We start from the raw sequence: 57,671 nt of genomic DNA on the forward strand, positions 1-57,671 counted from the left end.
CAGTGTAGCGCCAGCGGCTGGAGCGAAGGGAGTGGTTGCCGCGGCCGTAGGTTGTCAGCGAGGGGCGCTCCCAGGCCGCCTGCGGGTTCTTCAGCAGCGGCAGCAGGCTGGCCCCCTCGTGGGCGGATACAGGATCGAGCCCGCAGAGCTCCACCAGGGTCGGGTAGATGTCCAGCAGGTTCACCGGCGCCGAGACGGATCTGCCGTTACCGGCCAGGCCCGGCGCCCGGATAACCAGGTTATTGCGGGTCGCTTCCTCCCACAGCGCGAATTTGCGCCAGTGCAGTTTCTCTCCCAGATGCCAGCCGTGGTCGGACCAGAGCACCACGACCGTGTTATCGCGGTACGGACCACGTTCCAGCGTATCGATCACCCGGCCCAGGCAATCGTCCGTGAAACTGATGCAGGCCAGGTAAGCGCGGACAGCCTCGCGCCACTGGGCATAGCCTGTAACCCGGGCGTGGTCGCCGCCAGGGCGGGCGATTCTGCGCGCGAAGTCCGGTACGTCCTCCAGGTCGTCGGCCCGGACCTCGGGCAGTTCGATACTCTCCAGCGGGTGCCTGTCGAAATACTCTCCCGGCACGTACCAGGGAAGGTGCGGCCGGAAAAAACCGCAGCCGATAAAGAACGGCGAGGAGTGCCTGCTTTCGAGGTGACCGATAATCCTGTCCGCCACCCGCCAGTCGCCCATCTTGCCTACCGGAACTTCAACCGGTCCCCAATCGAAATGGCGGGTATCGGGGATCCCGTTCAGCGGCCGTCCAGCGGGCAGCGGGTCCTCCGGCCTGATCTGTGTTTTCGAGGGCCAGTAATCGTCCCAGGCGTCCGGGTCCGGGCAGGCGCCGTGGTACAGCTTTCCGCTGGCCAGGGTCGTGTAGCCGTGGGACTTGAAATGCGCCGGGATCGTGACTGCACCGGCCAGCACCGGGCTGTCGGGCAGCGGCTCGTGGTTGGCGTAGACACCGGAGGTCGAGGGACGGATGCCGGTCATCAGGGCGGCGCGGGAGGGGTTGCAGAGCGGGGCGGCGCAGTGTGCGTTGGTGAACAGCACGCCCGCTGAAGCAAGCCGGTCGAGATTGGGAGTCAGCGCACCGGGATGGCCGCCCAGGCAGCCTGTCCAGTCATTGAGGTCATCGATCGCAATAAACAGCACGTTCAGCGGTTCTCGCCCCGCTCCCCCGGCGGCAGCCAGACCGCCGCCCAGGGCCAGCGACATACTTCCCAGTCCGGCCCGCCGCAGGAACTCGCGCCTGGTAGTCATCGCAACCTCCGTCTCCGGTTTCAATCCATGGTTGATTCAGCTGAAGTAATAACCAACATACCAGTTAAACGCAGATTGCGATATGATTATTACACTCGATAAAAAAACGCCCGTACCGGTTGGCGCGGGCGCTGCGATTCAACACCGCAGGTAACTTTTCGATCAGCATTTCGCCAGTTTCGTGATCCTGCCGCCGATAATCCACTCGACGATGTACAGGTTACCCCCGGCATCGACAGCCACGTCGTGCGGACTGTTGAACTTGCCCGCCTCGATCAGTTCAGCCGGCAGGTTGGGCCAGCCGTCGCGGTCCTTCGCTTCCTCGTTGCCGCCCAGATAGCAGACCAACTCGTCGTTCTCATCCAGAATCGCCAGGCGGCCATACAGCTCAGGGATAAGCAGCAGTTCGCCGCAGGTTTTGAAACCGCACGGACTGGTCAGGATATCGCTGCCAGTTGTCCGCTTGAATTTCCCGTCGAAATCTTAGACCTGGATCCGGTGGTTGCCCCGGTCGGCGATATAAAGCTCGGCCTCGCCGTTCCTGGTATCGGTCCAGACGGCGTGGGGGCAGTCGAACGCGCCGGCGGCACCTTCCCCGCCGTTGATACTGTCGAGATAATCCCCTGCGCTGTCGTAGCGATGGATACAGCTCGATCCGTAACCGTCGGTTACCCAGATATCGCCGTTGCCGCCGAAGCGTGTTTCGTTGACCGCCACCCAGGTGGGAGCGTAGTTGGCGGAATCGTAGACCGGGTGTTCCGGCTGTTCGAGATTGAGCAGTGTCCGGCCGTCGGGAGTGGTTTTCACCACCTCCCCGCTATCATGGTCGGTGAGCCAGAAGAATTCCTCCCCGTCCTCCTCAACCAGAGTCAGCCCGTGCGCGCCGGGGAAACGGTCGCCCCAGGAGCGCAGGAGGCTGCCGCCGCGGCCGAAAAACAAGACCGCCGGGTCTGCCTGGTTGAACACGATCACCTCGCCCGCCCGGTTGACCACCACTCCGTGGGTGCGTCCGTTCGCACGTCCGCTGCCATTCTTGGGAATCCTGGCCCAGTTTTCGATCCACTCGTAGCAATGCTCACCGCCACCGATTTTCATGGTCCCGCTCCAGTAGGATAATTGATTCTGCGTATGATTATCATTCGCCACAGATAGCAATTTAAGGAATCGGCGACTCTCTGCCAAGTCAACATAAATGCCCAACAGGTTGCCCATGCAAACCTGGCAACCGCCAGGCCGGTTATCTTAGTACCTTTTTCCACTTATCCGAAGATTCCAACTCACTCTTGACTCTTTATCAATATGCCTTATAATCAGATGTAGAGCAGTAATATACAACGCTTGATGAAGCTCGACGCCAAGGAATCCGCGCAAAAATATTCGCGGGAACACCTGAACATTGAGCATATCGAAGGGCGGCCCTTTGCAGGGGTTGTTCCTTTCAATTTCGGCAATCGGACAACTCTTGGCCGCGGTTTGACAGATCGCCGGAAACTCTATGCCGGCTCTTTAATCTCCTGATGCTGGATACTGAACGTATGACGCATTACAGGCACAGTCTGACTATCGATGCGCCCGCCGGCAGAGTTTACGATGCTCTGACCACGCCCGGAGGTCTGGCCGGCTGGTGGACTGAGGACTGCGATATTGCCCTGGCCGAGGGCGGAAAGTCGATTTTCAGGTTCGCTAAAACCTACAATGTCATGCTGATTGAAAAGCTGGTGCCGGTGAGCGTTGTAGTCTGGAAATGTATCGAGCAATACCACGATGCGTCCGGCCAGCTTTCCCGGCCGGACGAGTGGGTGGGCACGACTGTCCGCTTCGAGCTCAGCCCGGTCTCCGAGCGGCGGACAAAGCTCGATTTCGAGCACGTGGGCCTGGTAGCGCAACTGGACTGCTGGGAAATCTGCGAACGCGACTGGAACTTTTTCCTCGATGAAAGCCTCAAGCCGATGTGCGAAACCGGCACGGGCAAGCCCTTCATTCCTTCCTGAATCAATTCACCACAGGGTTGTCGTGCACGTTTCGGCCCCGGCAGTGCCAGATCCGCCGGCTTCGGTTCTGCGGGTGGTCCATATTCAGTTTCTGGTGCTGGGAGAAATAGCGCATTGTGTAGCCGGTGCGGCGGATATCCTAGGCTAGCGGTTGGCACCGATCTCGATCCGCTCCTGTTCGCTGGGGCAGGGTCTCCACCGGGGCGCGAGTTCCCGGCACAGCCGCCACATGGTAAGGATCAACTGTATCAAAGTAATTCGATTTTGATGCTCGCCTCAAATTGACAAGTGTGCAAGAAAAATAACTTGCGGCACCGAAAAAGTTCGATTACGCTTTAAACCGGCTGGATTTCTAGTTGCCTCTTATCCAGACATTAATCTCCTGCCCAATACCTTGCCCTCGACGGAGGTTGCCGCCGTGACCAGACAGATCATCCTGAGTTTCTCAGCCGCGCTGATTGCTCTGGCGCTAGCGCTCTCAGCCGTCTGCTCCCAGCAGAGCCAGGCCGGTAAAACCACGACTCCAAAAACAGTCACTGTCGCCCAGCAGGGCAAAGCCGACGTTACCGGCCGTGACAACTACGCCCTGCAGCGCGCCGCCGACATGCTCTCCCCGGGTGATACGCTCGAAATCGGTCCGGGTGAATACCTGATGGACAACGCGCTGGTCATCCCCGTCTCCGGCGTAACCGTCCGCGGCGTGCCGGGTCAGACCGTACTGAAGAAAAAGCGCGCGGTGATGAGCCTGATTATCGAGGGCGGCGACTGGGGCGAGGATGTGTTCATTGTCGGGGAGCCGGAAAAATTCTCTGTCGGGGTTGGCGTGGCGATCCTGGACGACCGCAACCGGCAGGGCTACAGCGTGGTGACGGCCACGATCGAGGATATCCGCGGGGATACGGTGTTCACCAGCGAGCGCTCGGTCAACGACCTGAACTACGTGGACGGAAACGCCCGGCTGGAAAGTACGTTCCCGCTGCTGGCCGGTTACGAGCTGAGCGATGTCCTGATCGAGGGTATCACCGCCGACGGGAACAAGGACCAGAACCCGTTCCGTCTCGACGGCTGTCGTGGCGGAGCGATCTACCTGTTCGACTGCAAGAACGTGACTATCCGCAACTGCGTCGCCCGCAACTACAACGGCGACGGAATCTCGTGGCAGATCACCGACCGGATCACGGTGGAATCCTGCGAATCCTTCGGGCACACCGGCCTGGGACTGCATCCCGGCACCGGCAGCACCAACTCGGTGATCACCGATTCCCACTCCCACCACAACGGGATTGTGGGCCTGTTTCTGTGCTATCGGGTCCGCCTGGGCGAGTTCAGGAACAACCTGTTCGAGCACAACGGCCGCTACGGCGTCTCGATCGGCCACAAGGACTCGGACAACTTTTTTGAGAACAACGTGATCCGCAACAACGGTTTCAGCGGGGTCTATTTCCGCAAGAACCCCGAGAGAGTGGGCGGGCATCGCAACGTGTTCAAAAACAACAAGATCCTGGACAACGGCAACGCGGAACGAGGCTATGGGGTCTATGTGGAGGCCGAGAACCAGGGCGAGGTGTTCGAGAATAACGTGATCGCCGAAACACGCACCGGCGGCGAGGCCACCCAGCGCTACGGGGTCTATATCGTAAGGGGCACCAGCTCGGTCACTGTCGGGGACAACGAGATGAAGGGCCACTCCGAGGCGGACTGCCACGACGAGAACTCGATGGCGCTGAACTAGCCGTAATCGAATACCGGCAAGTAAACAGGCCCGCCGGTTTCAGCGGGCCTGTTTAGTTTAACGATTTGAAAAGTTCTACTGCATCTCCCGGATCCGCAGTTCGATTCCCTCGGCTCCCTCCAGCAGTGACTGCAGCTTGCCGACCTCCGAGCTGCCATAGTGGTATGGATAGAAAACCTTCGGGCTGACAGCCCTGGCCGCCTCGGCCGCCATCTCGACCGTCATCGTGTATGGCAGGTTCAGCGGCAGGAAAGCGATATCGATATCACCCAGCTCGTTCATTTCAGGTACGTATTCCGTATCACCGGCGATATATACCCTGGTATCGCCGAACGTGACGACATAGCCGTTACCGTTGCCCTTGGGGTGGTATGGCTGGCCGTTGTCGCGCTTACTGATGATATTGTATGCCGGTACCGCCTCGATCTTCAGTCCCATCACCGTTGCGGACTCACCGTTTTTCATCACCACCGCGCCCTCCAGTCTGCCCGCCGAGCTGCCGTTGGCAACTATCTCCGTTTCCGGTTTTCGCAGTTTCGCCACCGCCTCCGGGTCCAGGTGGTCGCCGTGCTCGTGGGTGATCAGGATCAGGTCCGCTTTGGGCAGGTCCGCATAGTCGGACTCGCGCAGAGTTGGGTCGGCGTGCACCACCAGCCCGCCGTACTCGAACATCAGCGTGCCGTGTCCGATAAACGTAATCAGCAGTTTTTCCGCACCTGTGCCGATAGTGTCCTTGTCGAATCCGGCGGCCTCCAGCCTGGCAACGCCGCACAGTACAAGCACAGTGAACAACGAGAAAATTATCCGGTTCAGCATCGTACCCTCCCCTGCCGGGTGAAAAATAGCGGAACAGCCCCCTACCCTATTGCCCCGGGGCTTTCTTTTCAAAGATGGAATAGACCACCGGTACCAGCACCAGGGTGATCAGCGTGGAGCTGATCAGCCCGCCGATCACCGCCCTGGCCAGCGGCACCTGCGTCTCCGCGCCCTCGCCGATCCCGAACGCCAGCGGGGTCAGGCCCAGGATCGTTGTCGCCGCGGTCATCAGGATCGGGCGCAGGCGGCGGCGGCCGGCCTCCTCGATCGCCTCGACCAGTCCCAGCCCGTCGCGGCGGCGCAGCAGGTTGGTGTGGTCCACCAGCAGGATCGCGTTGTTGACCACGATTCCGCCGAGCATGATACAGCCGATAAACGACTGCACGTTGAACGTGGTGCCGGTCAGGAACAGCATCAGGATCACACCCACCGCGGCCATCGGCACGGAGAACATCACCACGAACGGGTCGCGCAGGGACTCGTACTGGCAGGCCATCACCATGTAGACCAGGATCAGCGCCAGGATAAAACTCAGCATCAGCTCTTTGAACGCCTTCTGCTGCTCCTCGTAGTCGCCGGCGAACACGATACTGAAATCTCGCGGGACCGGCACGGACTCCAGCCGCTCGCGGATATCATCGATTATCGAGCCCATGTCCCGTCCGCTGATATTGGCGCTGATCAGGGCGATCCGCTCCTGGTCCTTGCGCTCGATCAGCACCGGGCCGGTCCGCGGCCGGACAGAGACCACGTTGCGCAGCACCACCTGGCGGCCGTCGCTGTTGGTCAGAGTCAGGTCCAGCACCTCGCCCAGTTCCATCGACTCGGCGTTCTGCATCCGGACCAGGATCCGGAACTCATCGCCGCCCTCGTGGAAATAACCGGCCGAGGAGCCGGAGAGCACAGTCTGCAGCGTATTGGCGATCTGCGAGACCGACAGTTTCATGTCCGCGGCCTTCTGCCGGTCGACAATGACAAGTTCTTCGGGCACGCCCAGTTCGCGGCTGATCTGCGCGTCGGTAACTCCCCGCACGCCCTCGATAATCTTCTTGACCCTCAGGGTCAGCTCGTTGGAAATCTCCAGATCGTGGCCGCGAATCTCCACCTGGACCCGTTCGGTGCCGCCGCTGATAATTCTGAACAGGAACAGGCCCTGGCCCTCGCGGGTACGGATCGTGACCCCCGGGATATTCGCCAGTTTCTCCCTGAGCACGGCGGCGATCTCCTCGCTGGAGCGGCTCCGCTCGAACTGGGACACCAGCGCAACCCGCATGCGGCCCGTGTGCGAACCCTCCACCCGGTAGCCGCTGCCGCCGATACTGGTGACCACGTTCTTTAGTTCAGGTACGTTCTCCCGCACTATCCGTTCGACTTCCTCGAACTTCTCATCCATCACTTCGACCCTGATGCCCACGTCCATCTCGGCGTCCACCCGCACCTCGCCCTCATCGGCCTTGGGCATGAACTCCACGCCGATCAGCGGCACCAGGGCGAAACTGACCGCCAGGGCGCCGGCCGTAACCAGGATCACCATCAGGCGATGGTTCAGGGCGTAGTGCAGCAGGGTTTTGTATTTACTTTCCAGCTCTGCCAGCACGCCGGAACTGAAAGATGCAAACCTGTCGAACCAGCCGGTGGATTTTTGCTCATCCCGGCTGTACATGCCCAGGATTTTCGCCGACAACATCGGCACAATGGTCACCGCCACGGCCAACGAACAGAGCAGCGAAAAGCTGACCACCAGCGACAACTGCTTGAACATCACCCCGCTCATCCCGCGTACGAACACCAGCGGCAGGAACACGGCCAGCGTGGTCAGCGTACTGGCGATAATCGCTGCGGTCACCTCGGCGCTGCCCTCGACAGCCGCCTCCACCCGGCTCATTCCCGACTCCCGCAGACGGTAAATATTCTCCAGCACCACAATCGAGTTGTCGACCAGCAGCCCGATTCCCAGCGCCAGCCCGCCGATAGTCATGATATTCAGGGTGAAACCGCCGAAATAAATCAGCGCGAACGTGGCGATAATCGAGACCGGGATCGCGGTGGCGATCACGATGGTGCTGCGGAAGCTGCGCAGGAAGAACAGCAGGACAATGATGGCCAGGATGCCGCCGTACATCGCCATCGAACCGACATTTGAGATCGACTTGGTGATATATTCGCTGGTGTCGATAATGGGCGTGATCTTGATCTGCGGGATTTCCTCGTTCAGCCGCTCGATTTCCTCCAGCACGCCGCGCGCTACCTCGACTGTGTTTGTGCCGGACTGCTTGCGCACCCCCAGACGGACGCCGTTCTTGCCGTTTACCCTCACGATCCGGGTGACGCGTTCCCAGGAATCTTCCACGCTGGCGATTTCGGCCAGCCGCACCGAAGCGCCATCGCGGAGGACGATTATCGTGTTACGGATCTGGTCGATATCGGTGAAATGTCCCGGAGTGCGGATTGTGACCTCGTACTGGCCGCGGTCGATTGTGCCGGAGGGCATATTGATATTCTCCGCCCGCAGCCTCCTCAATATCAGGCTCACGGGGATACCCAGCGCCTTGACCTTGTCGGCGTAGAGGTTGACATGGATTTCCCGTTTCAGGCCGCCCCAGATATCCAGTGCGGCCACGCCCGGCATGCGCTCGATCCGGTACTTGATCCGGTCCTCGATAATCTGGCGCATCTGCACGGGATCGAGATTACTCGACGCTCCCAGGATCAGGACCGGGAAACTGGCCAGGTCGAATTTGCGCAGGGTGGGACGGTCGGCGTCCTCGGGGAGCTGATCGACAATCCGGTCCAGGCGGTCGCGGATGTCGTTGGCCCCGGCGTCGATATCAACGCCCCAGGTGAAAGTCACCCGCACGCGGGTGCGCCCCTCGGATGAAATAGATGTCACCTCTTCCACGCCCGGCACCGAGCCCACGGCTTCCTCGATCGGGCGGGTGATCAGCTCCTCCATCTCCTCGGCGCTGGCGTTTTTGTACTCGGAAAAAACTGTCAGGGTGGGGTAGGTGATTTCGGGCATCAGGTCGATAGGCAGGCGGAAAAAAGCCACTCCGCCGATCAGGATAACGATCAGCGTTACCATCGTGGTGAAAATCGGCCGGCGGACCGCATGACCGGACAGTTTCACTCTCCATCCTCCCCCAGCTTGATCGGCGCGCCGTCTTCGAGCAGATGGTGGCCCAGTTGAACCACCTGGCCCGAAATAGAGGGTTCGATTATTTCCGTCATGGCGCCGGTGGTAATCCCGACTTTGACCGGAACGAACTCGACCGTCATCTGCTGAGTATCGGCCAGGAACAGGCCCTGGTCGCCGTCGCGACGAGCCAGGGCCGCGGCCGGCACGACAGTGGCGTTCTCGTGCACGCCGAATGTCATCACCACCCGCACGAACATACCCGGCTTGAGCAGGTTGTCCGGGTTCGGGACCTCGATCTCGGTCCGGGCCTGCCGGGAGGATTCCTCCAGGCGCGGGGCAATCCTCACGACCTTGCCGGTGAACACCTTGTCCGGGTAAGCGTCGGTGGTGATCGTGGCCTGCATTCCGGTACGCACTTTCGAGTAGTCGCGCTCGATAACGTGAATCACAGCCAGCAGCGTGCTGATATCGAGGATCGAGACGATCGGCGTGTTCGGAGTCAGCATCGAGCCCTCGTAGCGGAAACGCTGACCAATCACCCGCTTGCCGCCGCCCTGCTCGCTGGCTTCCCAAGTGGCCCTGACCCGCGTATACGACAACCGCACCTCCGCTTCCTGCAACTGGGCCTCCCTCTGGTCCACCTGGGCCAGGGCGACCTCGTAACGGGCTTTCTGGGCCACAAACCGGTCGCTGGCGATATCGTGGTCTACCTCGGCGGCGATATCCTTGTCGAACAGCGTCCTGACCCGCTCCAGCTCCCGGCGCGACACCGCCCTCGAGCTGCGGGCCTCCTCGAGCGAGGCTTTGCTCACCTCAAGCTCCGCCCTGGCCCTGTCGGCCTGCAGCGCGTACTCGTCGTCGTCCAGCACGGCGATCAACTGGTTGTACTCCACCTCATCGCCGATATCGACCAGTACGTTTTCCAGCCGGCCGCCGATTTTCGAGGCGGCGATAAACTGGGAGCGCGGCAGCAGGGAACCGGTGAAATTACCGATATCCTCGATTGCTTTCCGCTCCACCGGCACAAGCGCGACTGTTACCGCCGGACGCTCGTCCGCCGCCCCGGCTCCTGAACTGAGTATCGCCTCGTAAATCCTCCAGCCACCTACAAGCAGAATAAGTGCCGCAATTAATACCGCCGTTTTTTTCATCGACTGCATCCCTTGCGTTGATCCAATACCGGTTAATGACCTGAATAATAAGAAATTTCCGCCCTAACAGCCGAGAATAGTTAAGCTAACAGGGATAGTTTCCTCTGGAAATGAAAATCAAACATGGGAAAGGTATCATTATAATTAAGTGAGCTACAGGGCCGCCATTATTCCGTTCTCCGTACTACAGAGCGAAATATCATACTCTCTCAATCTTGATTATTCTTTCGTTCTGTTGTATCCTTGCTGAGTTTCGATTTCCGCCAAATACAACCTGCCAAATGCTTTGAAACTGATAATCCGGCGCGATTGCCAGGCAGACGGCGACAGCGGACAGACTGATCTCCATCAAGAGCAGGTACAGGTCCCTCGGAGAGATAATGGCGATATTTTATCGAATTGCGTCCGGTGTCAGAAATTTCCTCGGCGGCAGGCAACAGCAGTTGGCCGGCATGTTGATCGGCGCGTCGGTTGTACTGCTTGCCTTCGCCGGGCTGCGCTACACTTCCAGCGACAGTTTCTGCGTTTCCTGCCACGTCCATCCCGGCGCCGACTCCACCTGGACACTTTCGACCCATTATAAAAACGAAAGCGGAGTCATCGTCCACTGCTACGAGTGCCACCTTCCCCCCCCGGGCCTGTACCACCTGAGCGAAAAAGCAAGGATGGGGCTGCGCGACGCGTTCAGCACGGTTTTCCGGGACACGGACAAGATCGACTGGGAGGAGCGCTCGGCGTTGTACAACGCTCACACTTACACCTATGACAGCTCCTGCCTCAGCTGCCATGCCGATCTCTACAGCGTCGGCCTGACCGACAAGGGCGTGGAAGCCCACAAGCATTACGAAAGCCAGCCGGACAAGCTTTACTGTATCAACTGCCATAAAACCGTGGGCCATTTCCACGAGGCAGCATTGATTGCCGAATCGGATTCGGCCCCGGGACAGAGACCGGCCCGGCGAGTGGAGACAGGCTCCGAGCTGGCTGGCTACAGCGAGACAATCCCCGGCACGGACGTGACTTTCGAGATGGTGGCGATCCCGGGCGGCCCGTTCATGATGGGCAGCCCGGATGATGAACCGCTGCGCGACCAGGACGAGGGCCCCGTGCAGGAAGTGGCTCTCAGTCCGTTCTGGATCGGCGAGACCGAGGTAACATGGAACGAGTTCCGCGCCTATTTCGACGAGACCTCGCAGCCGGCGCGCAAAGACACGCTCTCCGACCACGTGGCCGACACCAGCTACGTGGACACCCGCACAGGTCCCACGCCCAAATACGGCTCCCCGGATATCGGCGGCTGGGAGTCGGCCTACTCGATGACCCATCACGCGGCCACCGAATACTGCAAGTGGCTTTCGGAGAAAACCGGCAGGGAATACAGGCTGCCCACCGAGGCTGAATGGGAGTACTGCGCCAGGGCGGGCACGCAAACCCCGTATTTCTTCGCGGGCGACCCGGCTAAAATGAGCGCCAGGCCCCTGCTCAATCGGATCTTCGGTACGGAGGACGGAGAGCTGGCGCGGTTCGTGTTTTTCCGGCGCAACAGCGGCGGCCAGGTGACAAACCCCTACACCAACGAACCCAACCCGTGGGGCCTGTACAACATGCTGGGCAACGTCAAGGAGTTCTGCCGCGATTTCTACGCAGCCGACGCCTACTTCCGCGCTTACGAGGGTGCGCCGGGACTGTCCTCCGGCCCGTTAGTCGACCCCGCCGGACCGCCGACCGGCAGCGAGCACGTGGTGCGCGGCGGCTCCTACCTCAGCGACCCGGCCGATTTCCGCTCGGCCAGCAGGGGACGTACCGCTCACGACGCCTGGCTGTTAACCGACCCGCACAAACCGAAAAGCAAGTGGTGGTATTCCGACTGCATGGAAGTGGGCTTCCGCGTGGTCAGGGAGCCGGATGAGAGCGAGGCCGTGATCTCCGCCGGCGGAACGGAGTAATACTTTAACACTTTCGCAATCTCACTTTGTTTGCTATATTATTAGTAGACACTGATTTGAAATCTCGCAGGCCCTTTTCCATATATTCCGGAGGCGTGCCATGTCCGAGAAACTGAACCGCAGGAATTTCCTTTCCAAAGCCGCATTGGGCGCTACCGGGGCAGGCATGTTCCTCAGCTGCGAGGAGCGGAACCTGGCCGAAAAGCAGGGCGACATGCCCAAAGAACCGCCGATCAAGGGCCTGCAGACCGGTAAGATCGGCAACGTGACCTTGAGCCGGCTGATGTGCGGCGGCAACCTGGTCAGTGGTTTCGCCCACGCCCGCGACCTGATCTACGCCTCGAACCTGATCAAGGCCTACCACACCGACGAGAAAGTGCTCGAGACTGTCCAGCTCTGCGAGGAGAACGGGATCAATACGGTGATTTTCCGTTGTGACGATCAGATTGTGGGGCTGATGAACAAGTACTGGAAAGAGCGCGGCGGCAAGATCCAGTGGCTGGCCCAGACCTATCCAAAGCTCGGCGACCTGACCAGCAACATCCAGATTGCGATCGACAACGGAGCCATCGGCGCGTTCGTGATGGGCGGGATAGCCGATAAGCTGGTGGCCGACGGCAAGGTGGACGTGCTGGGCGAGATCAACGGCTTCATCAAGCAGAACGGGCTGATCTCGGGGTTCGCCGGACATGCGCTCGAGGTGCCGATGGAGGTCGAGAAGGCCGGGATCGACAACGATTTCTACATGAAGACCTTGCACCATCACGGCTACTGGTCGGCCATTCCCGAGGAGAAACACGACAACCTGTGGTCCAACACTCCCGAGGAAACAGCCGAGTTCATGAAAAGTGTCGAGAAGCCGTGGATTGCCTACAAGGTGCTGGCCGCCGGGTCGATCCATCCACGCGAGGGCTTCCGCTACGCGTTCGAGCACGGGGCCGATTTCCTCTGCGTCGGCATGTTCGACTTCCAGGTCCGCGAGGACGTGATCGTGACCAAGAGTATCCTCTCCAAGGATATCACCCGGGACAGGCCCTGGCGGGCATAGATCGATTTAAGCTGACTCTTTGGCCGTAAGCTAAAAAGGGGCCGCCCGTTTGCACCGGCGGCCCCTTTACTGTAACAGGCTGTTATCATTTTTCCGACCATCTACTTCAGCTCTTTCAGCAACTCCAGCAGGAATCTCCAGGTATTCCCCAGGGACGGGATGTTCAGCCGCTCGTCGGGTGAGTGCGGGTTCTGGATTGTCGGTCCCAGCGAGATCATGTCCATCTCCGGGTAGATTTTCCCGATCACCGCGCATTCCAGACCGGCGTGGATAATCTCGAACTCCGGCTCCCTGCCGTAAAGACCGCTATAAACTTCCCTGCATTTGCCGATCAGCGGCGATTGCAGATTCGCCGGCCAGGATGGGTACTCGCTGCCGAACTTACACTGAGCGCCGGCCAGGGCGGCAATCGAGGTAATCGCCGAGGAAACCATCTCGATCCGGCTCATTACCGAACTGCGCTGACTGGTCAGGATGTGCAGTTTCCCCTCACGCAGCCCCACCACCGCGAAACTGTTCGAGGTCTCAACCTCCCCCTCCACATCGGCCGACATCTCGATAACCCCGTGGGGCAAGGCGTTCATCAGGTTTGCGACCCTGGACGAATCCTCGACACTCAGCGCACCGGCGGTTGCGATTTCCTGCCGCGCGGCTTCGATTGCAACGCCCCTGTCGCTGGCGGCAAACTCTGCCCTCGCAGCCTGCTCGAAAGCGGAGACAGCTTTTTCCAGCTTTCCGCCCTGGCCCGCTGCGCAGGCAATAACGGCCTCCGCCTCGCGGGGGATAGCGTTGTGCGCGGTCCCGCCCTCGATCGAGACCAGCCGCAGCGAGACGTGCCGACCGGCCTGACAGAGCGCCCGGCCCAGCAGTTTGTTGGCGCAGGCCCTGTGTTTGTCGATATCCACTCCGGAATGCCCGCCGAGCAGTCCGCTCACCGTAATCCGGTAAACCTCCTCAGTATCAGCCAGCGGCGCCGCGGGAGACTCCAGCGTGATCACTGTTTCTCTGCCGCCCGAACAGCCGATCGTAAAGACGCCCTCATCCTCGGAATCCAGGTTCAGCATGATCCGCCCGTTCACAAATTCGGCCTCCAGCCGGGCCGCCCCGGTCAGTCCCTGCTCCTCGTCAACCGTGATCAGCAGTTCCAGCGGCGGGTGCGGGATATCGCTTCGTCCGGCCAGCGCCAGTCCCATCGCAATCGCGATCCCGTTGTCCGCGCCCAGGGTAGTCCTGTCGGCGGTCAGCCAGTCGCCATCGATTATCGAGCGGACCGGGTCCCTGGAGAAATCATGGTCCGAATCAGGGGTTTTCTCGCAGACCATGTCCATATGGCCCTGCAGCACAACTGTGGGCGCGTCCTCGCAGCCCGCGGAGCCGGGGATCTCGATTACCACATTGCCCAGCTTATCGGCCCGGGTGGTCAGCCCCGCGTTTTTGCCCCACTCCTGCAGCCACTGCGAGATTCGTTCCTCCTGTTTCGACTCCCGGGGTACGGCGTTGATCCGCTCGAAAAGTTCAAGTATCACTTTTACGTCCTGATCCATCAATCACCTCTCTCGTTATTGATCTTCCGAACCGAAATTACGCGTGCAGTGAAATTAGCGCATCGGAAGCCGGTTGAAAAGGTTCTGTGCATCCGGTTAACCGGCGGCCGGCCGGGTGCCCAATAACCTTGTCATTCTGCCGGAACCGGGGAATATTTGAGTGTCAATCCAGAGTAGAGTTATTGAATTTGGCCGTGAGGAGAGAAAATGCCGGATCAGCTTAAACGACGGGACTTCATCAAACTTTCCACGGCGTCGGTCGCCGGTATGGCGCTCACCCAGGCGGCGAAACCCGGCAATACTCTCGCCGCCGACAAGCCGGTCCGGCTTGGATTTGTCGGGGTCGGCGACAGGGGTTCCTGGCACCTCGATTGCGCACTCGGGATCGAGGGCGTGGAGGTCCCGGCCATCTGCGACATCAAGGACCACTACCTCCACCGCGCCAGGCGCTGGATCGAGGAATCGGGCCGGCCCGCGCCGCGGCTCTACGGCAAGACCAAGACCGACTGGCAACGGCTGTGCGAGGAAGAAGACCTGGACTGCGTGATCTGCTGCACCTCCTGGGAATGGCACCAGCCGGTCTGCGTGGGCGCCCAGAAAAACGGCAAGCACGCGGTCAGCGAAGTGCCGATCGTACAGAGAGTGGACGAGGCCTGGGAGCTGGTGGAGACCTGGGAGAGCACGGGCAAGTGGGCCACGATCGGGCTGGAGGGTTTCTCCTCGCTGGCCGTGCTGAACATGGTGCAGAAAGGCATGTTCGGAGATATCATCCATGCCGAGGCCGGCTACGTCCATGACCTGCGGCTGGTGAAATTCGACCCGGAGCGCGAACCCTGGCGGCTCCAGCACTCGATCGAGCGCAACGGCAACCTTTATCCCGACCACCCGATGAACCGGATCATGCCCTGCCTGGGTATCAACCACGGCGACCGGTTTGAATACCTGGTGTCGATGAGTTCCGGGTCGCAGATGCTCAATGAATACGCCGCCCAGTACTATGGCGAGGACCATCCCCTGGCCACCCGGAAAATGGCCCAGGGCGACTATAACTGCACCCTGCTGCGTACGGTCGGCGGCAAAATGGTGACCCTCAATTTCGACACTAACACTCCCCACCCCCGCGGCTTCTTCCGCCTCCAGGGCTCGAAAGGCGTGTTTATCGCCGGGGCCGGAATCGGTGATGTCGGCCGCGGGGCGCTGATCTATCTCGATGGGGTCTCGCCCGAGGCGCACAGCTGGGAAAAGGCCGACAAGTACATGGAAGAGCACGCACACCCGGTGGTGAAAAACTATCACCCGCCGGAGCGGAGCCAGGCCGTACGCGGCCACGGAGGCAATGTGCGGCGGACACCGATCACCTGGCACCGCCTGGTGCGGGCGCTGCGCGAAGACCGGATGCCCGATTGGGACGTGTACGATTCAGTCACCAGCAGCGCGATCTCGCCATTGACCGAGATATCCGTGGCCGGGCGCAGCTCACAGGTGGAGTTCCCCGATTTCACCAGAGGCAAATGGGAAACCGCCGGTCCCTGGGAATTCAGTTGACCTTCCGGGAAATTATTAGAAGCTGTTTCATAACTGGAGTTTTATTTCAAACTTTCGCCCATTGGCAGGTAATCCCAAAAACACAACCCCCTGTTTCCCCCTTTTCTAAGGGGGACTAAAACCGGATAACCTCAGCCACCGTGCAAAAAAGCCTGAGACCGGACAGGCACCCCTCTCGAGAGGGGTGCCTGCACAAGCAGGCGGGGTGTGTATTCCCCTTAACAAAGGGGGTGCCTGCGAAGCAAGCGGGGGTTGTCCCGTTTTAAGATTATGAAACAACTTATAGCAAAAACGAACGCGGCCATGACCCGTAACGAGTCATGGCCGCATTTTTATGTTTATCCCGATCATGGACACAGTCTTCACAGGATTATCAACAATCAACCGAATACGCCGGTTCCCATCATTAAAACACCAATAATCACGAATGCAACCACGATCACTAATGTGATATCTTCGCGCTTCATCGCCCCTTATACTCCCCTCTGCTCTGGTGTCCGGTTAAATTTCCTTGACGACAGTCATTTGTTCACTGGTAGCCCGCTCTATCTGCCCGTCGGTGACTGTGGCCATCTCGGCCTTGAAACACAGCGCCCACATCATCACGATACCCAGTACGAACCAGGTGATCTGCCACGACCACAGCGCCGGGAAACCGGCGAACGAAAAAGCGTCGTTGCCAACTATGCAGGCCGGCCCGATAGCGAACATGAACCACAGCGGCACTACCACTTTCATCGCCTTGCGCCACTTGCGTCCCGTGGGACTCGGCCTGTCCAGATTGTCCAGCCACTTTCTGACTTCCCGCTGGCGCTCTTTGGTTTCCCGGTCGTCCCTGATCCCCACCCCGCGGCACAGGTATGCAACCAGCAGGCCGATACCGGTGCCCCAGGCGGCGGAATGAATCGTGAGCGGGTACTTGAAGACTCCGTAGGTCAGGAACACCGCGATCATACCGGCCAGCACACCCAGGGTCGTGCCGATCGCCGGCCATCTGAAACCCCACAGACTGCCCATCAGGGGGACATACATCACGAAGCCGAACGCCGTGGCCAGCCCGCCCAGCATCACGATCGCCGCAGTGGAGGTCATCCCGATCGCAAGCGCCGCCACAGTCAGCAGGGTGGTGAAAAGCCGGTTCATCCAGATCTGCTCGGAGTGGCTGCCCTGTTGCTTTCGTACATAGCGCCACCAGAAATCCCGCAGGAGAATCGACCCGCCGGTTCCGATATACGGCGCTGCGGTGGAGTGCATGGATGCTATCGCCCCGATAAAGACCAAGCCCAGCATGACCGGCGGCAGAAAATTTTTCATCAGCAGGGGCACCACGTCCTTATCGGTAGCAAGGCCCACAAAGTCCGGGTGACCGGAGTTCTGCAGCAGGATCGCTCCCAGGCCCTGGAAGGCGGTGAAGAAAAACAGGGCGCAGCCCACGACGAAAGTGGACATGAATACCTGCTGCCAGGCGAACGGCCTAGGGTCCTTGTTGGCGAACTGCCACATCGTGAACGCGGGCGAGGCCTGGATACCCATCAGGGAGAACATGTAGGTCAGGATCATCAACGCGGTCCAGTTGGTTTCTCCCACGGTGAAATCCATAATCGAGGGTACTTCCAGGTACTTCCGTTCAAGCTTACAGATTTCCGCCGCGAACTCGGTCCAGCCGCCGAAATAGGCCAGGACGTAAACGCCAAGGATTACGATGCCGCCCACCAGCAGGATAAACTGGACTACGCCCACCCAGGTGCTGGCCCGCAGTCCGCCGGTGACCACGTAGAACCAGACCACGAACGCCAGGAAAATCGCACCGTAGGACTCCGGGAAACCGGTTACCCAGTGAAACAGCGCCCCGGCCGCCATCAACTGGATAGCCGAATAGAACAGGGCGTACAGGACTGCCGTAATCACCACCAGCCAGCGCAGGGCCTCGTTGTTGTAATAGTAGGCGTACATGTCGCCCGGGGTGATAAACCCGTAGCGCTTACCCATCATCCAGGCTCGCTTGGCGAAAAACGCGCCGGTTATCGGGATGGTCAGCACGTAGAAGGAAGCGAATGCGTAAGCGAGACCGTACTTCCAGATCAAACCCGGGTGGCCGATCGTGGTCCAACCGCTGAACGAGGCGGCCGAGGCGGCCAGCAGAAACGCGAGAAACGGGATCGCCCTGCCGCCGATCGTAAAATCCGATGACGTTTTTTCAGCCTTGTAACCCTTTAATCCCCAATAGAAACAGTAGATGATGTAAGTTCCCAACATCAGGTACACCCAGGTTACTCCACTCATCAAGCCTCCTGTCCGTCATCAGGGTATGAAAACTCCGAATTACTGTTCAGCAGCCGCCGGTGCGCGCTTGGTAACCGGCCTGCGCGGGTATGCGACAAAATTCTCATACTGAGAATTATAATTATTATTAAACTAAAACTAAACCATCTGCTTGATCCGCGCAACTTGCTTTTTCGGGCGTATCGCAGACGAAAAAAAGGCCGCCTGAATCGGCGGCCCCACATTTCACTCTCACTTTTATCCGTATTCCGCTCACAATAAAATCATGATTTCAGCCAGCGGTCGTACCAGTCGAAAGCCTTCTCCAGAGGACGGTCAATCCTTACTCCGCAGGGTTACGCGGATAATCTCCCCCGGCCGCCAGAGACGCATGCGCGGGCCCCAGGTACCAGCGCCCCGGCTGACAATAACAGTCATCCCGTCCACCTCATGCTGTCCGCCCAGAAACGGATACTCCTGCATCACCAGGTAGCCGAACGGCCAGACCTGCCCGCCGTGCGTGTGGCCGGCAAGCATCAGGTCCGCCCCCTGCGCAACCGCCGCGGCGAACCTGGCCGGCGCGTGGGATAGATAGACAGTCGCCCCGGGAGGACGGTCGGTCAGAGCCCGGGTTACCGGGTCGCCATCCTGTCCTCGGCGCCTGCGGGACCCGAGATAATCGACACCCGCCAGCACGAAACCCGGGCTGATCTCGATCCACTCGTTGCGCAGCACCCGGATACCGGCGTCGCTGTAGGAGGCGATACTCCGGGCGCTACTGCCGTAGAACTCGTGATTACCCAGCACGGCCCAGACGCCCAGCGGCGCCTCGAATCTGCGCAGGGCCGGCACCATCTCGCTCTGGGGCGTACCGTGACCCTCGAATATATCTCCCAGCATGATGATGAGGTCCGGCTGCATGGCGTTGATCTGGTCCACCCGGGCCTGGAGCCACCGCTTGCCGATCAGCGTGCCCAGGTGCATGTCCGACACACCGACCAGTACTGTCCCGTCCAGCCGCTCGGGCAGTTCCGCCAGCCGGACCTCATAGTCTCTTACGACCGGCGTGCGCATTGCCTGGAAAAACGCGAGAGCGGACATCAGCGCCCCGGCCAGCAGGGCTGCTCCGCGTAAAGCAGGCGCGTACTTTTTCAACAGGAAACCGAATCCGGTCACCAGATCGGCCGCCAGTACGCAGATCGACGTCAGGAACAGCACGGCGGTCCAGTTCATCGTGAACATCTCGAGAATCAAGGCCAGCGCGCCGGTGCTGTCGTGACGGTACATGCGACCGCAGTAGAAAATTATCCATAACAGGATACCTGTCCCGATCAGCAGCTTGCGGGAAATTATCCGCTCGATAAATGGAACCGTGGCGGCCCGCCAGAATACGTAGGCATGCATCAGGCTGACAGCGGTAGTCAGAACTGCTCCGAACATTCAATCCCCTTGCCGCGTTTTTCCACAAACCATATTGCAGCTTAACATGTCAGATCACCGAATTGTCCAAACTCGAATCCAATCTGAACGGAACTGCTCCGATTATTACTCAATAATGAGTAAAACCCGCGCACGGATAACTCAAGTGCCAGCATTCAAGCCGAAAGTTCGCGGGAAAGTTTCAGTTTGCCCACCGCCGTGTTCGACGCCGCCGGGGCGAGAGGGTTTTTCAGCTGCCGATAACCCCGGCGCGCGTCCGCGAGGCCCTGAAAGCCCAGTGACCGGTTGGATGAAATCTGATTTGGAGTGATAAAAAAAAGGCCTGCCGGTTTCGGCAGGCTTTTTTTCAAGATGACAGGCTAGTTTACCTTCTGCCAGTCGTGACTCTCCACATCGAAAACAAATTTCACTTTTACTTCGTCCGGAATGTAGCACTTCTTGTCATCGCAGGCCTGATAGCCGAACGTACCCTCGATTACGAGGTTTTCGATTGACGGAGCGTTATCCTGATCGCTGACACGCAGGTTTTTCTGGGTGCCGATCACGACTTCCTGCATGAAGCGGAATGAGCCGGAATAGGACGCCAACTCCTCGTCCAGCGCCTCCATTCTGATAATCTCCGCCTCGGGAAAGCGTGTTTCGAGACCCTTGTAGTACCGGGACTCTTTCAACTGCCAGGAAACCGGGATATATCCGCCTTCCACCTCCGGCGCATAGACATGCATCCTGTCTTTGAGGTGCACGTCGAAAATCAGCGTGATATGGTTGCCGGCACGGACCTCTGTCTGGCTGGCCCGGTATTCCAGGGTGAACGCGTTGGTTTCGAGCCTGCCCACCGGGATGTCGGGAGACCAGCCGAACTGCTGTATCAGCACTGATTCCTGGGTCACCCGCTCCCAGTAATTCTCCAGGAAAATCTTCTGTTGAACGACCTGGTCCGGACCGACAAGATACTGGCCTGGATGGGCGATCCCGTAGTTGCGATGATCTTTCGGAATGGTCTGGTTGATAATCCCGAACGCGTCGATCACTTCGTAGCCCGGATCGGCCAGCAGCGGAACCGCGATATTCTTCCGCGTGGCGAACTTGTTCAGTATCTCCGGTGTGTCCCGGCTGATCGCGCAGATTCCGAGACCCCGTTTCCGATATTCATCTTTAAGGTTTTCGAGCTCCACGAGCTGCGTTTTGCAGTAGCCTCACCAGTCCGCCGAACGGTAGAACAGGATCAGCAGACCGTTCGGCCCCGCCAGTGAACCAAAATCCTGTATCCTGCCGTTCTGGTCGGGCAGGCTGAATGACGGTATTTTATCACCGACTTCCGGGCCAGACTGGCTTGCGCTGTCCTGGGCGTACAATGCGCCTCCATCCTCAGAGCATATCGCAGCCGATGCCGCAAACAGCAATATCAGCATTGGCAGAAAGAACAAAGCGGCTTTTCTCATGGCTCTCCTCTCAGCGATTGGTCCAGTACCGGATTCCGTAACTGCATCTGTGTTGTCGAGCCAAATTAAGCTTTTTCCGCTTGCTGTGCAACACCATGCTTTGCGGGAAAAATTGGCGGGAGCGCGTGAGAATCGAACTCACCGCGGACAGTATTAGTGCCCGCCACCGGATTTGAAGTCCGGGAGGCACACCAGTTACCCATCCGCCCCCGCATATCCATCTTCGCTCGCCGGCTGGAAGTCTTATTTGACCACGGCGATTCTCCCGGGATTCTCAGCGCTGACCCGGCCGATTACGGCAGCCTCGCGGTCTCCTTCCCGGTGCAGGGCCGCCAGCAACTCCTCGGCGGTCTCGGGCGCGATAGAGATCAGCAGGCCGCCGGAGGTCTGGGCGTCGAAAAAGATCATCCGCTCGTGCTCGCTCACATCCGGGCTGAAACTGACCACGCTCTCGAGAAATTCCTTGTTTTTGGACGTCCCGCCGGAGATAAACCCCGACTGCATGGTCCGGGCCAGCGCTTCCGGCAGATACGGTATCGCCCCGGCGTCCAGAGTCAGCCCCACTCCGCTGCCCCTGGCGACCTCGTGGGCGTGGCCCAGCAGGCCGAACCCGCTAACATCCGTGGCCGCGTGGGCCCCGAACGACACCATCAGCTCCGAGGCCGTCCTGTTCAAGCGGACCATAATCGAGGTGATCCGCCCGATCTCTTCATCGGTGAGCTTGCCGGCTTTCAGCGCCGTGGTCATGATTCCCATGCCGAGCGGCTTGGTCAGGATCAGCGTGTCGCCGGGACGGGCGGTGGAGTTGCGGACAAATTTCTGCGGGTGGACCGTGCCGGTAAGCGCCAGGCCGAACTTCAGCTCCTCGTCCTTGATCGTGTGCCCGCCCACGATCGGGCAGCCGGCCTCGGCGGCTTTATCAGTGGCACCGCGGATTATCTCGGCGATTGTTTCCAGATCGACTTTCTTTTCCGAGAAGCCGACGATATTCAGCGCGGTAACAGGCTTGCCGCCCATGGCGTAGATGTCGCTGAGCGAATTGGCGGCCGCGATCTGGCCGTACTGGTAGGGATCATCGACCAGCGGCGTGATCACGTCCACCGTATTGACCAGGGCCAGCTCATCGCTCAGACGATACACTCCGCCGTCATCCGCGGTGCTGGTATCGACCAGCAGGTTCGGATCCGAGACAGGCGGCAGCATTTGCATCAGCTTGCTTAACTCCGTTAAGCTCAGCTTGGCCAGTCAACCGGCGCTGGCGACCAGCTCTGTCAGCCGCTTTCTTTTGTTCTTGTGGAACATCCGGTTTCTCCCCGATTGCTTCATTCGAATCGCCACAACCGGTTAAAGTGACAATGGCGGCAACCGTTACGTTTCTCTCAGCCGCCTGATATTTCCGCTGCGTTCGGTCAGACCGCGCTGGTCGAAATGAATCAGCAGCGGTGTTGCGTATTTACGCGAGCAGCCGATCTTCTCGCGGAATTCCGACACCCTAATCTCACCATTTTGCCGTAATAATTCAACCAGAACCTTTTCCGCCTTTTCCACGGCGCTGCGGTGGAAAATCACCCGCTTGTCCGCTTCCGGCATGATTTCAACCAGCCGGCCCATCTCGATCAGTCCCCGGACGATATCCGCTGCTCTCTGCTCGCCAAGCTCCTGAAACCGTCCGGCCACATCCCTCAGCGACGGGGTCGTGAAACCGGCCCGGCTGTAGAGATCCTCGATTCCGGCCGCAGGCTCCCTGTCCCGCACGCTGAATTCGACAGCGTGGCCCTCCAGCGCGATCGCCTCGCCCCGCAGCACAGCCTGACCGCTGGCCGTCAACATCCGCAGGACAACCTCCCAGGCCGCGGAATCGGCATTTTCCAGCAATTTACTTTTCAGCTCCGACTGCTTGATTCCGTTCAGATACGGGTTTTGTTCATGGAAACTTTCCAGATATTCAACCGCCCTGCGGCATACTTTTTCCAACTCCCCGGTCAGCATTACCGCTTTGACGGTTTTCCGCCCGAGTCCTGTCAGAACTCCCTCGCCCAGCAGCTGTTCCACGGTTTCGCGCACGCGGTTTTCCGGCAGAGCCAGTGCCCGGCTCAACTGTCCGGTTGTTTTCGGCGCCAGGGGCGTCGAGGCCAGGTGGTGCAGAATCAGCCGGTCGGCTCCGGCCTGCTCCAGCTCCTCGAGCTGCTGGATATCCCGCGCCCCCAGATATTTCAGTTTCTCGGGGTGCACCTCCAGGATCGTCCCGCCGCCGATCGTGACCGGAGGCGAGTAACTGCGGATGATAAACCTGTCGCCGGTATCGGCAGCCACCGGTTCCTCAAGCCTGAACTGCACCACAGTCGCCTCCCCCGGCGCAACCGCTTTCCCAACCAGCGGCACAACCCTGGCCAGCAGTTCCCGGCAGCCGAGGTGAAGCCTGATTCTGGTCCTGTTCTTCAGTGGCTGAGCGCTTTCGAGCAGGTACAGCCTGGCGTTGACCATACAGGTGGGCGAAAAATAACCGGGGCTGGCCAGCATGTCGCCGCGCTCGACCTCATCCCGCTCGACACCTGTCAGGTTGATCGCCGCACGCTGACCCACGCCGCTCTCGGCTACCTCCTCATTATGCACCTGAATTTTTCGCGCCCTGACCTCTCTGCCCCGCGGCAGCAGCTCCAGCCTGTCGCCGGCGCGCAGGCTGCCGGCCAGGACAGTGCCGGTGACAACATTGCCGATCCCCTTGAGGACAAACGATCTGTCGATCCAGTAACGGAAGATACCCTTGTCATCCCTGGCCGGGGCTTCGCGAATCTCCTGCTCCAGCACCGCCCGGAACTCCGCAATCCCCTCCCCTGTCCGGCTGGAGAGGCACACAACCGGCGCATCCTTGAGGAGCGTACCGGCCACGAACGCTGAGACTTCCTCTTTGACCAGCTCCAGCCAGTCCCGGTCGACGAGGTCGATCTTGGTCAGCGCAATAATCCCGCGACGGACATCCAGCAGGCGCAGGATGTCGAAATGCTCCCGGGTCTGGGACATGATCCCGTCATCGGCGGCGATTACCAGGATCACCGAATCGATAGTGGTAATGCCGGCCAGCATGTTTTTGATAAACTTCTCGTGCCCCGGCACATCGATTATGCTCACGTCGGGTCCGTAGAACACGTAACCCAGATCGATAGTCATGCCGCGCAGCTTTTCCTCCGGCAGCCTGTCCGCGTCGATATCAGTCAGGGCTTTGAGCAGCATGGTCTTGCCGTGGTCGATATGGCCGGCGGTGCCGATAATCGTGTGTTTCATCCGGGTGAATTCCTGCCTGGCCGGGCTGGGTGGTTGCCGTCAGCCGATTTCACGGGCTTGCTCCGGCAGTTTTTTAAGGCTCCGCCAACAAGCCCGGCGAGCGTATCCGTCTCGCGGGGATGGACCGTGCGCAGGTCCAGCAGGTAACGGTCCTCGGCAATCCGGCCGAATACGGGCGGATCGCCCAGCCGCAGACGGCGCGCAAGCTCGTCGGCGGAAACCCGCTCACCGCCGATAGCCACCAGACGGGTCGGGATTCCGCAGGCCGGCATCGCACCGCTGCCCATCTGCGATTCACCGTCGATTATCTCAAGCTTGATACTATCGCCTGCTTCCGGGCGCACAGCTTCGATAAACTTCTTTGCCCGTTGTTCCAGTTCCTCCACACCGGCGGCTGCCATCCGCAGGACGGGCAACTGATCGAACAGCACCTTCTCATCCAGGAAAAGTTTCAGGGTGGCCTCCAGCGCCGCGTAGACCATTTTATCGCAGCGCAGGGCGCGGCTGAGAGGGTTGTTTTTCAGCATGTCCACGTATTTTTTCCGGCCCACCGCGATACCGCACTGAGGACCACCGAGCAGCTTGTCTCCGCTGAAAGTGACCACGTCCGCGCCGTCGCGGATACTCTGAACGACCACGGGTTCCGGCGGCAAACCGTAGCCCGTGAAATCCAGCAGGCAGCCGCTGCCGATATCATGGACAAGCGGCAGAGTGCGGGAGTCGCAGAGCGGTTTCAATTCCGCAAGGGGGACCTCGCTGGTAAAACCCCTGATCCGGTAGTTACTGGGGTGGACTGTCTGCACCAGCGCCGTACGCTCGGCGATCGCTTTTTCATAGTCGGCGAGGTGGGTCCTGTTGGTGGTGCCGACCTCGATCATTTCCGCGCCGCTGAGGCGCATCACGTCCGGCATCCTGAACGATCCGCCGATCTCCACCAACTGGCCCCTGGAAACCAGCACCTCCCGCTGGTCGGCCAGCGTATTGAGCACCAGCAGGACCGCGGCGGCATTATTGTTGACCACGATCGCAGCCTCGGCGCCGGTCAGCAGGCGGAGCAGTTCCTCGACATGGGCATGACGGCTGCCGCGCCTGCCCGAGGCCACATCGATCTCCAGCGTGCAGTAATTCTCCACCGCCCGGGCCAGTGCATCCCTGGCCGTATCGGCCAACGGCGCCCTGCCCAGACCGGTATGCAGGATAATCCCGGTGGCATTGATCGCCGGGCCGAGACCGGGACGGGATTTAGCGCGAACCCGCCGGGCAACCTCGCACGCGACAGAGCCGGCGGACAGATCGATAGCAGCCGGCTGATCCGCAGGAGCCGCCAGGACCGTGTCGCGCAATTCCTGCAGGACTGCCTTGATTGTCTCTTTGACCAGCCGCTTGGGAAATTGCTCGCCGAGAAGCTGAATCACCGGGTTGGCGAGCATTCTCGTGGTGCTGACAATATCTTTCAGCATCAGCTTTCCGGCCGCTGAATCGTGTTCCATCCCCGCATTTCCTTTCCAGAGAGCCGCCACAAAAAAAGGCCGCCGGAACCGGCAGCCTTTGTCAGCCGATTATCGGAACAGGAGCTACTGCGAGCTGTTGATTTCGATCCTGACCGGGATGTCCTGCCGGCGGTACAGGCAGGTGCCGTTGAGATCCTCGCAGACGTAATACAGTGAATACGCCGGAACGACAACCGTGCCCCCGGCGTTTTCCGGGCATTTGATTTCGAATTCGAGCCTGCGGGTCTCCTGGCTGACCGGTTCCGGAGGTATGGGCACTGTCAGGTGACGGTTATCGACCTGCCACCCGTCCGGCGTGTCAATCCAGAAAACCAGGTCCTCCATCTCGTTGTTCCAGTGCGCCTTCTGTGACAGGTCCGGCCGGAGCACGACATGCACGCGGCCTGTTTCTCCCGGCGCCAGCGTTCCCGGCACGACAGTCACCTCGGCCCTGATCAGCCTCCGCTCATCGCGGAATATCCGCCCATCGGGGTCCGGACTCCGCAGCTCGGTCCCGCCGGCCTCGAACGACTCGGACGGGTAGGCGAACTCAGCGCCTCCGGGTTCCACCCGCAGGACCGAGGGCGTCTCGCCCCTGGCTTCGATCTCCCGCCTGGCCTGGTTGACCCAGTCGTAAAACGAATAGGGCTTATCCAGCCTGGGGCCGTACTGCTGGATCCGACGTCGCCAGATATACTGGTTCGGGTCGAGCTCCAGCGCCCTGCCCCAGTGGGAGATTGCAGCTTCGAAATCACCCTCCCGGCGATAATCCGAATCGTAGCGCGCGCGGTAAGCGGCGCCCAGCCGGAAGTGGGTCGGGCCGTGGTCCGGTTCCAGCTCAACCGCCTCGCGGTAGGCCTCGACAGCCCTGTCCAGCGCTTCATCCCCGCCCCAGAGGACCAGGGAGGCGGCGTAATTCCGCTGGTTGTCGGCGCTCCGGCCCGCATGCTCCTGAAGCCGGGCGAGATCGGGAGCTTCGGCCCGGACCGGCACCGGCCGTGTCGAGCCGACATAGTCTGTTTCCAGAAATCGGCTGTACTCTTCGTCGCTGGGACGAAGCGCGCGTACGATACCCTGTTCATCGATCAGGGCCGTAATCGGCACCGCCAGCACTTCGAGCAGGTTTTGCCGGTCGACCAGGATCGGCCAGTCCATCTGCTGCCACTGCATGAACAGGCGGGCCCTGTGGGGATGCTGTTCCTGGATGATCCCCACCATCTTGACGCGGCCCGCTGCCCTGTCTTCCTCGGTTTTTTTGTGCCACCCGGGCACGTGCTTGCGGCAGCCCGCTCACCAGGATGCGAAGATATGCAGCACGAGTTTCTGGCCGCGGTAAGCCGCCACCGAGAGCGGCCGGCCGTCATCGAGCGACGGGAACGGCAGGTCGGGGAACGGCTCGCCGACAGCGATCCGGGGAGCACCCGCGACAAACGACGTCATCCCCAAAAGCAGTGTCGAGAGCAGGACCACCGCGATCCTGAGAACATCTGTCATATCGGCCTCCACAGCCATGTAATACCACTCCGTGATGTCTGAGTTGCATTTATATAATAAATACCCCACTAGATTTCAAGAATCACCGCCCAGCCCGAGATTACCTGCCGAGAGCATCGACAACGGCCAGCCATCTGCCGGGGCCGACCTGCCAGGCGTCGACATGGTGCATCGCTTCGGCGTTCCAACCGCTGGAGGAAGCCTGGACCAGCGGAGTCTCAATCATCGTCTCCGCATAGTCGGTCGTGCTGAGAGTGGTGATCTCGAAAGCCAGCGCCCGGTTGCCATAGGTGGGATAACAGTCCTGGCCGATGCGGTAGAGCCTGCCATCGATTTCCAGCGGCCGGCCGGCCGGGCGGGCGGTGTCGAGGTTTTTCTCGATTACCGGACTTTGCGGGTGCTCGGTCCACGGCCCCATCAATTCGGCGGCATAAAACAGGCGCAGGGTCTCGTTGCCCAGCCGCGCGGCGAACATCCACCACATGTCGTCATGGCGGAAAATCGTCGGGCTGATGTAATGATCTCCGGAAATAATATCGCCCTGATATTGCCATTGATCGGGAAACGCGGTGGCCTTATAGAGCCGGACGGCAGTTTCCGTGTGGGCTTCGGGAGTCATGTAGTAGTCATCCTGCCATTTGAAAACGTAGGGGTAAGACAGGTCGTAAGGTTCATCGACAACTATCCGTCGGTGTTTCCAGTGCAGGCCGTCACTGCTTTCGGCCAGCCCGATCCCGCCCTCTTTCTTCTTGTCGCTCTTGGCCGTAAAAAACAGATAGTAGGCTGAATCTGTCGCGATCATGAACGGATGGGCGACAATGTTGACGTCGAGATCGGTGACATCCTCTCCTCGCAGTACCGGGTTGGTGACATTCGCCGGAGCGGACAGCTCGAAGGGCGACGGCCCGGTCAGCACGCCGATCGTCCAGGCGTTTTCCGCTTCCCGGTCGCCCGAGGACTGCGCCTGCCCGTCCTGACCGGCGCCGCAGCCGATGGCTGTCAAGTTCCCCAGCAGCAGTCCCCAGGCCAGGGCCGCGACCAGCCGCCTGCCGGTGGTTAATCCTGAAAATGAGCGTTTCATGTTTGAGCTCCCGTTACGAGTTCTCGGCTCAACCAGCCGATTATCAGCGGGTAAGATTTAACGTTGAATTGCAAGCTCGGTCAACCAGTGACTTAAATCGCTTATTTCCCCTGACACCTCCCGGAACTGTACCAGGCACCCTCAGATTCGATCGACTTCATCACCACTCATAAACAGTTGCACGATTTCCGGCTTGGTGACCTTGCCCATGTTGTTGCGGGGCAGATCGTCGAAAATCCGCATCCGGGCAGGCAGCTTGTATGCCGCGATTTTTTCCCTGGCCCACGAGCGAAGAGAATCCAGCGTTAAAGAGCCCCCGTCGGCGATCACAACCGCGGCGCTCACGCGCTCGCCCCATTCAGGATCCTCGACTCCGACCACGGCGCAATCCTTAATCCCGGGATGGGTCCGGAGCACCTCTTCGATTTCCAGCGCGGATACTTTGTAGCCGCCGGTTTTGATAATATCCACCGATTTCCGGCCGAGAATGCGGTAGTTGCCGTTTTCGACAACGGATACATCACCGGTGCAAAACCAGCCGTCGCGGAAGCTTTCCCGGGTAGCCCCGGGCTTTCTCCAGTATTCCGAAAAGACAGCGGGCCCCCTGACCTGAATCTCTCCCTGATCTCCCTGACTCACCACTTCCCCGTTTTCATCCACGAGCCTGACCTGCATATTCGGCAGGGGAGCGCCCACATAGCCCGGTACTCTGCTGCCGTTGAGCGGATTGGATAAAGCCATGCCGATTTCAGTCATTCCATAGCGCTCCAAGAGTACGTGCCCGCTGAGAGTCCGCCATTTTTCGATCATGCTGACCGGTGCGGCCGCCGACCCGGAAACCATCAGCCGCAACTGTTCACAGGCGGCGGACATGGTATCCCGCTCCTGCGGGGAAGCCGCATCCCAGAATGCAATGAGCTTTACATAAACGGTTGGAACGGCCATGAACAGCGTCAGATTTCCATTTATAATTCGGTCCCAGACTTCAGCGGCATCGAACTTTGGCAGGAATTCGCAGACCGCGCCTGTCCTGAGCGCGCAGGTGAGCACGTTAATGATCCCGTGGATGTGATGAAGGGGGAGCACGTTCAGGATGTGATCATCGGGGGACCAGCCCCAGGCTTCGATCAGCGACATCGCCTGGGCTTCGATATTATCATGGGTGGTGACGACTCCCTTGGGTTTTCCGGTCGAGCCGCTGGTGTAGAGAATCATCGCCCGCCGTGCGGAACTGATTTCGGGCAGCGAACCCGGTTCTGCTTCAAGCGCGTCGGTGGTCGAGACAAACCGCCGGTTTGTCTTCTCCGCGACCGGCCGAAGCTTCTCTTCAAACGCGGGATGGCAGAGCACAGTCGCCGCATCCGAGTCTGCGACAACGTATTCCAGCTCCGGCTGAGGATGGACTACGCAGAGCGGAACCGCGATTCCGCCGGCACGCCAGATTCCCCATTGGACGGCCACGTACTGAAAGCCGGGAGGGACCAGAAAGGCAATCCGCTGCTCCTCCAGATCTTTCTGGCGGTCAAGGAGACTCGACGCCACCCTGAGGGAGGCGTCCAGCAGTTCGCGGCAGGTATATGTTCTCCCTGAGGATATGACAGCGCGGCTTTCCAGGCTGCGTTGGGCGGTTGCGATGAGAGGAATATCAGGCATTTTGGACGTAAACCCGTTGAAGTTCACAGAGGACAGTGCGCTGTGTCAACCCATCAGTCCCCGTACAATCAGGAAAAACAGCGAAGGCACCACCAGGCAGCCCAGGCCCGTGTAAAAAGTAGCCGGCATCGCTCCGTAGGGCACCAGCTTGGGGTCCACCGCGCCGAGACCGGCCGCCACGCCGCTGGTGGTGCCCATCATCCCGCCGTAGATTACCGCCGACTGGGGGTTATTCAGTCCGATGAAATCCGCGACCAGCGGCGTGCTCAACATGACCAGAATCGATTTGACCAGACCGGCGGTGATGCTCAGCGCAATAATCTCGGAATTGGCCCCTAAGGCAGTACCAGTAACAGGTCCGACAATATAGGTTACCGCTCCAGCGCCGATAGTGGTGATTGCGACAGGATCGGTATAGCCGAATGCGAACGCCGTCAACGCGCCGACGGCAAAAGAAACGACCACGCCCAGCACCAAGGATACAATACCCGCCAGGCCTGCTTTGCGGAGCTCATCCAGGCCGGCTCCGAAAGCGGTGGAGACAATTGCGAGGTCCCGCAACATCGAGCCGCCCATTAAACCTATTCCCGCGAAGACCGCGATGTCGGCTATCCCTTTCTGGCCGCCTGTGAGTGCACCGCCGAGATAGGCAAGCAGCAAGCCGGTCGAGATAGCTATCGCCGATCCATGCAGTCTTCCATTTGTAAGTTTATTGGAGAGAAAGTAGGACAGATAAATAATAATTCCTACCAGAGCGAAAGCTGTTATCAGGCCGTTTTCAGCGAGCACCCGGCCGCAGATTTCAAGCAGTGTCTTCATGACGGATTCAGTTCGTCCTGTTGAATTTGCCGATCAGCATTACCATCACGAAACTCAAGACTACAGCGGCGGAACCGGCCAGGACCGCAACCGCGCCACCGGTGATCGCCGCCAGCACATTCTGCTGCGCCGCCATCGCGACAACCACGGGTATATACATCGCGCTCCAGAAGCCGATCCCTCTGCCGGTTCTTGCCTTCAGATTCAGCTCATCCTTATATCGCTCCGAGAGGAGAATCAGCAGGATCATCGAGATACCCACTCCACCGACATTGGCCTTCACTCCGATCAGCGCGCCCAGTGCCTCGCCGACTATCAGGCCGACCAGCATGCATCCTGATAAGATTGCTACCCCGTAAACTATCAAATCCGCTCCTTCCGATGGTTCGACAGCTTGCTAATATACCGGTCCGCAACCGATATCACTATCACTTTTTATGCAGGCCCTCCGGGGATGAAAGTTTTCGCTCGGAATCGAAAAAGAAGGCCATCTTTTGCTGTTTCAATTTTAATATGGAGAATGTCGGTATTTACTTGACTTTTCCCGTTGCGATTATCATTGTAAATATATCCGCAGATTATCGGTCAGGCTCCACTCGTTGATTTATCCCAGTTCAACCGCCCGGTTATTCCGGTTATTATAGTTAATGCCAGCCTCGTTTCTCTTAGCCCTGCCAGTCGCATAACGACTAATTTGGCTCAGGAGGTGCCATCCAGGATGCGGGCTTGTTGCTTCTGCTGTTCTGTTCTCAACACGATGGAGGAACCAACCATGAGGCAAGCACTGGCGTTTTCTTTGATGATCTCGTTTTTAGTAATTCTGCTTGGCTGCCAGCGAGATTCCAATCCGCTAGGGGTATTATCTTCGGAAGGTCCGACTTTAGCCGGCAAGGGGGGAGGTCCTGTAAACTACGACAACCCTAAAAAAGATTTGGTTAAAAAAGCTTCGAATGGGATTTATTATTTAGTTTCAAAAGATGCTGCTTGGCAAGCATTGCCAAGAGGAGCTGGTGCATTTGGAATGGGTAAGTTTTCTATCGAAAATGGTACTTTGACTATGCGTTTAGTTGCACATAGACTAACGCCAGGCAACTATTATACGGTGGAGCTAGTAGATAAGACAGGTGGTGGGTGGAATCCTTTTAGTGATGATAGATATAGTCGATTCTATGGACAAGCAGACGAAGATGGTAATGTTAAGATAAATTTCTCATGGGACATAAGTGGACATAGCAACATAGAATTGAACCTGAAGAATGCTGATAACGTCGCACTATTAGACCCATCAACATACGGGGTTCCAAGCGAGTGGATTCTTGGCACTGGACAAGGTTGGGATTCTATATTATTCGGAGCAACCCAATTGCTACCTTCCTAATCCAACTAACCCTAGTGACAGTTATAGGACGGCCCGAATTGTAGGGATAAAGTTACTCTTGCGATTCGGGCCTTTCTATTTCCCATTTTAAATTGGCGGTAATCCATGCTAAAACTGTACGTCTTCAGAACAAGTTGAACATTATGAGCTTATATCTGCGGCAATACGAATCTAATGAGCTGCCCCGCAGCAGAGTTGCGAGAAAATTTTTTCGATCAAACTTCGGTGAATAAACTGAAAAAGCACAAACCCGATCAATCGTTCCTTTACCCAAGATTATGTCCCGAGTTAACCCGGAGTCCCTGATTCAAGATTCTCCTTCCTAAACATCCGCCGAACAGGCAATATTCCATCATGGCCGCAGGACGAACGTCGTTTCAATTTTGCAAGCACCGGAGGATTCCATGCGTGGAGATACGGTTTTTCTGCTGCTGCTCGTCAGCTTTCTCCTGAGCGCCGCACCCCTGCTGACGGCCGAGGACCCGGCTCGTTCTCCTGTCCGGAAAATTCCGGCCTCCGGCAATGACTTGACTGTCGATGGCTCGCTGGAGGACAGAATCTGGCGCTACGCCGCCGGGATCCAACTGGAACCGGCGGAAAACGGTGTCCCTGCGGAGTTAAACGGGACAATTAAAGTAATCTCCCGCGGCGGCCGCCTCTGCCTGTCGGCTTTCCTCCCGGAGCCCGCCGGCAGGGTGCTGGCCAGGTCCATCGGTTATAACCCGGTTTGGGAACAAGACGCAGTCACGTCTCCGTTGGTAGAGGATATCCTGATTATAAAGCTTGCCACCGGGAGCGGTGAAAACGACCTGTCTGAACTGAAAATCGAGATTAATCCTCTGGGGGCCTGCCGCCTGGAGCGAAACGGCAGTCCCGTACCGGCTTCAGAGATACTCTCAGCGGCCGCGATTACAGACAGCGGCTGGAGCGTGGAATGCGCGATACCCTACGGCGAGCTCTATCAGGGAGACCGCTCCGGGGAAATCGAACTGGCTGTAACCCGGTTTCGCTCGAGGCGGCCCCTCGATCCCGCGTTCAGGTGGATTTCCTCTCCCGGCAACCGTCCAACCCGCTTAAAGCTTAATGACCATACCGGCGCTGAGAAAATCGACCCGCCAAAGCCGGCTCCCCCGGCAATGGGCAATACCGGCCCCGCTCTTCGCGTGGGCCGTGTCCAGGCAGTCCCCTCACTGGCTATTGATCCCGACGACCCGTTCTGGAACCGAATAAACGCCTTCCATCTGATGCGGAACGAACCCAACCCGCGTCAGCCCCGCTTCCCAACCGAAATCAAATGGGTGCACGACGGGAAGCGCCTGGCGATACTTTTTGCCTGTTCGGAAGACGCGCGGGTGGACTGTGACAACGGGACGCGGGACAGTAATATCGCCGGCGACGACCATGTGTGCATTTACCTCGCGACTACAGGGTCCTCTTTTATCGAAATTCAAATCAACCCGGTCGGGACGGTAAGGGACGCCAAAGGGCAGGGCCCGCATATGTTCAGGACAAGCTCTGGCGCATGGACCGGGGAGGTGGAAACAAACTACCTGATCAACAACGACGCCTGGTACCTGAGGGTGAACCTGCCGTTGGACCAGATTGCCGGGGAACTGGGCGAGACAGCTGTCCCGGAACAGTGGAGAGTGCTGCTGGGCAGGACCAGGAGGTCCAGAATAGGTGAAAACGAAGAGATAAGCACGAATCCGGTGATCGGCAATCCCTACCTGCTGGCTCCGGCAAGGTTCCGCGGGCTCGTGCTGAGCGGCCAAAACCCGGTGGATCTCATTCCCGATCAAAAAGACTCCCTCGGTTCCGGGCAAAACGGCATTGCCTCACAACTGGAAGCAACCGATTCGCACGTTTTTTCGAGAGTGGAAAGGAAATATCTCGAGATTACCGATATGCTCGACCGTTACCTCGAAGACAGGATAAAAACCATAGCCATCCAGGAGCACCGGCAGTGGGAGCAGGTCAAAACACTTCAGGATTGGGAGAAATTCCGGGATCTCAGGGTCGAGAAATTGAGAAAAACACTCGGTCCTTTGCCTGGGGACAAATGTCCCCTGTTGTACCAGGAATCCGGTTCACTCGAAGGCGAGGGTTATCAGGTAAAAAATGTTTCCTTTCAGAGCAGACCGGGATTCTTTGTCGCGGCCAACCTCTACCTGCCCGCTGAGCCGAAAGACGACATGCCCGGAATAGTCATTATCCCGAGCCATCACTATCCCAAGATTCAGGGCGAGTTGAAAGACAGCGGAATAGTCTGGGCCAGGTCCGGCTGCGCGGTGCTTGTCCTGGAAAGTCTCGGCTATGGTGAACGCGTGGAGGCCACACCCTGGTACCGTCAACCCTACCACTCGGAAAGCCAGCTTGAATTTCAACTCAACCTTATCGGCCAAAACAGGCTTGCCTGGATCGCCTGGGACGTGAGCAGGGCGGTCGATCTGTTTTTCGAGCTCGGCAATGTCGATCCCGACAAGCTGATCCTTATCGGCTCGGTAACCTGGGGCGGAGGGCGTCCGGCGGCGCTGGCCGGCCTGCTGGACGAACGATTCGATGCGGTGGTCCCGTTCAACTGGGGCAGGGTTTACTGGGAAAGCTATGGTATCCTCCGCAGTGCGGTCGACCACCTCACTCCCTGGCTTACCTGTGCCGCCATCGCTCCCAGAAAGTTCGTCTACGCCCACGAATTTTCCTGGGAGGGCGAGGAAGGGCACGCCCTCCCGTCGATCTCGGTTCCAGCCTGGCCGAGGTATGAGAAAGTGTATGGCCTCTACGATGCACGGGGCAATCTCAGCTCGGCGCAGGGAAAAGGACTGTTGCGGGTGAAGCAAACCATGGGCGACTGCTACAGCCTGGGATCGGTGCAGCGCAGGCCGCTGTACCGGATATTCAACGAATGGTTCGATATCCCGATGCCGTCAGATGAAGATCTCAACATCGAGCTCGACTCGTGGCTCACATTCGACGGCGCCAGAAAAGGCCTGGACGTTGTCAAGTTGAAGGAATCCCTGAGGAGAATGCCCGATACATTACTGCTTAGCATCACACCCCAGGTCGACGCGCGGCTCGACAGGAGAGCCCTGCACGAACTGGCGCGGGATTTCGCCGGCAGGCAGCTGAGAGCCGCCAGGAATAACTTGGCGCAAAGTAATTCAAATGATCTCAAGCTGAAACTGGCTGGGAGGATGGAAAGAGTTCTCGGCGATACCGGTCCGCCCTCCGTAGCGGATGCTCAAACACTGTGGAAAAAGTCGCTGGACGGCGCAGTAGTGGAAGCGCTCGAGCTTGAGCCGGAACCGGGGATTATGGTTCCTCTGCTGATAATCAAACCCGCGCAGGCTGCAAAAAGTCCACTGCCGCTGGTTGTTGGCCTGGCCGAGGGCGGCAAAGACCGGTTCCTCAAGCAGAGGAGCGGTGAAATCGAGAATTTATTGTCTCACGGGATCGCAGTATGCCTGCCTGATGTGCGGGGGACCGGCGAGACCGCTCCATCGCAGTACAACAGGAACCCGTACCTGTCGGACAGGGTAATGGACCTGGGAGAAACTCTTCTCGGGCAGCGGCTCAGGGACGTCCGCGCAGTGTTGGCCTTCCTGCGCCAGCGAGAGGACCTCGACAGCCGGAAAGTTGCGCTCTGGGGAGAGTCTTTCGCCCCGGTCAACGAAGACAATCTCTGGATCGACGAACTGTCCAGCTGGCCGATCGCGCCCAGGATTCAGCATTTTTCCAGTCCGCTGGGGGCGCATCTCGCCTTATTCACGGCTCTCCAGGAGGACGGTATCATGGCCGTGGCGGCGCGAGGAGCGATTGTGAGCTATCTGTCTCTGCTGGAAAGCAACATAACCTACACGCCGTTCGATATGGTGATTCCAAATGTATTCGAGGCGGGAGATATTAGCGACATATGCGCAAGCCTGGCTCCGATTCCCTTGCTGCTCGAAGGTGTTGTCGACGGCAGGAACCGGGCGGTGGGACCCGCCAGGCTGAAAGAAAAGATGAGAGACGTGTTAAATACTTACGGTGAAGCGGGAAAAACGGAGAACCTGCTGATCCGGACCAGGACCGGATCAGCAGAGCTCGTAAACTGGCTCGTAGCTCAACTCCGTTGAGATTGAGTTACACGCTGAACGGTTTTCAGCGCGATGCAAATCCTTATCCTCGCTCAGCAGACCTCGGCTATCGCGGCCAGGCACTGCTTGAGTGGTTGGACCGGTGCGGATGGCTCGCTTTCGTATTCCAGCGAAAAAGGCCCGTCGAAACCGATTTCCACCAGCCTGTTCATCATCCCGGGCAGGTCGAGCATCCCCTGGCCCACAACCCGGTCCGACCAGCCGTACTCATTGCTGTCGTCGGGCACCATGTCTTTGAGATGGACCATTCGCACGCGCTCGCCGAACTCCTCGACAACCGCCACCGGATTGACACCCGAGCGGCCGTAATGCCCGCTGTCGACACAGAGGCCGACCATGGGCGACAGGTCTTTTATCCGCTCGCGGAACATCTCCGGGGTGGCGTATAGTTCGTCTTCCGGGCCGTGGTTGTGGATTCCCACCGGGATGCCGTACTCGCCGGCCAACCTGTCGACCAGCGGCAGGGCGTCGTAGACCGGGTAGACGCTGATGGCGATAACCCCCAGCGTTCTGCCGAACTCGAATGCCTTTCTGGCCTGCGCCTCGTCGTTGGCCACCCGCTCCACCCCGAACGCATCGATTGTAATTCCGGCATCATCCAGTTTCGCCATCGTCTCCCGGACCACTCCCGCGTCCGAGTCAAGGGGCAGATGGACGCTCGGGGCCAGTTCGATGTGGCCGAGGTCCAGTTCTTTCATCCCGGCTATCATCCGGTCCAGGTCCCACTCCCGGAAACACCAGCTCTGCACACCCATCCTGAACCCGCAGTAAGCCTGCGATGCAGAATGTCCGGCCGGCACGGCGCTGCTCCCGGCGGGAGCCTTAGCGCCGCCGCAGGCCGCCAGCGCCGCGGCTCCCAGTATCCCGCCACCCAGACCGATAAAACCTCGCCTGGAAATTATTCGTCCGGACTCATTCATTGCGGCTCCCACGTAATAAGATGGTTAACATTTTTTCCTGATCAGTACTTACCACGCCTGTTGAATTACCTCAGTTCCCTGACATACACGTTGCAGAACTGCAGATGGTCGCCGTGGTGCTGCAGGGCGACCGGTCCGCGCGCAGGCATTCCGGGCAGTTCCGCGGCCCGGATAACGTGCTTTCCGTTAAGCTCCACGTTCAGCACGCTGCCCGCCACCGTTATCTCGAACCTGTTCCACTCTCCGACAGGGTTATCCGCGTTCATAACCGGGGTCACCGCCCGTCTCACTTCCGGGGGCATGCTCAGGTCGGTGCGGTAACCGTATACCTCGCCGGAACCGACCGGCAGGTTCCAGATATTGACCTGGCTTTTGGAGCTGCCGCGCAGGTAAATTCCGCTGTCACCTGCATTCATCACCGAGGCGGTCAGCGAGTCCCCGTTCTCCTCGAGCGCCACGCTGCCGTCGGGCAGGATGATGAACCAGTCCTTGAGGGACGGCTCACCGGCCAGTCGCCAGTCGACGATCATCGCGAAATCTTCGAACTCCCCTTCACTCCACAGGTTTTTCTCCTCGCGCTCAGCCTCGCTCTGGCCGTCATAGTTTATCACGTTATCCTCGACCGTCCAATGCCCCTCGTGGCCCGCCACCCATTTCCAGCCGCGGAAGTCCAGCCCGTTGTACAGGCTGCTATATCCCCGGTCTTCCTGCGCCACCACCTCGGGCGGGAGCGGCGAGGACGGCAGTTCGGCGATCCGGATATTCCTGAAATGCACCTCGCTGCCCTCGCTCTCCAGGCAGATATACCCTTTGCGCGGGTTGCAGTTGAAAGCCCTTGTAACCAGGTCGCCGTTGACATGCAATTCCACCATGCCGTCCTTGCTCACTACCCGGTAGCGGTTCCACTCTCCGGTGGGGTTCATCCGGTCCCGGCTGGGCAATGCGCGCATCCAGCCCCGGGGGTGACGGTTTTCCGGGATAAGCGAAGCGCCCTTGATCGCGAACACATCGCCGGCATTGCCGTCCATGATCTGCACCTCTATCGAACGCGAGAAGGGCGAACCGACCGCCGGCAGGTCATCGGAGTGGATGAACAGCCCGGCATTGCCGCCGGCTTTGGTGTGACGCCACTCGAGTTCGAGTACGTAGTTTTCGTACATCTTTTCCGTACGCAGGATACCCATGGGCAGGCCGGTGCAGACAATCATCCCGTCGCCGACGGTCCAGGTCTCCGGAGCGCAGTTGACATTTACCCAGCCCCGCAGGCTGCCGCCGTCGAAGAGCGGCGTGAACTTCTCCGGCGCGCTCCGTGATGAACCGCAGGTAAGCACAAGGTACGAACCGAAAGCGAGCAGCAGCAGAGCGGTTAAACGTTTCATGGTTTGAATCCTCCAGCCGTAAGGGTATGAATGGATTGCGCTAGATGGACCGGGTTAAAAGCCGATGCCCGGAAGGAATAACAATGAAGCCCGTTCATGTCACTTCACAAGCAGGCATTCCCCCTGCTCCAGAATGTGGTAACGCTCCTGGAGCGTGCGCGAAAGGTGCGTCCTCACTTCGACGGGGTATCCGTTCGCCCAGTAACGGTTCTCCGGCGTCTGCCGGTAGGTGTCGCGGTGCTGCGGCAGGATGTAATCCGGTTCCAGTTCGTTGATCAGGATAACCGACTGGCGAATGTGCATGTTGTGTTCGGTGGGCGAGAAAAAGAGGACGTCCACATTTTCCAATTCCAGGTGATCCTGCAGCAGGATGGAATCGCCGGGCTGCAGGAAAGTTTTCCCGCCGATCGTGATCAGGTATCCGCAGTCCTCAAAATTAGCTTTACTGTGAAGCGAAAATTGCTTGTGTCCGTGGAGCGCCCGTATCGGCAGCACGCGGACACCCTGGATTTCGAATGGTTCTCCCGGTACAGCCACCCGGATGCGGTCTTCGGGTATTCCGAGTTCCCGTGCCTTGGCCACGCAGTTTTGCGGAACGACAAACATGCAGTCCGAGCTCCGGGCCAGTTCCCGCGACACTTTATTGTTGAAATGATCACCATGCTCGTGAGTGACGAATGAGATGTCCAGTTCCCCCGCCAGTTCCGCGGTAGTGACGGGTGAGCGCTGGATACGGTCCGCCGCTTCGAGAACCAGGTCCGTCCCGAGCAGAACCCCTCCCGCCTTGATCAGCCAGCCGTTATGACCGGTCCACCAGACAGCCACGCCGTCTTCGTGAGCACGGATTTCGGCGAGGATCTGCCTGGAGGGAAGAAGGTCTGCCGGCATCCCCTGCGCGAATACCCAAATGGGTAAGCCCACTGATAAGAGTACCGCATAAAAACGTCCGGCAGCAGTCATTAGTACTCTCCATTCAAAATGGATGCTGCATTCGGTGATGTCCGGACTAGTCCAGAAAATCAGGAATTGAGCTGGCGGTCCGGTTAATTTTTCAGCGGCTGTGAGTCTGAACGCAGACTTCGTAACGGCCCTTTGCAACCAGCCCCTGAACGGTACAACCAAAAAGATGAGAACTCAAGTGGCCTGTGCCGATAACGGGATCAGTCAAAAAAGGAGGGCGGGAGATTTATCAGGTATTTTAGTACGAATTATAATTAGTGGAAGCTTCAGCGGAAATGCCCAAAACCGACGTATCGCTAAACTCCATTCAGCAATATTATCAGCTCTGGAGTCAATCAACCATTTCAGTGGAGCAGATTGAAAGCCAAACCGGCCAGAAAGGCGCCGGCCATCGTATAGGCTAAGTAGACCGCGACAGTTCTGCTGCCGAATCCTTCACGGAAGGCATAAAGGGCGGATATTTTGGTTGCCGGTCCGGAGATGAAAAAGGCCAGCACGGCACCGCTGCTGAGCCCGAGTTCATTGAGCGCTTCCATGATCGGAATTGACGCTCCGCCGCACTGGTAGAACGGCACGCCCAGCGCAATGGCGATCAGGATAGCGGAATAGCCGGAGTCGGAGAACAGGGACCGGACAAGCTCGGGAGGGACCAGGGCTTTTATCGCGGCGCCGAGCAGCAGGCTCACGCTGAAAATTTTCAGGATGAACCAGCTCTGCCGTCGCAGGGAGAGCGCGAATGGTTTTCCGAAACTTCGCGGAGCGCTGTCTGTCAGACTGTCCACAGTCCTAAGAGGGAAACGTCCCTCGATTTTTCTGTAAATCAAGCCGGCACCGGCGCCAAGACAAAAAGCCGACAACGCGCGCCCGCAAGCCATCGCCGGACCGAAAGCGCCGTAGGTAAGCAAAAACAGGTTGGGGTCGATCAAAGGACAGGCAACCAGGAATGAGATGACCGGCGAGGCGGGAATCCCGGTCGAGAGCAGAACCGCCGAAAACGGGACGGCGAGGTAAACCGGCAGCGGCGCGGCCATACCGGCCAGAGTTGCGACAGCGATTGCAGCGGTCGTCCCGGCGCGGAGGATAGCAATTTTCGGCAGGCGGAAAATGAGCCGCTGCAGCAGAGCGATTACGACAATCCCCGCGCAAAGATAAGGGAGCAGCTCAAGCGCCAGTTCCCAGAAATTCTCCAGGATACGGTAAGTATAGGTTCTGAAAAAAACCGTATTGAATCGATCTAGCAGGTTCAATCGGCATTCCCCGCAGGCAGACAACATGGACGCGCCTGCTCCGCAGCCTTGTTTTACTGGTTGCTCTGACTTAGCGATTTCAGCAGGCCCAGCAGGTCGAAAATATCCACCCGGCCATCCGCATTGAAGTCGTATTCAGGGTCCTGGTTGTTACTGCGCAACTCCGTCAACAGTCTCAGCAGGTCGAATATATTTACCGCACCGTCCCCGTCGTAATCTCCGTTTGCACGTTCCGGTTCGACAGCCGTGGTGAACCGTATCTGCGCAAGCCGGTTACCGGCGTAGGATACATTCGTGTCCGGCTCGCAGACATTCAGGCTGAACCGGCATACTCCGAATGTTTGTTTTACCTTGACCAGCACCCTGTTGACTCCTGCTTCGACCTGGATGCCCACAACATCGTTCGGCAGCCTGTGCTGACGGACTCCGCCATCGTACTCGTATACCGGTCGGCCGTTGAGCCAGACTTCCATGTTTCCGTCGGAGCCGGCCCACAGAAGCGCATCGCGTTTTTCCGGCGCTTCGAGATAGCTGAACGCATAGTAAACACAGTCGACTGAGTCCTGGAAAAAGCCGGCCGGATCGATCAGGTCATCGTAAAAGAATACCGCCTCGCTCCATCCGTCCCTCCCGGGCGCAGGCTCCGCGTCCTCCTCGCCGCCGGGCAGGTCCGCATCGGCCATGTACGCGACAAAATACGGACCGTTCAACAGCCAGATCCGGTTACTCTGGCCGTAATAGGGATAGGCCTTGTTTTTCACCGCGGCATCCATCTGCTTAGCGGCCTTGACAAACGGGCTTGCCGACTCTTCGATCGTATTTCCGCTAATCGCGATCTTATCCTGTTGATTCTGCCCCATGCCGGCCAGGGCGGCCAGGGTGATATGCTCGATGTCGTCCGGGTTGAAATCCATCAGCCGCGCGCAGACCGCATCGACGCTGACAATATCGACCCCGGCCACGATCATGTTGCGCCGCCGGGCTGTCCCGGAGGCAAACTTGGTCTTTTCCTTACCCACGACAGCATCGACCACTACGAAATCGCAGCCGGCCGTCTGCGCCACATCCACAAAATTTTTCTGCAGGATGGTGGCCGAGTGGCCCAGACCTCTGCCGTTATTGTTGTACCCCTGGTCCTTGGACCAGCCGTATTCCATGCCCGGCAGCACCCCGACATAGTTTTTGAGACCCACGGTGATGCCTGTGGTATGGACTTTCATCACGGGTACATTGATGAAAAAATCGGCGTCCAGCACTGTTTTGGGCAGATAGAAAACCGTCTGGGCGTCGGAGAGTCTCGGCGAGGCCGCCGTGGTGACCTCCACCTCGTCGTAATTCAGATCCACCCAATTCAGATTCAGGTCCGGGTAAGATGGATCGCCCCGGAGAGATTCGATCATTTCCTGGTAACCCGACACCACATAACCGTCCGATCCCAGCGACCAGGGGGGGGCATATGGCGTCCCCGGCCGGGCCCAGCCGCCGGCGCCCTCGGCCACGATAATTTCGAACTCGGGGTTGATCCGGTAGAGCATCAGGACCAGGGCTTTAACGACCCGCCAGTCGGTGATCGCGCCATTGCCCCGGTAGGTTGGCTCCACGATGTTGGGCTTGATTACGATTTTGCGGTCATCCTGGTCCAGATAAGCCTCCAGGCCGCCGGCAAGAGTCACGGCCTGCTCAACCATCGCGGCCACCTGGTCGTAGCTCAGGCTTTCAGAAACAGGCGCCGGCTCGCTCAGGGAGTTGTTGTCGCTGCGCACGATTGCAACCGTGCTCGATTTATCCGGATCGTAACGCCATTCCGAATACCAGCACCAGCGGGTGTGCTGAACCGCCAGCTGAGACCAGACAATATAGTCGACAACGACCAGGGCGAGGATTATCGACAGCAGGATTTTATTTTTGCGGGAAATCAAAGTCATAATCTCTGGCGAAAGGAGAACCCGGCCGTTGAAAAACCAGCTCTGCTGAATTCCAAATCAGAACAGGATGAGAATGGTATTTCAAAGGTATCGGCTGATATGCTGTCAAACAAGGAAAAACACTCGTCTACCGATGGTTCATCAATGAGCGGAGCCTATCTTTTGTCTCACATGAAATAACGTGTTGCAAGGCTAAAAGTTGTTAAAGATTTTCAGTTGCCTGTTAATTATTATCTCTTTAACATCACTGTTTTCTCCGCTCCGGCCAACCGGGTATCAATCAAGCGGATTGCCTGCGGGGATGATGCCGGCAGTGTCTTCGTTTAAAAAATCCCTCGGAAGAAACCCGCACGCTGTTCAAAGTAAACAGCCGCGCTGCTCTTTTATCCTTCGATAATCTTACAACCGGTAAACAGATAACTCAAGAGGACAGCTGCGCCTCTCCGCCGTGGGCCTGGTTAGTCAACTCAGTCGCTGTCAACGCTGCGGACAGGAGCGTTCAGGAAACGATTTGACTGTTGTGCTATTTATGTTAGATCCATACCTTAATAACTACCTCTTCTGGCTTAGTGCTTGATTTCTCCGGGCCGGAGCCACTGCATGGCCCAATACTTCTAAAGCTTTAACGGGGTGATCGGGATGAATCACAAAACAGGCTGTTTTGTCCTCGCGATACTGATGCTTGTCTTTGGAATGAGCGGAGTTTCCGCCGGCGCGGAATTGTCACTGCGCGCCAGAGGATACAGCGTGCTGCCCTGTCCCCAGCAGGCGGAACTCGGAGAGCGTGATATCGAAATCGATGAAAGCTGGGAAGTCGTTTGCCGTGCCGGCAATGACCATATCGCGTTCAAGCGCCTGATGCGGGGGGCCGACCAACTCCACGGGCTGGCGTTCGAGGGCGGCGGTGGAAAAATCGTTCTGCTTATCTCTCCCGGCGCGGTTGAGGATGGACCGCAGGCAGGCTCGGCAGATCAGGCATACCGAATCGATATCGGGCAAGACTCTGTGACAGTTACCGGTAACGCCGGACAAGGACTGCTCTATGGCGTCCAGACATTCCTGCAGTTGTTGAGACCTGCGCGCGGCGGCGGATGGACCGTTCCGGCGGGCACTGTTACCGACTGGCCCAGGCTGGAGATGCGTTTCGTCCACTGGGATACCAAGCACCATCAGAACAGGATCGAAACCCTGAAGCGCTACGTTGACTGGGCCGCATATTTCAAGGTCAATGCAATCGGATTCGAGCTGGAGGACAAATATGAGTACCCGACCCATCCCGTTATCGGCGCTCCCGGGGCCTATCGCAAGGAACAGATGCAGGATTTGACCCGCTACGCCCTGGAGCGTTACATACAGCTTATCCCTCAGATCCAATCACCGGCCCATATGGCATACGTTTTAAAACACGACCAGTTTGCCGGTTTCAGGGCCGATGGGAATAATTACCAGATTTGCCTCTGTGACGAAGATGCCGTCCAGTTGATATTCGATATGTACGCGGATATGATCGAAGCGACACCCGGAGTAGAGTATTTTCACGTGTCCACGGATGAAATCTACTACGCAGGCATTTGCGGCAAGTGCCGAAAAGCGCGGCCATACAACGATGAAAACCGCAGTTTGACCTGGGTCGAGTTCGTCAACCGTGCGTTTGACTGGCTGGAGCAGCGTGAGCGCAGAATGCTGTGCTGGGTTGAGTATCCCCTGCTCCAGGACCATATCCGGCTGCTGCCCCGGGGGCTGATAAACGGCGTAACCCACGCCGGCAGGAGCGACAGCTGGAACCGGGGACTGGAAAAGGCCGGCGTGGAACAGCTCATCTACAGCAGTCAGCAGGGCGGCGAACTGCTGGTGCCCAACTATTTCCCGTCAACGTTCAGCTACCGGGGCAACCCGATATCCGGCAGATTGAGTGCGGCGGCAAGCTCGGTAAACGATGTGCTCGGCCGTGGTGTCAAAGTGATCGGGACCTACGCCGCCGCCTGGGATGACAGCGGCCTTCATGATGAACTCTTCTGGCTGGGCTGGGCGACAGTCACCCAATACGGCTGGTCGCCGCAGGGGCCTTCCGTCGAACAGAATGCAGCCGATTTCATGGATGTTTTTTACGGCAGCGGCAATCATGATATGATCGAGGCCTACCGTACGCTGATGGAGGGCGCCAGGTTCTATGAAAACGCCCTGGACCGTGTTCCCGCCAGTCGCCTGAAGCCATCCTACGGAAGTTATGCCCGCAAGGGCCGCGACACGACACGGATCGACCTCACCCTGGAGCCGCCGCAGTTCCCTTTCAGCTACGACATGACCCTGGTGACCGAAGACAATTTCAGCCGCAAATACGCCAGGCAGCTTGAGATGGCGCCCGAGATGTCTATCAGGCTGGATCAGCTGATCCATTTCCTCAGCGGCAAGCTGGCCAGTGTCGACCGCAACCGCTACAACGTCGAGGTCATGCTTTCCATCGCGCGGTTCGAAAAGCACTTCTGCAGGATGCTGCTCGACCTTTACGAAGTGGAAAAACTGCTGCATAGCGCGTCCCTGGCGCTGAAGCAGGAGAGGGAGGAGGAGGTTGTCGGAATCATGGCCCGGACTCACGCTGTTGTGGCAGGGATACTCGAGGACCGGGCCGTGATGTGGAGCGGCCTCAAAAACACTTGGGAGAAAAGCAGGTACGAGAAAGGCCGCAGTGCCGGCGGGCGGCAGTTCGTCCACGTGCTCGACGACCTGAAGGACCACCGCGCCGACCGCCGGCCGGGTCTGGACTACATGCTGGAACCCCTGGAAAATATCGGTCTCGAACGCTGGAATACTCGCTTTGCGGAGTTCATCCGCAACTTCGCCGCCGGGACCGGCCTGGAACCGCCGGCCTTGGGAGATTGACCGCCCGGCTCCCGCCGGCTGGATCGAAGTGACATCAATTGTTTTCCGTCAATCTGCCGACAAGGTATGGAGCCAGCCAAACTACCAGAGACACCGCCAGCATCCACTGGATAAAAAGGTTGCCGATCCCGAATTTCGAGAAGAGGTTCCACCAGCTGTCCAGATTCCAGCTCGCCGAATAATAAAGCCACCATACGATCAGGACGGTAAACTGGACCGGGATCAACCTGAGAACGATAAAGTCGAATCCCCTGCCGAGCCGGATATCGTTATTGTATCCCAGGTTGATCATTTCACTGCGGAATCGGTTGGCGCCGAATTTTTTCACCGCGATGCAGAAAAACAGGCCGCAAAGCAGCAGGGCCAGACTCCACACCCAGTCCTGATTGTCGAATACATTGCTCCACAAGGCGCTTGGCGTTCCCGCGATAATCATGACTGTCACCGCGGCCAGGGTGGCCGTTTTTCGCTTGAACCCGATATCGATCATGTTCTTTACCGCCAGTTCCACCAGTGAAACGAGACTGGTTAAAGCGGCTATCAACAGTGCGAAGAAAAAGAAGATTATCATTGCCTGACCGCCGCCCTGGCCCAGCAGCCTGGGCATCCAGATGAAGATGAGTCCGGTGCTGGACTCTCCTGTTTTACCTAAAAGTTGTAACGCCTCCTGGGCGGGCATCAGGGCAAAAACGGTGGGAATTATCGCCAGGGCGGCCAGAATGCTTGTCGCACTGTCGACAACACCGACTATCGCGGAGTTTTCCACAACACGCTCGCCAGGCTGAGAGTACGCCGAATACGTAAGCAGCAGTCCCCAGCCGGCGCCGGTCGACCAGGCGGACTGGGCCAGGGCCTCGACATAGATTTGGGGATTGAAGAAATCTTCGGGATTGAACTGAAAAAGATATTTAACTCCCGACATCGCTCCGGGCAGGAGCAAGGCCTTGAGAGCTGAAAAGACCAGAATTAAACTCAGCACGGGCACAAAAATAACCGCCGACCTCTCTATGCCGGCACGCACGCCGCCCAGCACGATAATCCCGACAACAGCCGCCGCGGCCCAATGGAACCATACCGCCTCCCAGCTGCCGGCAAAACCGCTCCAGTAATCCATTCCGGTATGAGCGGTCACGGCCCCGCTCAAGGTTCCCAAAAAAAATTTCAGGCACCAGCCGGTTACAACCGAGTAATAGCACATTATTCCGGCGGCCGCGATTGCCATGAATCCGCCCATCCAGGCTTTGCGCGGTCCGGCTACCCGCAGAAAGGAACCCACGGTGCCATAGCGGGTCGTTCTGCCGATTGCGCTCTCAACTGTCATCAGCGGGATTGACCAGAGGAACAGGAATGCAAGCCACAAGCAGATAAAGACAGCGCCGCCATTGGCCGCCGCAACTTTGGGGAACCTCCAGATATTGCCTGTCCCCACGGCCAGGCCGACCGCGGCCAGCAGCAGCCCCAATCTCGATGAGAAATAGTCCATACCCTTTGAGCGGGAAGGTTCTTTTGCGTCCATCGAGTTATCCGGCATCTGGAGTCAAAACAGCCTGTCAACTAGTTGGATTGCCCTGTCTCCTCTCAGCAATCCAGCTTTTCCCGGGCGCTTAAAATCTGATCGATATCCTTGCGCGCTTCCCGACTCAGTTCCGGGCTCCGGTGACCCGCGAGAACCTCTTTGACCCTGGTATTCAGGGTGGCGAAAAGGTCTTTGCTCTCAGAGATTTTCCACATTTCCAGAGGCTCGCGGTTAAACGACGATGGTGTCCAGATTTCATGGCAGTGCCCGATAGTGTGGTCGTCCTGAAGGAAGTGGCCTCCGGCGCCCACCCTTTGGATCGCCTCCAGGGCCAATGTCCGATCGTCGACTATCAGGCCCTCGGTGGCCTTGCGCAGCATCCCGATCACCTCGTTACAAAAAAGGATCATCTCCATGGAACTTACCATGCCGCTGGCCAGATACCCCACATCGTGAACCAGATTTTCACCGCTTAACAGGGCCAGCAGAATCTGGTGAGCCGCCTCGGCTCCCGCCTGGGCATCCAGGGTTTTACTGTCAGCCGCCCCGGCGAGTCCCCAGACAGGCAATTTATAATGGTGAGCGAGATCACCGAAGGCGCTGAAGGAAAAGTGAAATTCCGGAGATGCGTAAGTGAAGGCGCCGAGGTGCATATCCATTGCGGTGACATTACCGCCGAAAATGAACGGGGCGCCGGGGGAACTCAGCTGATGGACAACCAGGCCGGCGAGGCATTCGGCATTGCCCAATGCGATTGCCCCGGCCATGGTGACCGGGGCGGTGCCGCCGGCCATGCTGCCTGTAGGATAGGCCACCGGCAGCCTGTGCCGGGCGCAGAAGAGGATCATCTCCAGAGCTTCCCGGGTATGTATTCTCGGCGGAATGGGCTCGGTATAGAGAATGGCGAAGGGTTTGCTCGAAGCTTCCTCGCCACCGCCCCTTAGCGCGCACATTATTTCGTGGATCGGCTGGATGTCTTTGAGGCCCTGGGCGGTGTAAACAATCGGCTTGGCAGTCCCGCTCAGCATCGCATCGAATTGGTGTACGAACGAACTGGTACCGGGATAATCTCCGGCGATAGCCATGCTCATCACAAAATCGAGATTCGGCATGGCGTCAACGAATCCGGCCATCCGGAAACTGTCTTTTTTGGCCGATTTTCTGAGTTTCCCAGCTTCGGGATCGAATGTTTGCGGCGTGTCGGAACCCGTGCCGAAATAGACGTTGCGGGCAGTGAGTTCCATTGCGGGCTTTCCGTTCCGGTCATGGATCACAACCTTTTCCGGCGCGGTTTCGATAGCGTTTGTCACCAGTTCCGCCGGTATCATCACGAGATCATCCTCACCCGCGCTACCACCGTGCTCCAGCAGGAGTTCGCGTACGCCGGGATGCATGAACCTCATCCCCTGGCTTTCGAGTATCGTCAGGCTGGCCTCGTGAATTTTCTTCAACTCTTCAGGATTCAACACAGTTAAACGCAGTGAGGGCGAATAGCGGGATGGATCCATCGATTGATACCTTCGAGGCAAAGTAAGTGTACCTGCATGAGTCAAAAGTTTGTTGGCTGGTTTATTTCCAAAGACTGTAGCATTAAATATGCAGGAATTCAAGCACCACGGCCAGGACACCTTTAGCGGGGGGAAAAGGACTTTTTCCGGGTCCAACGATACTTGAGTTCTCTCATGATTAGTGCTACCGTTTGGGAAAACAGGTTGATGGCACGAGTCGAGGGGGGCTCGCAGATGGATGATGAACGGGCGGCGCGGAAAAATTATCTTTTCCCGGCGGTTTTTGTCTGTCTTACAGCGTTGAGTGCAGGATGCGCCAGTTCGGGAAAAGAACCGGCGGAGGGCGAGATGTCAGGCGCGAATGAGAATGTGTCCTTTATGACCGTGGCAGAACTGATGCAGGAACCCAAACTAGACGCGCACGCTCATTTCATGGCCCTGGCAGTGGAAGATGAAGAGAAGTTCATTGCCAAGCTGAATGAACACAACATGCAGTGGCTCTCGCTCTGCACCGTGGGTACAAACTGGTTCGATCTTCGCCAACAGATCGGACTGGCTGAAAGATTACATTCACGTTATGCAAACCGCGTTGAGTGGGCCGTTTCTTTCAATCTCGAGAACTGGAACTCACCGGATTGGGAGAAACAGGCAATCAAGACAATCGACGAGGGAATTGAGCACGGAGCCGTTGCGGTCAAAGTCTGGAAAGAGTTCGGTATGGTGCTTAAAGACCCTGAGGGCGGCTACGTGATGATCGACGACCCGCGGCTGGACCCGGTACTCGACTATATCCGCTCCAAGGGGTTGACTCTGACCGCCCATATCGGTGAGCCGTACAATTGCTGGCAACCGCTGGAGTCGATGTCGAACCAGCGGTCTCGGGATTATTATGGCGAGAACCCCAGGTATCACGGCTACATTCATCCCGAAATCCCCGGCTATTGGGAACAAATCGCATCCAGGGACAGGATGCTCGAAAAACATCCGGACTTGAGGGTGGTTGGCGCTCATCTCGGCAGCCTGGAATGGGATTTGAATGAGTTGTCCTTGAGGTTGGACAGATACCCCAATTTTGCTGTTGATCTGGCGGAGAGAATTTATAATTTGCAGGAGCATGGGCGGGAAAAGGTTCGCGATTTCATGATAAAATACCAGGACCGCCTTCTTTACGGGACAGACCTTGTATCCGGTTGGGGTGAAAACGGTGTGGATGGAGACCTCGGAAAACTCGACAATACCTATCTCTCGGACTATCGCTATTTTGCCTCGGATGAGGAGATCGGTGTTCCCTGGATCAGCGAATCCTCCAGAGTTCAGGGGCTTAAGCTGCCGGCTGCTGTTCTGAAAAAGGTATTTTACCGCAACGCAAAAACATGGTACCCGGGTATCTGAGGAAACCCGGTGCAATCCGGACAAAAGACTTTTCTTCTTTCATGTGTTTCAGTCTCTGCATACCGCCCCGCCGAAAGAAATCCGGGATTAGCACATTAAGGGGATGAACGGTAATAAAAAAGGCCTGCTAGCCATTAGCAGCCCCTATCTCTTTATATCGCGGAACTGACGGAACTATTTATAAAAATTCCCCGCAGGTATGCCGGACGCCCTGATTGAGCAGATTCAGGTTGTGGAGGCTTACTTTCATCAGCTGTTTCCGGACTCGTTTTCGTGGGGGCAGATCAATGCTTTCCTTTCCCATCAACAAAAAGAATTCCCAGATACTTGCAAATTTCTTTTTGAAACACTATGTTTAATCAGGTGCGGGGGTAGTTGTGGAAGAAGTTTTTTTGTGCTGTACCCGCACTTGGCCCGGCAAATTCCAGAAAAATGGAATTGCCGGGTCTTTTTTTTCAGTTGATTGACTTCAAGCATGACAAAAGCCATAATCAAGTAGATGCAAAATCTTCAACCTGGAGGTTTGCAATGGCTAAGTTCAAAGATTTCCAACACGGTCCGCTTAACATGCGGCACGGAGAAAAAGTATCCCACATTCGGCCGGCGAACTGGAACCATGAAATCCTGGATTCCAAATATTGTCCAAAACCCTCGTCTGCCAAAGCTTTTCCCAACACAGAAAATCACCTCCACTTCCACAGCGACGAGCAATCTGATAGCCTGGCTCGCATTTTGAGTAAAAAAACTTCTCTGCTTAGCATCCTGGGCTCTTGGCTGAAGGCCTCCTGCTCTCATTTCTATCGCGAATAAAGAAATTCCTGAAAAATTGACTCTCCCCGCGGCAAGCCACGGGGCATTATGCCAATTTCCTGGCACTTTGTGCCAGCGGAATTTCTAAATGCAATAAACCAAATGCGGTAAGCCCGGAGCAAGCTCCGAGGAATTCTTTTCGATTAAATCTCGGCCACTGCATCAGAAATGGAGTGAGAAAATGAAGAGTTCAGGCTTGATTGTTTGCCTGGTATTGGTTTTACTCTTAGCGGCCGGCAGCGGGACTTTCCTCTTTGCCCGGTCAGGGAAGACCGCCAGGATTGCAGTTACCCAGCCCAGGAATATTGAATGGCAGGATCCGTTTTCCAGTGAATATGACCCGGCCAGGATCCGCCCGCAATGCCAGGAGAACCTTGAAAACAATTTCCGTCTCTTCGAGCGTGCCGGCGAGCTGGGGGCTGATCTGGTCTGCGGCCCGGAAGACATTCAACATATCGGCCCCTACCTGCTTTATCTCGAGACTACGGACCCGGAGACTGGAGAATTGCTTTTCACCTCTCTGGCCGAGCCGATCCCCGGCCCGATAAGCCGGCGCGTTTCGGAAATCGCCCATAAATACCGGATGTATATAATCGCACCGATGTTCGAACGGGAAGGCGAGAAAGTATACAACACGGCGCTGGTCGTGGATCGTAACGGCGAGATAATCGGCAAGCACAGAAAAACTCACCTTCCGGTCATGGAAACCTGGGTGGTCAGCCGAGGGGATGAATACAAGGTTTTTACCACCGACTTCGCAAAAATAGCGATCGCCACCTGCTATGAGGTGACCTATCCGGAAATCTGTGCGCTTTATGCCTTAAAAGGAGCGGAGTTGATTTTCAATCCCACCGGCGGTAAAGAGAACGATGGCCCTCTGGCCACCGCCCATCGCTACCTGACCCGGGCCAAGGACAACTCGGTTTACCTGGCCCCGGTTGCTTACGGCGAGGACGGCAGCGGAATTATCGATTTCAACAGCAAGGTGGTGGCCGAGGCGGTGGGGGTTACAGATACGGTCATCATGGCTGAAATAGACTTCTCCCGGGACCGGACAAATTCCAGCGAATGGTGGCGGAATATCAACGGCACTGACAATATTCGGGCAATGAGGCTGCTTCTCAGAAGGCCCGAAACATACAAGCTCCTGACAGAGCCGAATCCTCTCCTGCTGGAACGCTACCCGGACGTGCGTCTTACCACCGGTGACCGCAAGAGACAACTGAAGGCGTTAAAAGCGGTCGACTATAGCCCGAAAGGAGATACCAGGCGATAACTTGTCTTCCATCTTTCAGCCTGATGAGCCGGCAGGGAAGCTTCCTCCCTCCTCAGGTTGCGCGGGTCGAACTTTTCATCCGTCCCTCGAGTCCGAATAATTCCAACCAGCGTTTCGGTCTTTACCGCTGGCACGTGCTGGACCCGGTCCGGTTCGAGAAAGACCTCAAGGTGACTATCCAGGCCCTGGGCTGGCGCAGCGGAGGCCGTTACCTGCCGCTGCAGGACGATATCGCCTCGGTGGCCTACTGGTACCAGCGCGAGCCGCACGCCGGATTTCCGAAGCTGCCGGACAAGGATTATCTGGAAGTACGCTGAGAGTACAGCATTGCACAGGGATAATAAACGCGGGGGCTGGTTTCAAACCAGCCCCCGCGTTGTTTTGCGCGATGAAATGAAACCGGCTGATAGTGCAGAGGCTCCCGTGTTAATTCAACCTGGCGGGGAGGAACACGCTGAAAGACAAGCCGGACAATGGAATGAATGATAATACGATTGCAATCAGGGCGGATACGTTCTATTTTGAGCAATCCGGTTTGGCGCGGCTGGGGCGCGGCTGACATTCGCTGATACGCGCGCAATATCGCTAACCCGGAAAAAAATGTAACCAGATGCCTGTCCGTGGTGTATAAGAATAAAGAGTGCTGGCAATAACACCTGCGAACGAATAGATATTTCAAGCTTGTTTCCTGACTGGTTTTTCTGGTCCGAACGCTGCTGCACAAAGCTGATTCAAATAAATATCTTTTTCACGGTCTGGAAAAGTGCAGATTTCAGCTCTTAAAAACATGGCTTCATCTGGAATCCTCGCGATTCTTCCAGTCATACTTCCGGCCGTTTTCGCCGGCTGCGGCTCAGCCGCCGGCGGTGCGGCTCCTTTGACCTTTCTGGTCACCCGGCAGGACCTGGTCTCATCGATCACCGCCGAGGGAATTGTGGAAGCTCAGCGACAACTTCCCCTGCAAGCGCCCCGTCTTAGGGAGACACTTCCTCAACTGTCCTTCCTGTCGCCCGAATTTTCCTACGTCCGGAAAGGTGATGTGGCCATGAGGTTCAACGATGAAGAGATCCGCGTCAAGCTGGAACAGGCTGAGCGCAACCTTGAAACCGTCCGTTCCGATCTGGCCAAGCTTGACGCGGAGCAGGAGAGCCGGATCGCCCAGCTCGAGGCGCAGGTCAGGCGTGCGGAGGCTTCGATGCAATCCTCACGGCTCAAGCTGGCCGAGCTGGAGTTCGTGGCCCCGCGCGAACGCGAAATCAGGGAGCTGCAAATCCGCAAATCAGGAATCGAGGCCGCCAAGAGCCGCAAGAAGCTGGATTCTATCAGTCAAGTGCACAAGAAAGAACGCTCACAGTTCCTGCTGCGGATCAAGCAGGAGCAAAGCAAGGTCGGGACAGAGCGGTCAAACATGGAGCAATTGGTACTGGAGGCGCCGGTTGACGGCTATGTTCTATACCACTGGAACTTTTTAACCCGAGAATTCTTCAAACCAGGAGACCCCGCTATCCCCGGGGGGGCGGTGGTCTCTATTGCCGATATTTCCACCGTGCAGATAAAACTGCAGTTGAGCGAAACGGAAGTCCAGCGGATGGCCGCCGGCCAGGTTGCGGAAATCACTATCGAGTCGCTGGGAGGGCTTAAACTCAGCGGCAGGGTGATCCAGGTGGCCCAGGTGGCCAAGCCTGTCAGAAGAAATTCGGCTGTGAAAAAGGTGGAAGTGGTGGTGGCGATCGACACTACCGCCCCGGGCCTGGTGCCGGGCTTGTCGGCGAGTTGCACTGTGATAAAGGAGCATGTAGAGGACGCGGTTGTAGTACCGCTGGAAACGGTATTCGACCGGGACAGCGCCAAAGTGGTCTACGCCTTCTCCGGCGGAGAGTTTAGCGTGCGGCAGGTGGAGCTGGGAGCAAAGAGCGCGGATTTCGCGGTTGTCCTTGAGGGCCTGGACGGCGGCGAGCAACTGGCCCTTCGCGAGCCGGACCGTTCGTTGATCGCCGGCGATTAGCAACTACAGGGAAGCGGATTATATGAAAGTAGCGGAGTTGAAAGCGGTCAAACATTTGCTGGTGTATTCAGCGGCGACTGTTCCGCTGGCGCTCAGCCTCTCCTGCGGCAGTCCGCTGGGCAGTACGGTTCCGGTTTACACAGTGGCGCGCGGGAACTTCCAGAACACCCTTACTGTCACCGGCGACCTCAAGGCCGTCAATTCGCAGGTGATTTCCGCGCCGGCGCTGAGCTGGTCGATGGGAATGCCTAAAATCGCCACGCTGGTGGACGACGGGAAGAAAGTGGAAAAAGGCGAACTGCTGGCCCAGTTCGACCCCTCCGAAGTTGAAAAGACGCTGACCGATGCGCAGAACGAGTTGGATATCGCCCTGGCCGAGTTGGCCAAAACCGAGCTCAATCACAGTTCTGAAATTGAAGACCTGGAGTCCGACCTTCAGGTAGCCGAGATCGACTTGCGTATCTCCAGGCTGAAGCTCGAGCAGTCATCGTTCGAGGCTGAAATTGACCGCAAGCAGATCGAGCTCAATGTGGAAAATGCGGAAATCCAGGTCGAGCAGGCGCGCAGGGAAATTGAGAACAAGAAGAAGGTCCAGCATGAGGACCGGAGCAAGCTGAAGCTTAAAGTCAACCAGGCCCGCAGCAAACTCGAGCAGGCGCGGGAAACCCTCGAGAGCTTGACTGTCCTGGCTCCCTCGCCGGGAATCGCGATCCTGCGCGAAAACCGGCAGACCGGCGAAAAAGTTCAGGTCAACGACCAGGTATATCCGGGCTGGCCCCTGATTGGCCTGCCGGACTTATCTCTGCTCAAGGCCGATGCAAAAGTCAACGAGATCGATATCTCCCGCGTGGAAATCGGCCAGCGGGTCAGGATCAGGCTCGACGCCTACCCGGACACCGTATTCACCGGCAACGTCAAGGAGATTGCCACCCTGGCCACGAGAAAGGACCGGGGCTCATCGTCGGTGATGGTGTTCGAAACCACGATTTACCTCGATGGCGAAGACGAGCGCCTGCTGCCCGGCATGACTGTCAGCTGCGAAATCCTGATTGACGAAATTCCGGATACCTTGTTTATCCCGCTGGAGGCCTTGTTTTTCAGGGACGGTGAGCGGATTGTCTATGTCCGCAACGGCGCGGGGTTCGACGAGCGTAACATTAAAATCGGCACCGAAAGCGAGAACTACGCGGTCGTTGTCGAGGGGCTGGAGGAGGGAGAGAGCGTGGCCCTGATCGACCCGACAGTCTCCGCGGAGGAAGAGGAAGACAGCGGCGGTAACGGTGAAGAGGAGCAATGATGAAGCATGCCGGCGGTAAAATCATCTTGATTGCGGCTCTGACTGCGCTCATCTCCTGCGGCGCAGCGGAGCGGGACGAGAGAGATTCCGGCCCCGGGGCCGTGTCCCTGTTCACCGAAACCGGACACCTTCAGGCGGTCAGCAGTACCGGGATCGTGATGCCCTGGTACAACTGGTCGTACGGCCAGCCGCAGATAACATTCCTCGAGACAGAAGGCACTATCGTAGACAGGGGAGACGTTGTGGCGGAGCTCGATAAATCCGGCGCGCTGAAAGCTCTGGAAAACGCCGAGGCGGAACTGGAGATTGCCCTCGCCGACCTGAGCAGTATGAAAATGAACCAGGCCACGGCATTGGAAAAGCTCAACGCCGAACTCAGGCAGCGCCTCTCCCGGCATCGTCAGGCCCGGATCGACACCCAGCGCGTGGCCTACGAATCCGAGTCGAAAAAAAATATCGAGCTGCTCGAGCTGGAGAACGCGGAAATCGAAATGCAAAAGGCCGGACGCAAGATTGAATCGACAAAACTGGTGCAGGTGCAGGAGCTCAAGATCCAGCTCGCCAAAATCGAGCAGACACGCTCCGTCATTACCACCGCGGAACGAGCGATCAAAAATTTCACGCTCACCGCTCCGGCTCCCGGAATGGTGGTTTACAGTATCATCCGTCAGGACCGTGAGCGCCGCAAAGTGCAGGTCGGCGACAAGCTTCATAGAGGCCGGCCGATTGTCCAGTTGCCGGACATGTCGCAGATGAAAGCCGAGACCGCGGTTAACGAAACCGATATCAGCAAGATCGAGACGGGCCAGAAGGTGCTGGTCCGCCTGGACGCCTATCCGCGCAAGGTGTTCGATGGGGTGATTACCTCGATCAGCTACACCTGCCACCGCAAAAACCGCAATTCGAGTATCAAGGTCTTCGATGTCGTGGTGCTGGTGGACGGTACGGACCGGATTCTGAAACCCGGTATGACTGTCAGTTGCGAATTCCTGTCGACGGCGGAAACGGTAACCGCCAATCCCTGATTCACTTTCCCGGAGTCAAGCGGCAGCATGGAACTGCGTGACTATCTCAAGATGGGTCTCGAGGGCCTGTCCTACCACAAAATCCGCTCCCTGCTGACCATGCTGGGGATTATCCTCGGCGTGGCCTCGGTAATCGCCATGCTCTCGATCGGCGAGGGCGCCAAGCGGGAGGCCCTGGCCAAGTTCGAGGTGCTGGGGGTCAACAACATTATCGTCCGGGAAAAAAGGCTCAGCGATCAGGAACTCGAAGAAGCGAGGGCCAAGTTCTCGGCGGGGCTGTCGCTGGCCGACGCCGGGGCGATCGGAGAGATAGTGTCGACTGTCGAGCGGATCGCCCCCCAGGCCGAACTCGAGGTCGAGGCGAAATTCGAGGACAAATCGGTCAAGTCCGTGCTGGTGGGCGCAACACCGGATCTGTTCAGGATTCTCAATTACGACCTCAGCGCCGGCGTAGCGCTGAGCCGGGAGCAGTGCGACCGCGCGGCCAAGGTCTGCCTGCTGGGCAGCGAGGTGGCCCGCGACCTGTTCCCGTCAGTTGAACCGCTCGGACGGCAGGTAAAAATCAACGACCAGTGGTTCGAGGTCTCCGGTGTGATCGGCAACCGCTCGCTCTACACCGAAACAGTGGGCGAACTGGCCGCCCGCAACCTGAACCAGGATATCTATATCCCGCTCTCGGCGTTCCTGATGAGGTTCGACAAGGAGGAAAACCTGGCCAGCGAAATCGACCAGCTGACACTCAAGGTGGCCGATTCGGACGACCTGGTGGAGACCGGCGCGGTGATCCGGCGGATATTGGAGCGGCGGCACCATAACAACAAGGATTTCGATATCGTGATCCCGTTCGAGCTGCTCAAGCAGGAGGAGAAGGAGCGCCGGATCTA

General features: G+C 58.1%; 40 protein-coding genes, 1 tRNA gene and 2 pseudogenes (2 of these 43 running past the window's edge). 16 read left to right on the forward strand and 27 right to left on the reverse strand.

What is annotated here, in order from left to right:
* The 3 genes and pseudogenes from FVQ81_03665 to FVQ81_03675 all read right to left on the reverse strand — a co-directional run.
* Nucleotides 1–1,261, reverse strand: a pseudogene (locus tag FVQ81_03665) (sulfatase) (it extends 140 nt beyond the left edge of the window).
* Between the two features lie 162 nt (nt 1,262–1,423).
* Nucleotides 1,424–1,609, reverse strand: a complete 186-nt coding sequence (locus FVQ81_03670) for a hypothetical protein (GenBank protein MBW7995671.1) — start codon at nt 1,607–1,609, stop codon at nt 1,424–1,426.
* Nucleotides 1,610–1,744: 135 nt separating this feature from the next.
* Nucleotides 1,745–2,356 (reverse strand): hypothetical protein, encoded by a 612-nt coding sequence (locus FVQ81_03675; GenBank protein ID MBW7995672.1) that lies wholly within the window; start codon nt 2,354–2,356, stop codon nt 1,745–1,747.
* A gap of 422 nt (nt 2,357–2,778) precedes the next feature.
* Between FVQ81_03675 and FVQ81_03680 the strand changes: the two genes are divergently transcribed.
* Both FVQ81_03680 and FVQ81_03685 read left to right on the forward strand, forming a co-directional pair.
* Nucleotides 2,779–3,252: an SRPBCC domain-containing protein gene (locus FVQ81_03680; GenBank protein ID MBW7995673.1), complete on the forward strand. Its 474-nt coding sequence runs from the start codon at nt 2,779–2,781 to the stop codon at nt 3,250–3,252.
* A gap of 418 nt (nt 3,253–3,670) precedes the next feature.
* The gene (locus FVQ81_03685) at nt 3,671–4,984 is read left to right on the forward strand and encodes a hypothetical protein (protein MBW7995674.1); all 1,314 of its coding nucleotides are present in this window, start codon (nt 3,671–3,673) and stop codon (nt 4,982–4,984) included.
* A gap of 75 nt (nt 4,985–5,059) precedes the next feature.
* Here the strand turns inward: FVQ81_03685 and FVQ81_03690 are convergent, their stop codons facing one another.
* Genes FVQ81_03690 through FVQ81_03700 form a run of 3 tightly spaced genes read right to left on the reverse strand, consistent with a single transcriptional unit; the run spans nt 5,060 to nt 10,096 of the window.
* The gene (locus FVQ81_03690; protein ID MBW7995675.1) at nt 5,060–5,800 is read right to left on the reverse strand and encodes an MBL fold metallo-hydrolase; all 741 of its coding nucleotides are present in this window, start codon (nt 5,798–5,800) and stop codon (nt 5,060–5,062) included.
* A gap of 46 nt (nt 5,801–5,846) precedes the next feature.
* Complete coding sequence (locus FVQ81_03695) at nt 5,847–8,927, reverse strand: efflux RND transporter permease subunit (protein ID MBW7995676.1); 3,081 nt, start codon at nt 8,925–8,927, stop codon at nt 5,847–5,849.
* The gene (locus FVQ81_03700) at nt 8,924–10,096 is read right to left on the reverse strand and encodes an efflux RND transporter periplasmic adaptor subunit (protein ID MBW7995677.1); all 1,173 of its coding nucleotides are present in this window, start codon (nt 10,094–10,096) and stop codon (nt 8,924–8,926) included. Before FVQ81_03700 ends, FVQ81_03695 begins: the two co-directional genes overlap by 4 nt.
* A gap of 371 nt (nt 10,097–10,467) precedes the next feature.
* Between FVQ81_03700 and FVQ81_03705 the strand changes: the two genes are divergently transcribed.
* Nucleotides 10,468–12,033, forward strand: a complete 1,566-nt coding sequence (locus FVQ81_03705; protein MBW7995678.1) for an SUMF1/EgtB/PvdO family nonheme iron enzyme — start codon at nt 10,468–10,470, stop codon at nt 12,031–12,033.
* A gap of 100 nt (nt 12,034–12,133) precedes the next feature.
* A complete protein-coding gene (locus FVQ81_03710) occupies nt 12,134–13,081 on the forward strand; it encodes a hypothetical protein (GenBank protein MBW7995679.1) in 948 nt (315 codons plus the stop codon).
* Between the two features lie 101 nt (nt 13,082–13,182).
* Here the strand turns inward: FVQ81_03710 and FVQ81_03715 are convergent, their stop codons facing one another.
* Nucleotides 13,183–14,625, reverse strand: a complete 1,443-nt coding sequence (locus tag FVQ81_03715; protein ID MBW7995680.1) for an aminoacyl-histidine dipeptidase — start codon at nt 14,623–14,625, stop codon at nt 13,183–13,185.
* A gap of 207 nt (nt 14,626–14,832) precedes the next feature.
* Here FVQ81_03715 and FVQ81_03720 point away from each other — a divergent pair, with 207 nt between their 5' ends.
* Complete coding sequence (locus tag FVQ81_03720; GenBank protein ID MBW7995681.1) at nt 14,833–16,170, forward strand: hypothetical protein; 1,338 nt, start codon at nt 14,833–14,835, stop codon at nt 16,168–16,170.
* Between the two features lie 501 nt (nt 16,171–16,671).
* Here FVQ81_03720 and FVQ81_03725 read toward each other — a convergent pair.
* The 13 genes from FVQ81_03725 to madL form a co-directional block, all read right to left on the reverse strand.
* The gene (locus FVQ81_03725; GenBank protein ID MBW7995682.1) at nt 16,672–18,453 is read right to left on the reverse strand and encodes a sodium:solute symporter family protein; all 1,782 of its coding nucleotides are present in this window, start codon (nt 18,451–18,453) and stop codon (nt 16,672–16,674) included.
* Nucleotides 18,454–18,768: 315 nt separating this feature from the next.
* Nucleotides 18,769–19,872, reverse strand: coding sequence for a metallophosphoesterase (locus FVQ81_03730; protein ID MBW7995683.1), 1,104 nt, complete (start codon nt 19,870–19,872; stop codon nt 18,769–18,771).
* A gap of 359 nt (nt 19,873–20,231) precedes the next feature.
* Nucleotides 20,232–21,047, reverse strand: coding sequence for a peroxiredoxin family protein (locus FVQ81_03735; GenBank protein ID MBW7995684.1), 816 nt, complete (start codon nt 21,045–21,047; stop codon nt 20,232–20,234).
* 380 nt (nt 21,048–21,427) lie between these two features.
* Nucleotides 21,428–21,525: transfer RNA gene (locus tag FVQ81_03740), tRNA-Sec, on the reverse strand.
* 32 nt (nt 21,526–21,557) lie between these two features.
* A complete protein-coding gene (gene selD / locus FVQ81_03745; protein MBW7995685.1) occupies nt 21,558–22,523 on the reverse strand; it encodes a selenide, water dikinase SelD in 966 nt (321 codons plus the stop codon).
* A 159-nt stretch (nt 22,524–22,682) separates the two neighbouring features.
* Entirely contained in the window at nt 22,683–24,596 is a 1,914-nt protein-coding gene (gene selB / locus FVQ81_03750; GenBank protein ID MBW7995686.1) for a selenocysteine-specific translation elongation factor, read from the reverse strand.
* Entirely contained in the window at nt 24,593–26,056 is a 1,464-nt protein-coding gene (locus FVQ81_03755; protein MBW7995687.1) for an L-seryl-tRNA(Sec) selenium transferase, read from the reverse strand. Before FVQ81_03755 ends, selB begins: the two co-directional genes overlap by 4 nt.
* 114 nt (nt 26,057–26,170) lie before the next feature.
* Entirely contained in the window at nt 26,171–27,256 is a 1,086-nt protein-coding gene (locus tag FVQ81_03760; GenBank protein MBW7995688.1) for a hypothetical protein, read from the reverse strand.
* A gap of 120 nt (nt 27,257–27,376) precedes the next feature.
* Nucleotides 27,377–27,598 carry a hypothetical protein gene (locus FVQ81_03765; protein ID MBW7995689.1) on the reverse strand — a complete coding sequence of 74 codons (222 nt, stop codon included), beginning with the start codon at nt 27,596–27,598 and terminating at the stop codon, nt 27,377–27,379.
* 82 nt (nt 27,599–27,680) lie between these two features.
* Entirely contained in the window at nt 27,681–28,661 is a 981-nt protein-coding gene (locus tag FVQ81_03770; protein ID MBW7995690.1) for a hypothetical protein, read from the reverse strand.
* Between the two features lie 141 nt (nt 28,662–28,802).
* Complete coding sequence (locus FVQ81_03775) at nt 28,803–30,314, reverse strand: AMP-binding protein (GenBank protein ID MBW7995691.1); 1,512 nt, start codon at nt 30,312–30,314, stop codon at nt 28,803–28,805.
* 45 nt (nt 30,315–30,359) lie between these two features.
* Nucleotides 30,360–31,133 (reverse strand): malonate transporter subunit MadM, encoded by a 774-nt coding sequence (madM, locus tag FVQ81_03780; GenBank protein MBW7995692.1) that lies wholly within the window; start codon nt 31,131–31,133, stop codon nt 30,360–30,362.
* Nucleotides 31,134–31,140: 7 nt separating this feature from the next.
* Nucleotides 31,141–31,500 carry a malonate transporter subunit MadL gene (madL, locus tag FVQ81_03785; GenBank protein ID MBW7995693.1) on the reverse strand — a complete coding sequence of 120 codons (360 nt, stop codon included), beginning with the start codon at nt 31,498–31,500 and terminating at the stop codon, nt 31,141–31,143.
* A 405-nt stretch (nt 31,501–31,905) separates the two neighbouring features.
* On the opposite strand from madL, the gene FVQ81_03790 reads away from it, so the two are divergent.
* Entirely contained in the window at nt 31,906–32,511 is a 606-nt protein-coding gene (locus FVQ81_03790; GenBank protein ID MBW7995694.1) for a hypothetical protein, read from the forward strand.
* Nucleotides 32,512–32,915: 404 nt separating this feature from the next.
* Complete coding sequence (locus tag FVQ81_03795; protein MBW7995695.1) at nt 32,916–36,626, forward strand: hypothetical protein; 3,711 nt, start codon at nt 32,916–32,918, stop codon at nt 36,624–36,626.
* 53 nt (nt 36,627–36,679) lie between these two features.
* Here FVQ81_03795 and FVQ81_03800 read toward each other — a convergent pair whose 3' ends face one another.
* From FVQ81_03800 to FVQ81_03820, 5 genes are all read right to left on the reverse strand, one after another.
* The gene (locus FVQ81_03800) at nt 36,680–37,567 is read right to left on the reverse strand and encodes a sugar phosphate isomerase/epimerase (GenBank protein MBW7995696.1); all 888 of its coding nucleotides are present in this window, start codon (nt 37,565–37,567) and stop codon (nt 36,680–36,682) included.
* A gap of 65 nt (nt 37,568–37,632) precedes the next feature.
* On the reverse strand, nt 37,633–38,946 hold the full coding sequence (locus FVQ81_03805) for a DUF1080 domain-containing protein (protein ID MBW7995697.1): 1,314 nt from the start codon (nt 38,944–38,946) through the stop codon (nt 37,633–37,635).
* Between the two features lie 99 nt (nt 38,947–39,045).
* Nucleotides 39,046–39,906, reverse strand: coding sequence for an MBL fold metallo-hydrolase (locus tag FVQ81_03810; protein ID MBW7995698.1), 861 nt, complete (start codon nt 39,904–39,906; stop codon nt 39,046–39,048).
* 344 nt (nt 39,907–40,250) lie between these two features.
* A complete protein-coding gene (locus FVQ81_03815) occupies nt 40,251–41,180 on the reverse strand; it encodes a hypothetical protein (GenBank protein ID MBW7995699.1) in 930 nt (309 codons plus the stop codon).
* Nucleotides 41,181–41,206: 26 nt separating this feature from the next.
* Nucleotides 41,207–43,078, reverse strand: coding sequence for a DUF362 domain-containing protein (locus tag FVQ81_03820; protein MBW7995700.1), 1,872 nt, complete (start codon nt 43,076–43,078; stop codon nt 41,207–41,209).
* Between the two features lie 639 nt (nt 43,079–43,717).
* Between FVQ81_03820 and FVQ81_03825 the strand changes: the two genes are divergently transcribed.
* The gene (locus FVQ81_03825; GenBank protein ID MBW7995701.1) at nt 43,718–45,958 is read left to right on the forward strand and encodes a family 20 glycosylhydrolase; all 2,241 of its coding nucleotides are present in this window, start codon (nt 43,718–43,720) and stop codon (nt 45,956–45,958) included.
* A gap of 34 nt (nt 45,959–45,992) precedes the next feature.
* Here FVQ81_03825 and FVQ81_03830 read toward each other — a convergent pair whose 3' ends face one another.
* A complete protein-coding gene (locus FVQ81_03830) occupies nt 45,993–47,489 on the reverse strand; it encodes a sodium-dependent transporter (GenBank protein MBW7995702.1) in 1,497 nt (498 codons plus the stop codon).
* 47 nt (nt 47,490–47,536) lie between these two features.
* Nucleotides 47,537–48,982, reverse strand: a complete 1,446-nt coding sequence (locus FVQ81_03835; protein MBW7995703.1) for a trimethylamine methyltransferase — start codon at nt 48,980–48,982, stop codon at nt 47,537–47,539.
* 162 nt (nt 48,983–49,144) lie between these two features.
* On the opposite strand from FVQ81_03835, the gene FVQ81_03840 reads away from it, so the two are divergent.
* The 8 genes and pseudogenes from FVQ81_03840 to FVQ81_03875 form a co-directional block, all read left to right on the forward strand.
* Nucleotides 49,145–50,374, forward strand: a complete 1,230-nt coding sequence (locus FVQ81_03840) for an amidohydrolase family protein (GenBank protein ID MBW7995704.1) — start codon at nt 49,145–49,147, stop codon at nt 50,372–50,374.
* 375 nt (nt 50,375–50,749) lie between these two features.
* Nucleotides 50,750–51,184, forward strand: a complete 435-nt coding sequence (locus FVQ81_03845; GenBank protein ID MBW7995705.1) for a hypothetical protein — start codon at nt 50,750–50,752, stop codon at nt 51,182–51,184.
* Between the two features lie 181 nt (nt 51,185–51,365).
* Nucleotides 51,366–52,460, forward strand: a complete 1,095-nt coding sequence (locus FVQ81_03850) for a carbon-nitrogen hydrolase family protein (GenBank protein ID MBW7995706.1) — start codon at nt 51,366–51,368, stop codon at nt 52,458–52,460.
* A gap of 101 nt (nt 52,461–52,561) precedes the next feature.
* A pseudogene (locus FVQ81_03855) lies at nt 52,562–52,777 on the forward strand (DUF2961 domain-containing protein).
* A 470-nt stretch (nt 52,778–53,247) separates the two neighbouring features.
* Entirely contained in the window at nt 53,248–54,465 is a 1,218-nt protein-coding gene (locus FVQ81_03860; GenBank protein MBW7995707.1) for an HlyD family efflux transporter periplasmic adaptor subunit, read from the forward strand.
* Nucleotides 54,466–54,487: 22 nt separating this feature from the next.
* Nucleotides 54,488–55,762, forward strand: coding sequence for an efflux RND transporter periplasmic adaptor subunit (locus FVQ81_03865; protein MBW7995708.1), 1,275 nt, complete (start codon nt 54,488–54,490; stop codon nt 55,760–55,762).
* Entirely contained in the window at nt 55,759–56,787 is a 1,029-nt protein-coding gene (locus tag FVQ81_03870) for an HlyD family efflux transporter periplasmic adaptor subunit (protein ID MBW7995709.1), read from the forward strand. The genes FVQ81_03865 and FVQ81_03870 overlap by 4 nt, the downstream gene beginning before the upstream one ends.
* 27 nt (nt 56,788–56,814) lie before the next feature.
* A protein-coding gene (locus tag FVQ81_03875) for an FtsX-like permease family protein (GenBank protein ID MBW7995710.1) crosses the window boundary here: on the forward strand, nt 56,815–57,671 show its 5' portion. Its footprint extends 382 nt past the window's final position; the window shows 857 of its 1,239 coding nt (coding positions 1–857); its start codon is at nt 56,815–56,817; the stop codon falls past the right edge of the window.

Source organism: Candidatus Glassbacteria bacterium (genome assembly GCA_019456185.1).
GTDB lineage: Bacteria > Gemmatimonadota > Glassbacteria > GWA2-58-10 > GWA2-58-10 > JAJRTS01.

Coding starts and splice junctions, on each gene's coding strand:
- FVQ81_03675 (MBW7995672.1), bottom strand. CDS start 2,356: ATGAAAATCGGTGGCGGTGAGCATTGCTACGAGTGGATCGAAAACTGG.
- FVQ81_03680 (MBW7995673.1), top strand. CDS start 2,779: ATGCTGGATACTGAACGTATGACGCATTACAGGCACAGTCTGACTATC.
- FVQ81_03690 (MBW7995675.1), bottom strand. CDS start 5,800: ATGCTGAACCGGATAATTTTCTCGTTGTTCACTGTGCTTGTACTGTGC.
- FVQ81_03700 (MBW7995677.1), bottom strand. CDS start 10,096: ATGCAGTCGATGAAAAAAACGGCGGTATTAATTGCGGCACTTATTCTG.
- FVQ81_03705 (MBW7995678.1), top strand. CDS start 10,468: ATGGCGATATTTTATCGAATTGCGTCCGGTGTCAGAAATTTCCTCGGC.
- FVQ81_03710 (MBW7995679.1), top strand. CDS start 12,134: ATGTCCGAGAAACTGAACCGCAGGAATTTCCTTTCCAAAGCCGCATTG.
- FVQ81_03715 (MBW7995680.1), bottom strand. CDS start 14,625: ATGGATCAGGACGTAAAAGTGATACTTGAACTTTTCGAGCGGATCAAC.
- FVQ81_03720 (MBW7995681.1), top strand. CDS start 14,833: ATGCCGGATCAGCTTAAACGACGGGACTTCATCAAACTTTCCACGGCG.
- FVQ81_03725 (MBW7995682.1), bottom strand. CDS start 18,453: ATGAGTGGAGTAACCTGGGTGTACCTGATGTTGGGAACTTACATCATC.
- FVQ81_03730 (MBW7995683.1), bottom strand. CDS start 19,872: ATGTTCGGAGCAGTTCTGACTACCGCTGTCAGCCTGATGCATGCCTAC.
- selD (MBW7995685.1), bottom strand. CDS start 22,523: ATGCAAATGCTGCCGCCTGTCTCGGATCCGAACCTGCTGGTCGATACC.
- selB (MBW7995686.1), bottom strand. CDS start 24,596: ATGAAACACACGATTATCGGCACCGCCGGCCATATCGACCACGGCAAG.
- FVQ81_03755 (MBW7995687.1), bottom strand. CDS start 26,056: ATGCTGAAAGATATTGTCAGCACCACGAGAATGCTCGCCAACCCGGTG.
- FVQ81_03760 (MBW7995688.1), bottom strand. CDS start 27,256: ATGCAGTGGCAGCAGATGGACTGGCCGATCCTGGTCGACCGGCAAAAC.
- FVQ81_03765 (MBW7995689.1), bottom strand. CDS start 27,598: ATGGCTGTGGAGGCCGATATGACAGATGTTCTCAGGATCGCGGTGGTC.
- FVQ81_03770 (MBW7995690.1), bottom strand. CDS start 28,661: ATGAAACGCTCATTTTCAGGATTAACCACCGGCAGGCGGCTGGTCGCG.
- FVQ81_03775 (MBW7995691.1), bottom strand. CDS start 30,314: ATGCCTGATATTCCTCTCATCGCAACCGCCCAACGCAGCCTGGAAAGC.
- madM (MBW7995692.1), bottom strand. CDS start 31,133: ATGAAGACACTGCTTGAAATCTGCGGCCGGGTGCTCGCTGAAAACGGC.
- FVQ81_03790 (MBW7995694.1), top strand. CDS start 31,906: ATGAGGCAAGCACTGGCGTTTTCTTTGATGATCTCGTTTTTAGTAATT.
- FVQ81_03795 (MBW7995695.1), top strand. CDS start 32,916: ATGCGTGGAGATACGGTTTTTCTGCTGCTGCTCGTCAGCTTTCTCCTG.
- FVQ81_03800 (MBW7995696.1), bottom strand. CDS start 37,567: ATGAATGAGTCCGGACGAATAATTTCCAGGCGAGGTTTTATCGGTCTG.
- FVQ81_03805 (MBW7995697.1), bottom strand. CDS start 38,946: ATGAAACGTTTAACCGCTCTGCTGCTGCTCGCTTTCGGTTCGTACCTT.
- FVQ81_03810 (MBW7995698.1), bottom strand. CDS start 39,906: ATGACTGCTGCCGGACGTTTTTATGCGGTACTCTTATCAGTGGGCTTA.
- FVQ81_03815 (MBW7995699.1), bottom strand. CDS start 41,180: ATGTTGTCTGCCTGCGGGGAATGCCGATTGAACCTGCTAGATCGATTC.
- FVQ81_03820 (MBW7995700.1), bottom strand. CDS start 43,078: ATGACTTTGATTTCCCGCAAAAATAAAATCCTGCTGTCGATAATCCTC.
- FVQ81_03825 (MBW7995701.1), top strand. CDS start 43,718: ATGAATCACAAAACAGGCTGTTTTGTCCTCGCGATACTGATGCTTGTC.
- FVQ81_03830 (MBW7995702.1), bottom strand. CDS start 47,489: ATGCCGGATAACTCGATGGACGCAAAAGAACCTTCCCGCTCAAAGGGT.
- FVQ81_03835 (MBW7995703.1), bottom strand. CDS start 48,982: ATGGATCCATCCCGCTATTCGCCCTCACTGCGTTTAACTGTGTTGAAT.
- FVQ81_03850 (MBW7995706.1), top strand. CDS start 51,366: ATGAAGAGTTCAGGCTTGATTGTTTGCCTGGTATTGGTTTTACTCTTA.
- FVQ81_03860 (MBW7995707.1), top strand. CDS start 53,248: ATGGCTTCATCTGGAATCCTCGCGATTCTTCCAGTCATACTTCCGGCC.
- FVQ81_03865 (MBW7995708.1), top strand. CDS start 54,488: ATGAAAGTAGCGGAGTTGAAAGCGGTCAAACATTTGCTGGTGTATTCA.
- FVQ81_03870 (MBW7995709.1), top strand. CDS start 55,759: ATGATGAAGCATGCCGGCGGTAAAATCATCTTGATTGCGGCTCTGACT.